General features: G+C 55.0%; 59 protein-coding genes and 1 pseudogene (2 of these 60 cut by a window edge). 47 read left to right on the top strand and 13 right to left on the bottom strand.

All coding sequences use genetic code 11. The features are described from left to right. From sctC to ACL2XG_RS12570, 26 genes are all read left to right on the top strand, one after another. Positions 1 to 251 carry the 3' portion of a type III secretion system outer membrane ring subunit SctC gene (sctC, locus tag ACL2XG_RS12695; RefSeq protein WP_410012237.1) on the top strand. The gene continues 1,450 nt to the left of window position 1, outside the view, so only the last 251 of its 1,701 coding nucleotides appear in the window; its start codon lies beyond the left edge, outside the window; it ends in the stop codon at positions 249 to 251. Further along, positions 242 to 1,345 (top strand): type III secretion system gatekeeper subunit SctW, encoded by a 1,104-nt coding sequence (sctW, locus tag ACL2XG_RS12690; RefSeq protein WP_413722041.1) that lies wholly within the window; start codon positions 242 to 244, stop codon positions 1,343 to 1,345. Before sctC ends, sctW begins: the two co-directional genes overlap by 10 nt. A gap of 60 nt (positions 1,346 to 1,405) precedes the next feature. Next, entirely contained in the window at positions 1,406 to 3,439 is a 2,034-nt protein-coding gene (locus ACL2XG_RS12685; RefSeq protein WP_410016634.1) for an EscV/YscV/HrcV family type III secretion system export apparatus protein, read from the top strand. A 19-nt stretch (positions 3,440 to 3,458) separates the two neighbouring features. Further along, a complete protein-coding gene (gene spaK / locus ACL2XG_RS12680) occupies positions 3,459 to 3,860 on the top strand; it encodes an SPI-1 type III secretion system chaperone SpaK (RefSeq protein ID WP_410012235.1) in 402 nt (133 codons plus the stop codon). Further along, on the top strand, positions 3,860 to 5,155 hold the full coding sequence (gene sctN, locus ACL2XG_RS12675) for a type III secretion system ATPase SctN (RefSeq protein WP_410012234.1): 1,296 nt from the start codon (positions 3,860 to 3,862) through the stop codon (positions 5,153 to 5,155). The genes spaK and sctN overlap by 1 nt, the downstream gene beginning before the upstream one ends. Continuing rightward, the gene (locus ACL2XG_RS12670) at positions 5,139 to 5,591 is read left to right on the top strand and encodes a hypothetical protein (RefSeq protein WP_410012233.1); all 453 of its coding nucleotides are present in this window, start codon (positions 5,139 to 5,141) and stop codon (positions 5,589 to 5,591) included. Before sctN ends, ACL2XG_RS12670 begins: the two co-directional genes overlap by 17 nt. Next, complete coding sequence (locus tag ACL2XG_RS12665; RefSeq protein ID WP_413722042.1) at positions 5,579 to 6,544, top strand: hypothetical protein; 966 nt, start codon at positions 5,579 to 5,581, stop codon at positions 6,542 to 6,544. The genes ACL2XG_RS12670 and ACL2XG_RS12665 overlap by 13 nt, the downstream gene beginning before the upstream one ends. Then, positions 6,541 to 7,485 (top strand): type III secretion system cytoplasmic ring protein SctQ, encoded by a 945-nt coding sequence (gene sctQ, locus ACL2XG_RS12660; RefSeq protein WP_413722043.1) that lies wholly within the window; start codon positions 6,541 to 6,543, stop codon positions 7,483 to 7,485. Before ACL2XG_RS12665 ends, sctQ begins: the two co-directional genes overlap by 4 nt. After that, positions 7,478 to 8,137: an EscR/YscR/HrcR family type III secretion system export apparatus protein gene (locus tag ACL2XG_RS12655; protein ID WP_410012230.1), complete on the top strand. Its 660-nt coding sequence runs from the start codon at positions 7,478 to 7,480 to the stop codon at positions 8,135 to 8,137. The genes sctQ and ACL2XG_RS12655 overlap by 8 nt, the downstream gene beginning before the upstream one ends. 23 nt (positions 8,138 to 8,160) lie before the next feature. Continuing rightward, positions 8,161 to 8,418, top strand: a complete 258-nt coding sequence (locus tag ACL2XG_RS12650; protein ID WP_410012229.1) for an EscS/YscS/HrcS family type III secretion system export apparatus protein — start codon at positions 8,161 to 8,163, stop codon at positions 8,416 to 8,418. 3 nt (positions 8,419 to 8,421) lie between these two features. Next, positions 8,422 to 9,192, top strand: coding sequence for a type III secretion system export apparatus subunit SctT (sctT, locus tag ACL2XG_RS12645; RefSeq protein WP_410012228.1), 771 nt, complete (start codon positions 8,422 to 8,424; stop codon positions 9,190 to 9,192). A 2-nt stretch (positions 9,193 to 9,194) separates the two neighbouring features. After that, positions 9,195 to 10,355, top strand: coding sequence for an EscU/YscU/HrcU family type III secretion system export apparatus switch protein (locus ACL2XG_RS12640; protein ID WP_413722044.1), 1,161 nt, complete (start codon positions 9,195 to 9,197; stop codon positions 10,353 to 10,355). Between the two features lie 183 nt (positions 10,356 to 10,538). Beyond that, entirely contained in the window at positions 10,539 to 11,045 is a 507-nt protein-coding gene (gene sicA, locus ACL2XG_RS12635; protein WP_410012226.1) for a type III secretion system translocator chaperone SicA, read from the top strand. Beyond that, positions 11,042 to 12,826, top strand: coding sequence for a type III secretion system translocon subunit SctE (gene sctE / locus ACL2XG_RS12630; RefSeq protein WP_413722045.1), 1,785 nt, complete (start codon positions 11,042 to 11,044; stop codon positions 12,824 to 12,826). The genes sicA and sctE overlap by 4 nt, the downstream gene beginning before the upstream one ends. Before the next feature lie 17 nt (positions 12,827 to 12,843). Then, complete coding sequence (locus ACL2XG_RS12625) at positions 12,844 to 13,917, top strand: hypothetical protein (protein ID WP_413722046.1); 1,074 nt, start codon at positions 12,844 to 12,846, stop codon at positions 13,915 to 13,917. A 49-nt stretch (positions 13,918 to 13,966) separates the two neighbouring features. Continuing rightward, positions 13,967 to 15,004: an IpaD/SipD/SspD family type III secretion system needle tip protein gene (locus ACL2XG_RS12620; RefSeq protein ID WP_413722047.1), complete on the top strand. Its 1,038-nt coding sequence runs from the start codon at positions 13,967 to 13,969 to the stop codon at positions 15,002 to 15,004. Positions 15,005 to 15,023: 19 nt separating this feature from the next. Next, positions 15,024 to 17,216, top strand: coding sequence for a hypothetical protein (locus ACL2XG_RS12615; protein WP_413722048.1), 2,193 nt, complete (start codon positions 15,024 to 15,026; stop codon positions 17,214 to 17,216). Then, positions 17,206 to 17,487: an acyl carrier protein gene (locus ACL2XG_RS12610; protein WP_410012221.1), complete on the top strand. Its 282-nt coding sequence runs from the start codon at positions 17,206 to 17,208 to the stop codon at positions 17,485 to 17,487. Before ACL2XG_RS12615 ends, ACL2XG_RS12610 begins: the two co-directional genes overlap by 11 nt. 376 nt (positions 17,488 to 17,863) lie before the next feature. Further along, positions 17,864 to 19,066 carry a PrgH/EprH family type III secretion apparatus protein gene (locus ACL2XG_RS12605; protein ID WP_410012220.1) on the top strand — a complete coding sequence of 401 codons (1,203 nt, stop codon included), beginning with the start codon at positions 17,864 to 17,866 and terminating at the stop codon, positions 19,064 to 19,066. A 13-nt stretch (positions 19,067 to 19,079) separates the two neighbouring features. Then, on the top strand, positions 19,080 to 19,307 hold the full coding sequence (locus ACL2XG_RS12600) for a hypothetical protein (RefSeq protein ID WP_410012219.1): 228 nt from the start codon (positions 19,080 to 19,082) through the stop codon (positions 19,305 to 19,307). Positions 19,308 to 19,477: 170 nt separating this feature from the next. Beyond that, positions 19,478 to 19,762 (top strand): hypothetical protein, encoded by a 285-nt coding sequence (locus tag ACL2XG_RS12595; RefSeq protein WP_410012218.1) that lies wholly within the window; start codon positions 19,478 to 19,480, stop codon positions 19,760 to 19,762. Beyond that, positions 19,759 to 20,517 carry an EscJ/YscJ/HrcJ family type III secretion inner membrane ring protein gene (locus ACL2XG_RS12590; protein WP_410012217.1) on the top strand — a complete coding sequence of 253 codons (759 nt, stop codon included), beginning with the start codon at positions 19,759 to 19,761 and terminating at the stop codon, positions 20,515 to 20,517. Before ACL2XG_RS12595 ends, ACL2XG_RS12590 begins: the two co-directional genes overlap by 4 nt. Then, on the top strand, positions 20,495 to 21,121 hold the full coding sequence (locus ACL2XG_RS12585; RefSeq protein WP_410012216.1) for a type III secretion apparatus protein OrgA/MxiK: 627 nt from the start codon (positions 20,495 to 20,497) through the stop codon (positions 21,119 to 21,121). Before ACL2XG_RS12590 ends, ACL2XG_RS12585 begins: the two co-directional genes overlap by 23 nt. Then, entirely contained in the window at positions 21,063 to 21,725 is a 663-nt protein-coding gene (locus ACL2XG_RS12580; protein ID WP_413722049.1) for a hypothetical protein, read from the top strand. The genes ACL2XG_RS12585 and ACL2XG_RS12580 overlap by 59 nt, the downstream gene beginning before the upstream one ends. An 81-nt stretch (positions 21,726 to 21,806) precedes the next feature. Continuing rightward, positions 21,807 to 22,388: a hypothetical protein gene (locus tag ACL2XG_RS12575; RefSeq protein ID WP_413722050.1), complete on the top strand. Its 582-nt coding sequence runs from the start codon at positions 21,807 to 21,809 to the stop codon at positions 22,386 to 22,388. Between the two features lie 93 nt (positions 22,389 to 22,481). After that, complete coding sequence (locus tag ACL2XG_RS12570; RefSeq protein ID WP_410012213.1) at positions 22,482 to 23,168, top strand: GntR family transcriptional regulator; 687 nt, start codon at positions 22,482 to 22,484, stop codon at positions 23,166 to 23,168. A gap of 10 nt (positions 23,169 to 23,178) precedes the next feature. Here ACL2XG_RS12570 and yajD read toward each other — a convergent pair whose 3' ends face one another. After that, the gene (gene yajD / locus ACL2XG_RS12565) at positions 23,179 to 23,520 is read right to left on the bottom strand and encodes an HNH nuclease YajD (protein WP_410012212.1); all 342 of its coding nucleotides are present in this window, start codon (positions 23,518 to 23,520) and stop codon (positions 23,179 to 23,181) included. A 211-nt stretch (positions 23,521 to 23,731) separates the two neighbouring features. Here yajD and ACL2XG_RS12560 point away from each other — a divergent pair, with 211 nt between their 5' ends. Next, entirely contained in the window at positions 23,732 to 24,301 is a 570-nt protein-coding gene (locus ACL2XG_RS12560; protein WP_410012211.1) for a DedA family protein, read from the top strand. 171 nt (positions 24,302 to 24,472) lie between these two features. After that, entirely contained in the window at positions 24,473 to 25,567 is a 1,095-nt protein-coding gene (locus ACL2XG_RS12555) for a lactonase family protein (RefSeq protein WP_410012210.1), read from the top strand. Positions 25,568 to 25,663: 96 nt separating this feature from the next. Here the strand turns inward: ACL2XG_RS12555 and ACL2XG_RS12550 are convergent, their stop codons facing one another. Further along, positions 25,664 to 26,302: a TetR/AcrR family transcriptional regulator gene (locus ACL2XG_RS12550; protein ID WP_410012209.1), complete on the bottom strand. Its 639-nt coding sequence runs from the start codon at positions 26,300 to 26,302 to the stop codon at positions 25,664 to 25,666. 236 nt (positions 26,303 to 26,538) lie between these two features. Between ACL2XG_RS12550 and ACL2XG_RS12545 the strand changes: the two genes are divergently transcribed. After that, positions 26,539 to 27,201, top strand: coding sequence for a DUF3313 domain-containing protein (locus tag ACL2XG_RS12545; protein WP_410012208.1), 663 nt, complete (start codon positions 26,539 to 26,541; stop codon positions 27,199 to 27,201). A 217-nt stretch (positions 27,202 to 27,418) separates the two neighbouring features. On the opposite strand, the gene ACL2XG_RS12540 is transcribed toward ACL2XG_RS12545, so the two are convergent. After that, positions 27,419 to 28,627 (bottom strand): conjugal transfer protein TraF, encoded by a 1,209-nt coding sequence (locus tag ACL2XG_RS12540; RefSeq protein ID WP_410012207.1) that lies wholly within the window; start codon positions 28,625 to 28,627, stop codon positions 27,419 to 27,421. Positions 28,628 to 29,101: 474 nt separating this feature from the next. On the opposite strand from ACL2XG_RS12540, the gene alkB reads away from it, so the two are divergent. The 5 genes from alkB (at position 29,102) to ACL2XG_RS12515 (ending at position 34,727) form a co-directional block, all read left to right on the top strand. After that, positions 29,102 to 29,749: a DNA oxidative demethylase AlkB gene (alkB, locus tag ACL2XG_RS12535; RefSeq protein WP_410012206.1), complete on the top strand. Its 648-nt coding sequence runs from the start codon at positions 29,102 to 29,104 to the stop codon at positions 29,747 to 29,749. Positions 29,750 to 30,023: 274 nt separating this feature from the next. Then, the gene (locus ACL2XG_RS12530) at positions 30,024 to 31,469 is read left to right on the top strand and encodes an MFS transporter (protein WP_413722051.1); all 1,446 of its coding nucleotides are present in this window, start codon (positions 30,024 to 30,026) and stop codon (positions 31,467 to 31,469) included. A gap of 395 nt (positions 31,470 to 31,864) precedes the next feature. After that, positions 31,865 to 32,284: a DUF2382 domain-containing protein gene (locus tag ACL2XG_RS12525; RefSeq protein ID WP_410012204.1), complete on the top strand. Its 420-nt coding sequence runs from the start codon at positions 31,865 to 31,867 to the stop codon at positions 32,282 to 32,284. A 31-nt stretch (positions 32,285 to 32,315) separates the two neighbouring features. After that, positions 32,316 to 33,179 carry a YsnF/AvaK domain-containing protein gene (locus ACL2XG_RS12520; protein WP_410012203.1) on the top strand — a complete coding sequence of 288 codons (864 nt, stop codon included), beginning with the start codon at positions 32,316 to 32,318 and terminating at the stop codon, positions 33,177 to 33,179. Between the two features lie 525 nt (positions 33,180 to 33,704). Then, entirely contained in the window at positions 33,705 to 34,727 is a 1,023-nt protein-coding gene (locus ACL2XG_RS12515; RefSeq protein ID WP_410012202.1) for a hypothetical protein, read from the top strand. 206 nt (positions 34,728 to 34,933) lie between these two features. Here the strand turns inward: ACL2XG_RS12515 and ACL2XG_RS12510 are convergent, their stop codons facing one another. Further along, positions 34,934 to 35,677 (bottom strand): SDR family oxidoreductase, encoded by a 744-nt coding sequence (locus tag ACL2XG_RS12510; RefSeq protein ID WP_413722052.1) that lies wholly within the window; start codon positions 35,675 to 35,677, stop codon positions 34,934 to 34,936. A gap of 100 nt (positions 35,678 to 35,777) precedes the next feature. Between ACL2XG_RS12510 and ACL2XG_RS12505 the strand changes: the two genes are divergently transcribed. After that, positions 35,778 to 36,716, top strand: a complete 939-nt coding sequence (locus ACL2XG_RS12505; protein ID WP_413722053.1) for an AraC family transcriptional regulator — start codon at positions 35,778 to 35,780, stop codon at positions 36,714 to 36,716. On the opposite strand, the gene ACL2XG_RS12500 is transcribed toward ACL2XG_RS12505, so the two are convergent. Together ACL2XG_RS12500 and ACL2XG_RS12495 are read right to left on the bottom strand one after the other, a co-directional pair. Beyond that, on the bottom strand, positions 36,666 to 37,880 hold the full coding sequence (locus tag ACL2XG_RS12500) for an MFS transporter (RefSeq protein ID WP_413722054.1): 1,215 nt from the start codon (positions 37,878 to 37,880) through the stop codon (positions 36,666 to 36,668). The two genes, ACL2XG_RS12505 and ACL2XG_RS12500, sit on opposite strands and share 51 nt — an antisense overlap. A gap of 201 nt (positions 37,881 to 38,081) precedes the next feature. Next, positions 38,082 to 38,984 (bottom strand): AraC family transcriptional regulator N-terminal domain-containing protein, encoded by a 903-nt coding sequence (locus tag ACL2XG_RS12495; protein WP_413722055.1) that lies wholly within the window; start codon positions 38,982 to 38,984, stop codon positions 38,082 to 38,084. 135 nt (positions 38,985 to 39,119) lie between these two features. Between ACL2XG_RS12495 and ACL2XG_RS12490 the strand changes: the two genes are divergently transcribed. Genes ACL2XG_RS12490 through ACL2XG_RS12480 form a run of 3 tightly spaced genes read left to right on the top strand, consistent with a single transcriptional unit; the run spans position 39,120 to position 40,656 of the window. Then, positions 39,120 to 39,254 (top strand): SDR family NAD(P)-dependent oxidoreductase, encoded by a 135-nt coding sequence (locus ACL2XG_RS12490; RefSeq protein ID WP_413722056.1) that lies wholly within the window; start codon positions 39,120 to 39,122, stop codon positions 39,252 to 39,254. Between the two features lie 17 nt (positions 39,255 to 39,271). After that, the gene (locus ACL2XG_RS12485) at positions 39,272 to 39,676 is read left to right on the top strand and encodes a VOC family protein (protein WP_410012196.1); all 405 of its coding nucleotides are present in this window, start codon (positions 39,272 to 39,274) and stop codon (positions 39,674 to 39,676) included. Beyond that, positions 39,673 to 40,656 carry a saccharopine dehydrogenase family protein gene (locus tag ACL2XG_RS12480; protein WP_413722057.1) on the top strand — a complete coding sequence of 328 codons (984 nt, stop codon included), beginning with the start codon at positions 39,673 to 39,675 and terminating at the stop codon, positions 40,654 to 40,656. The genes ACL2XG_RS12485 and ACL2XG_RS12480 overlap by 4 nt, the downstream gene beginning before the upstream one ends. 246 nt (positions 40,657 to 40,902) lie before the next feature. On the opposite strand, the gene ACL2XG_RS12475 is transcribed toward ACL2XG_RS12480, so the two are convergent. The 4 genes from ACL2XG_RS12475 to ACL2XG_RS12460 form a co-directional block, all read right to left on the bottom strand. Then, entirely contained in the window at positions 40,903 to 41,622 is a 720-nt protein-coding gene (locus tag ACL2XG_RS12475; RefSeq protein ID WP_410012194.1) for an SDR family oxidoreductase, read from the bottom strand. Positions 41,623 to 41,668: 46 nt separating this feature from the next. Beyond that, positions 41,669 to 42,340, bottom strand: a complete 672-nt coding sequence (locus ACL2XG_RS12470; RefSeq protein WP_413722058.1) for a peroxiredoxin-like family protein — start codon at positions 42,338 to 42,340, stop codon at positions 41,669 to 41,671. A 97-nt stretch (positions 42,341 to 42,437) separates the two neighbouring features. After that, complete coding sequence (locus ACL2XG_RS12465) at positions 42,438 to 43,208, bottom strand: enoyl-CoA hydratase/isomerase family protein (RefSeq protein ID WP_413722059.1); 771 nt, start codon at positions 43,206 to 43,208, stop codon at positions 42,438 to 42,440. A gap of 25 nt (positions 43,209 to 43,233) precedes the next feature. Further along, a complete protein-coding gene (locus tag ACL2XG_RS12460) occupies positions 43,234 to 43,872 on the bottom strand; it encodes a glutathione S-transferase family protein (protein WP_413722060.1) in 639 nt (212 codons plus the stop codon). Positions 43,873 to 43,941: 69 nt separating this feature from the next. Between ACL2XG_RS12460 and ACL2XG_RS12455 the strand changes: the two genes are divergently transcribed. The 5 genes from ACL2XG_RS12455 to ACL2XG_RS12435 all read left to right on the top strand — a co-directional run bounded on the left by ACL2XG_RS12455 (position 43,942) and on the right by ACL2XG_RS12435 (position 46,867). Beyond that, entirely contained in the window at positions 43,942 to 44,859 is a 918-nt protein-coding gene (locus tag ACL2XG_RS12455) for a LysR substrate-binding domain-containing protein (protein ID WP_413722061.1), read from the top strand. Between the two features lie 132 nt (positions 44,860 to 44,991). Next, on the top strand, positions 44,992 to 45,330 hold the full coding sequence (locus ACL2XG_RS12450; RefSeq protein ID WP_410012189.1) for a metalloregulator ArsR/SmtB family transcription factor: 339 nt from the start codon (positions 44,992 to 44,994) through the stop codon (positions 45,328 to 45,330). Continuing rightward, entirely contained in the window at positions 45,320 to 45,748 is a 429-nt protein-coding gene (locus ACL2XG_RS12445) for a YeeE/YedE family protein (RefSeq protein WP_410012188.1), read from the top strand. Before ACL2XG_RS12450 ends, ACL2XG_RS12445 begins: the two co-directional genes overlap by 11 nt. 22 nt (positions 45,749 to 45,770) lie before the next feature. Next, complete coding sequence (locus ACL2XG_RS12440; RefSeq protein ID WP_413722062.1) at positions 45,771 to 46,196, top strand: DUF6691 family protein; 426 nt, start codon at positions 45,771 to 45,773, stop codon at positions 46,194 to 46,196. Positions 46,197 to 46,261: 65 nt separating this feature from the next. After that, positions 46,262 to 46,867 carry a class I SAM-dependent DNA methyltransferase gene (locus ACL2XG_RS12435; RefSeq protein ID WP_413722063.1) on the top strand — a complete coding sequence of 202 codons (606 nt, stop codon included), beginning with the start codon at positions 46,262 to 46,264 and terminating at the stop codon, positions 46,865 to 46,867. Positions 46,868 to 47,027: 160 nt separating this feature from the next. Here ACL2XG_RS12435 and ACL2XG_RS12430 read toward each other — a convergent pair whose 3' ends face one another. Beyond that, positions 47,028 to 47,699 (bottom strand): glutathione S-transferase family protein, encoded by a 672-nt coding sequence (locus tag ACL2XG_RS12430; protein WP_413722064.1) that lies wholly within the window; start codon positions 47,697 to 47,699, stop codon positions 47,028 to 47,030. Positions 47,700 to 48,060: 361 nt separating this feature from the next. On the opposite strand from ACL2XG_RS12430, the gene ACL2XG_RS12425 reads away from it, so the two are divergent. Next, the gene (locus ACL2XG_RS12425) at positions 48,061 to 48,975 is read left to right on the top strand and encodes a LysR substrate-binding domain-containing protein (RefSeq protein WP_413722065.1); all 915 of its coding nucleotides are present in this window, start codon (positions 48,061 to 48,063) and stop codon (positions 48,973 to 48,975) included. Between the two features lie 408 nt (positions 48,976 to 49,383). On the opposite strand, the gene ACL2XG_RS12420 is transcribed toward ACL2XG_RS12425, so the two are convergent. Next, positions 49,384 to 49,563 (bottom strand): hypothetical protein, encoded by a 180-nt coding sequence (locus tag ACL2XG_RS12420; protein WP_413723550.1) that lies wholly within the window; start codon positions 49,561 to 49,563, stop codon positions 49,384 to 49,386. On the opposite strand from ACL2XG_RS12420, the pseudogene ACL2XG_RS12415 reads away from it, so the two are divergent. The 3 genes and pseudogenes from ACL2XG_RS12415 to ACL2XG_RS12405 all read left to right on the top strand — a co-directional run. Then, positions 49,531 to 50,089: pseudogene (locus ACL2XG_RS12415) on the top strand (IS66 family transposase); the annotation flags it as partial. The gene ACL2XG_RS12420 and the pseudogene ACL2XG_RS12415 overlap by 33 nt on opposite strands. A gap of 315 nt (positions 50,090 to 50,404) precedes the next feature. After that, positions 50,405 to 52,102: an Hsp70 family protein gene (locus ACL2XG_RS12410; protein WP_413722066.1), complete on the top strand. Its 1,698-nt coding sequence runs from the start codon at positions 50,405 to 50,407 to the stop codon at positions 52,100 to 52,102. Next, the gene (locus tag ACL2XG_RS12405) at positions 52,102 to 53,448 is read left to right on the top strand and encodes a hypothetical protein (RefSeq protein ID WP_413722067.1); all 1,347 of its coding nucleotides are present in this window, start codon (positions 52,102 to 52,104) and stop codon (positions 53,446 to 53,448) included. Before ACL2XG_RS12410 ends, ACL2XG_RS12405 begins: the two co-directional genes overlap by 1 nt. A 677-nt stretch (positions 53,449 to 54,125) precedes the next feature. Here the strand turns inward: ACL2XG_RS12405 and ACL2XG_RS12400 are convergent. Further along, positions 54,126 to 54,710, bottom strand: the 3' portion of a protein-coding gene (locus tag ACL2XG_RS12400) for an SDR family NAD(P)-dependent oxidoreductase (protein ID WP_413722068.1). The gene runs 129 nt beyond the window's last position; 585 of the gene's 714 nt are visible here — the last part of the coding sequence; its start codon lies off the right edge, out of view; it ends in the stop codon at positions 54,126 to 54,128.

The raw sequence follows: 54,710 nt of genomic DNA, 5'->3' as shown, positions 1-54,710 counted from the left end.
GTGATGAAATCTCCGGGCGTGAGGGCAGGATCCCGGGGTTGGGCAGCATCCCCCTTATCGGCGGCCTGTTTAACTATAAGCAGAATACCCAGTCCAATATGGTGCGTATTTTCCTCATAGAGCCGCGGGAAATCACCGAGCCCCTGCAATCCGACGCCAGCAACGTGGCGGACAGCCTGATTGCCGGCCGCCGATCCGCCCCCTTGCCGGACTGGTCGCGCAACCTGCTGGATAGCCAGAAATGGCGGTAAACGCCACCGGCGGCATCGGCAACGCCGGCGCGTTCAGCCTGCCTGACGCCAGGTTGCCCGGCCGGCAGCCCGGGCAGGATGTCGCCACCAAGGTTAAGGTAAAACGCAGCGCCGCCAGCCTGGTCAAACTGGCGGAACAATCCGGCAAAAGCGCGTCGTCGGCGGCGGCCCAATTCGCCAGCAGGCGGCAGTACGAGAAATACGCGCGGGATACGGAGATGAATTTCGCCCGTATCCTGGAAAACGATGCCATCCCCAAGGTGGATCAGCTGCTGCGTATGCTTAACAGCGGCAATCTGTTCCAGAAGAACGCGTTTTTGCTTTTTGCCCGCTCCCTGTTTCCTGATGATAGTGATTTGGTGGTGGTGCTGCGCGAACTGCTGCGGCGCCGTAAGCTGAACGAAACGGTGGGAAAAGAACTTGCGCAACTGCTGGACGAGGTGGAGGCGCAGGCCGACCCCCGGCTTGTCAACGCCGGCATTAACTGTGCGCTCAAGGCCAGGTTATTCGGGCAGGCCCATCTGGAACTGAATCCGGCGATGTTGCGGGGAAGCTACCGGCTATTTTTACAACAGGAACGCCGGGCGCTGGAGGAGTACCAGGACTGGATCGCCTGTTATGGACACCAGTATCGCAACGTGATACTGGCGTTTATCGAGGCCGCCCTGATGGCCGATGTGTATGCGGTAACGCCCAGCTCGGCATCGGTATACGGCGATTTTATCGGTAAATTGGGCCAGCTCAGGTTGATACGCTCCGGGGATGATCTGTTTATGAAACAGCTATTATCAAATAAAGTGATTAATGGTTTAAATAAAAGTGAAACGGATTGGCTGATATTTTTATTCTCGCTATTGCAGTTCCCTGAAGATATAGATGATCATCTTCATTATTTAATTGGGGAAACGTTTTTATTGCGCCGCCATGACGAACGCTCCGCTATTTTGCAGCCTCTGTTTCGTGCATGTAAATTATTGCCACATGAATTATTTGTCTGCAATGAATCTGCGCAGCGTATGTTTATTGAGTTCGAATATCTTGCCGGCCTGGCGTATAAGCGCGAAGTCATTGAAAACAGATTAAATCGAAAATGACGGTGAAAGTTCATCGTCTTTGCATGGGATAACGACGTGTTGACAAAATTTCTGCATAATATGCATTCCCGCCCGGAGCTGCTTATCCTGGCGCTGGTGATCATGATCATCAGTATGTTGATTATTCCTTTGCCGACATACTTATTGGATTTTCTTATCGGGCTGAATATCGTTATCGCCGTGCTGGTGTTCATGGGCGCGTTTTACATTGATCGCATCCTGAGCTTTTCCACTTTTCCCTCCGTGCTGCTGATCACCACGTTGTTCCGGCTGGCCCTGACCATCAGCACCGCCCGTCTGATCCTGACCGACGCCGACGCCGGTGACATCATCGCCTCCTTCGGCCAGTTTGTTATCGGCGATAACCTGGTGGTGGGCTTTGTCATCTTCGCCATCGTCACGGTAGTGCAGTTTATTGTCATCACCAAGGGGTCGGAACGCGTGGCGGAGGTCGCGGCCCGTTTCTCACTTGACGGCATGCCCGGCAAGCAGATGAGCATCGACGCCGATCTGAAGGCCGGCACGATCGACGCGGACGGCGCGCGCGAACGGCGCAGCGTGCTGGAGCGGGAAAGCCAGCTGTACGGCTCGTTCGACGGCGCCATGAAATTTATCAAGGGCGACGCCATCGCCAGCATCCTGGTGACGTTCGTCAATCTTATCGGCGGCATGGCCGTAGGCATAAGCCAGCATCAGATGGATATGTCCACGGCGCTGGATACCTACACCATGCTGACCATTGGCGACGGGCTGGTCGGCCAGATCCCCGCCTTGCTTATTTCCATCAGCGCCGGGCTTATCGTCACGCGCGTCAACGGCGACGGCGACAACATGGGCCGCACGATCATGGAACAAATCATGGGCAACCCGTTTGCACTGATGATTACCGCGTTCCTGGCCCTATCGATCGGCCTGCTGCCGGGGTTCCCCTTGCCGGTGTTTATCCTGCTGGCCGGCGCGCTGGCGGCCGTGTTCTATTTCCGCCATCGCAGGCAGCGCAGGGCGCAGGCGGCCGACGTGGATGGCCGTGCCGGAACACTCCCTCACCAGGATGCGCAAGGCGAGAGCGGCATGGACACCCGGCTGAACATTATCGACGATCTTGACAAGGTGGCCGCCGAGACCGTGGCGCTGATACTGGTGGTATCGCGCGCCAATTTTGCCTTATTGCAACAGGAGCGGCTGTGCGAACGCCTGCGCAGCCAGTTTTTTGTCGATTTCGGCGTAAAACTGCCGGAACCGATTCTGCGCGCCGCCGAAAATGTCGATGAATCCACCGTCATGGTCTTGATCAACGAAATTCGCGCCGACGCCTTCACCATTCATTTCGATATGCTGCGCGTGGTCAATGCCTCCGATGAGATTCAACATCTCGATATCGACATGCGCGTCGACAAAGATTGTATCTGGGTGGCGCGCGAGGCCAGGGAAACCCTGCTGCAGCTGGGCTTCCAGCTGCGTCCCGCCGTGGATGAGGTATACCACTGCTTTGCGGTATTGATGTCCCATCACGTCAGCGAGTTCCTCGGCGTACAGGAAACCAAACATATGCTGGACCTGATGGAGAATAAATATCCGGACTTATTGAAGGAGGTGCTGCGCCATGCCACGGTGCAACGTATTGCCGAGGTGTTGCAGCGCTTATTAATGGAGCGCATATCTACCCGCAATATGAAATTGATCATGGAGTCGCTGGCGCTGTGGGCGCCCAGGGAGAAAGACGTCATTACCCTGGTGGAGCATGTCAGGGGCGCGCTGGCGCGTTATATATGCCATAAATTCGCTATTAATAATGAGCTAAGAGTAATTATTCTGTCGGCGGAGGTGGAGGAAACGATCCGCGGCGGTATCAGAAATACGTCGTCCGGGGCATTTTTACACCTGGACCCGTCGGTCTCGGATGAATTAATGGATTTGTTTACCGTAGGTTTAGAAAGCATATTGATTGCTCAAAAAGATATGGTTTTATTAACCTCGGTGGATATCAGACGCTTCGTCAAAAAACTCATCGAGTCGCGTTTTCGCGATCTCGAGGTCATGTCTTTTGGGGAATTAACTGAAGCTGTAAATGTTAATGTTATTAAAAGTATCTAATTAACCTGGAGTATAATACATGTATGTTGATATTGCCGCTTTAGTGCGCGAAGCCTTATTGGGAAATGGTTGTGATCCCAAACTGTTGGCTAATTTTGATAGCCATTCAACTATTGCGCTCGATTTTCATGATTTGCCAAGTATCTACATCAGCAGCCAGGATGAGGATATCTGGTTTTGGTCGCGCATTGCCGAATACGATGAGGCGGCCTTGCAAAAATGCGGATATTCCTTATTGAAGGAACATATGGAAGGCGAAGCGTTTATCCGCAGCCAGCAGTTTCAGTTCGCCCAGAATGAAGGCTATCTGGAATTTAAAGCATTATTACATCCGGACTCTCTGCAAAGCGCGGAAAACTTTAGCAAGGCGTTGGAAGGTTATTTTGAGCGTCTGGAACGTATCATCGAGGTTATGCATTAATGACCGCCCGGATGAGGCTGCTGCGGCGCCAGGCCCAGCCTCTGCGTTTAGCGGGGCCGATTATCGAGGCGGAGCTGCCGGGCGTCGCGGTGGGCGAGATGTGCGAAGTGCGCCGCGACTGGCGCACGGCGGAGATTGTCGCTCGCGCCCAGGTACTGGGCTTTCAGGGCAATCGCACGGTGCTGAGCCTGATAGGCCATGGCCGTGGTTTATGCCGGGATGTGGTTTTGCATCCCACCGGCGCCCAGTTGGGCATTACCGTCGGCATGGACCTGCTGGGCACGGTCATTGATCCCATGGGGAATGTGGTCGAACGGCTGCATTCCCCGGCGCCCGGCCCGCAGCCGGAAATCCGCCCCATCGATATCGACGCGCCCCCGTATCTGGATCGCGCCGTTATCGACACGCCCTTTATTTCCGGGATCCGCGCCATCGACGGCCTGCTGACCTGCGGCACCGGGCAGCGGGTCGGCATATTCGCCTCGGCGGGATGCGGCAAGACGGTGTTGATGCATATGCTGATCGACCGGTCCGAGGCGGATGTATTTGTTATCGGACTGATAGGCGAACGCGGGCGGGAAGTGACTGAATTCACCGAATCCCTGCGCCGCTCAGGCCGGCAGGATAAATGCGTGCTGGTGTACGCCACCTCGGATTTCTCCTCTCTGGATCGCTGTAATGCGGCCAGGGTGGCCACCACGGTGGCGGAGTATTTCCGCGATCGCGGGAAAAAAGTGGTGCTGTTTTTAGATTCCATTACCCGCTATGCGCGCGCGTTGCGGGATGTGGCGCTGGCCTCGGGAGAACCCCCGGCCAGACGCGGCTACCCGGCCTCGGTGTTCGACGCCATGCCGCGTATTCTCGAGCGGCCCGGGAACACCCGTCACGGCAGTATTACCGCGTTTTATACCATCTTGCTGGAAAGCGACGACGAGCCGGACCCGATTGCCGACGAAATACGCTCCATTCTGGACGGACATTTTTACCTGAGCCGCAAGCTGGCGGCGCAAAATCATTATCCCGCCATCGATATATTGCGCAGCATCAGCCGGGTCGCCGGCCAGGTGACCGATGGGCAGCACCAATCCCTGGCGGGCGAAGTGCGCCGCCTGATGGCCCGGCTTGAGGAATTACAGATATTCCTGGATATGGGCGAGTACCGCCCCGGCGAGAACGCTGAAAACGATCGCGCCATGAATAAGCAGCAGGCACTCATGGCCTTGCTGCGTCAGTCCACGCAGGAAAGCACCGACTTCGCCACCACGCTGCGGATGATGCATGCCGTCGTTGCGTAATATCAAAGTCCTCATCGGCCGCTGCGACGCCGGCCTGCGGCGCTGTGATATGCGGCGCATCGCCGCCGAGCGCCAATTGCGGGAGAACGAGGCGCAAGCCGATGCGCTGGGCCAACAAAAAAGCGGCTTGCGGCAATTGATTGAGCAGGAGCGCCCCAGCGGCAGGCTGGACAAAGCCCGGATTTTTTTGTGTCAGCACCGTATCGCGGTATTCCGGCAAAAAATTAAAGAGCTGGAAGCACAGGAACACACATTGCTGCATAAGCGCGAGGAATTCACGCGGCAGCTCTCCGACCTCAAGGCGGAAAAGCAGCATTGGCAGCGTAAACATGAAAAGTACCTGACATGGGCCGAAAAGCAGAAAAAAGCGCTCAGGCTTGCCGGCTTACGTCAGGATGAAAATGAAACGCAGGAGATTATTACATGGTCGCCGTAACTAACTTCGGCCGCGGGCATAATTACCCGGTCAAATTCGTGCAGGATATCAAGGATATTGCCCGCCAGCGGCAAAGCGATGTGAATGAGCGCCAGCGTCTTAAGAAACCATTCTCGCCAACTGAGCACCAGCACCCCGCCGGCGCCTTCATCGCGCAGATGATAGCGCGCGAAGACGGTGTCTTTTCCAGCCTGGGCGCATTATCGGCGGTGGAAACAATGATGGGCATGCATTCGGCCCTGGTGTCTGATCAAGCCCATGCCGAGGGGGCGAATGCCGGCGCGGCCAGTGCCCGCCCGGCCCACGTCTCTGCGTTTCTGGCGCAGCGGAATCTGGGTTCGGCGCCATCAAACCTCATCGCCGGCGGCAGCGAATTACTGCCAGGCCAGGTGGAAGAACCTGGCGCCGCGCCTGCGGGCGATGTGAATAACAGCGCTCAGCCCGGAAAGGGGACGCGCGCCCTGGCTGCACACACGCCGGCGGTGTTAGCGGAGGGGAATAAAATAATTGCGCCTGACGCGCACGTCGCAGGCAACCTTGCACCGACCGATGGCACCTTGGGCGAAGCCGCCGATGCGCGCCTGTTAGCCGATTTGCTATCAAGCGCGGCCGCGGGCGCGACAATCCCGGCGAATAATCATGCCGCCGAGGTTAGGGCCGGCCAGCCGGCCGTGGATCGGCCGGCGAACCACGGCCACGAGGCAACGATGCCTCAGCCAAACCAGGCTGCCAACACCGACCGCACCCTGACCTATGCCTTCAGTTCGGTGCCGGGCCATCATCACGTACAGGTATCGGCCGGTCAGAACATCACGCTGTTGCCGTCGAGTCAGGAAGTGATTAAGCAAATGGCTACTCATCCTATGCCGGAAAATTACCAGCTGTTGCCCGTGCGGGATGAGCAACACGGGCAACAGCCGAACCAGGATCCGGAGCAGGAGGAGGACGAGTGAGTACACTTTCGCTGCGCAAGCTGCCAAAGGCGCAGGCGTCCTGGCACCCGGCTCTGGCGGGATGGCGGGCGGGCGGCGTCGCTGTCGCTCTGGCATTACCTCCGGCGGCGGGACCACTGATGATGGTCATCGCCGACGATGGCGAGTGGCGGGCGCTGCTGGATCCCCGTGAATGGCTGGCGCAGACCGCGCCGGCGCTGGCCGCCATGGCTGTCGCCGCCTGCGACGACCGGCAAATCATGGCGTTGTTTAACGCCATGCCCCGGCCGCTGACATTTGCCGACGGCGCGCTGGACTACCGACATATACAGGCGTGGGAGCCTGCTGCGTCTAGCCAGGGCCGCGACCTGCCATTGCCCCGGCTCAGCGCCCGGGAATGCCCGGTCTGGGTGACGGCGCTGGATCGCAGCCGGATCAGGCTGCCGGATCCATCCTGCCACGGCCTGCAGGACCTGCCGCTGGCGGTGGAATTTATTCTTGGCGCCAGCCGGCTGCCGGCGGCAATAGCGCGCGATGTGGCGGTTGGCGATGTGGTATTGATTGCCGCGCTTTCGCGCTATGTGAAATGCCAGGGACGGCGGATAGGACATTTTTGCCAACGAGAGGACATGATAATGATCGATGAAAGCCAAGATGGAATGTATGAAGAATATCCTTTGACGGAGAGTGACCCTGCGCCCTCATTGGATAACACGGCCTTGCCCGGCGTACTGACCGAACTGCCGCTGAATGTGGAGTTTATTTTGCAGCGGCGCTTCCTGTCGATAGGCGAGGTCAACGCGCTGTTTGCCGGCAAAATTCTGGAGTTAGACCCGGCGTGCGAGCACAGGATCGAGCTGCGAAGCAACGGCCATTTGCTGGCGCGGGGCGAATTAGTGCAATTGGACGATCGCCTGGGGGTCGAAATAATGCAACTTTACCCGGATGATCCCCATGCCTAATGAAATCGGGATAATTGCCTCACTGGCGTTTTTATCATTATTGCCGTTTTTGATTGCCGCCGGTACCTGTTACGTTAAGTTTTCCATTGTATTCGTCATCGTGCGTAATGCCTTGGGGCTGCAACAGGTGCCTTCGAATATGACCTTAAACGGGGTGGCGCTGATATTGGCCATGTTTGTGATGTCCCCGGTGGCGCGGGATGCTTATAACGCTTTTACTGAAGAAAAAGTCCAGTTCAACAGCGTGGAGACGGTGGTCGACTTTGTCGAAAACGGCATGAGCGGCTATAAAGCCTATTTGCAGAAATATGCCGATCCCGACCTGGCGCAATTTTTTGAAAAAGCGCAGTCCCGGCAGGGCAGAGACGACCCCTCCTATGAAGATGAGGAAACAACGCCTTCAATGCTGGCTTTGCTGCCGGCCTACGCGTTAAGTGAAATCAAAAATGCCTTCAAAATCGGCTTTTATCTGTATCTGCCGTTTGTGGTGGTGGACTTGCTGATTTCCAGTATTTTGCTCTCATTGGGCATGATGATGATGAGTCCCATAACCATATCCGTACCTATTAAGCTCATTCTTTTTGTGGTGCTTGACGGCTGGACATTACTCTCCAAGGGATTGATTCTGCAATATATCGATCTCGCTACCTGAAAAAGTATTAATAGGGTATAAAAATGAATGACGTGGTATTTGCCGGTAATAAAGCCTTGTACCTGGTGCTTATTCTCTCCGCGGGGCCGGTATTGGTGGCAACGGTGGTAGGGCTAATGGTCGGGTTATTACAAACCGTATTACAGCTCCAGGAACAGACATTGCCCTTTGGTATCAAGTTACTGTCCGTTACGCTATGTCTTTTTATTTTGTCAGGCTGGTATGGCGAGACATTGCTCGGTTTTGGCCAGGAAGTGATCAGAATGGCGATGAGCCGCTAGCCTATGAACGATTTGTCTGCATGGCTTGATGTCCAGCATTGGCTCAGTGTCATGATTTTAACCTCCGCCAGGATTATGCCGGTGTTTCTATTATTGCCCTTTTTAACCGGCAATATCGTCAGCGTTAATATCCGCATGCCGGTGGCTATCTTTATCGGCGCTTCGCTGTGGCCTTATTCCCTTGAGCGGATGCCGGTGGAAGAAATCAATTTTTGGGGCGTGCTGGCGCAGGAACTGTTTATTGGTTTGATCCTGGGCGTCCTGTTCGCCCTGCCGTTCTGGATTATGCACGGCGTCGGCTGCGTGATTGACCATCAGCGCGGGGCCACCGTCAGCAGCACCTTTGATCCCATGAGCGGGGTGGATACCTCTGAACTGGCGAATCTGTTTAATCTCTTCGCCGGCGCCCTGTTCCTGGCCGGCGGCGGCATGCTGCTGCTGATGGAAACATTCCAGCAAAGCTATCGGCTCTGCGATCCGCTGCAAACCTGCACCCCGGCGCTAAAACCGGTGCTTGGGATCCTGGGCCATTTAATGACCAGGATTATCATATTGGCGAGCCCGGTGCTGGTCTGCCTGCTGTTATCGGAGGTAATTTTGGGGTTGCTATCGCGTTTTGCGCCGCAAATGAACGCATTTTCCATTTCATTGACGATAAAAAGCCTTATCGCATTTGTGGTGCTGATTCTCTATTTCTCACCCTATTTACCCGACGCTTTCAAAACGCTGGCGCCGCATCCCGGCGTATTGGACATATGGCTGAAACCTGATTAACCATGGCAAACAAAACGGAAAAACCAACGCCGAAAAAGAAAAAAGACGCGGCGAAAAAAGGGCAGACCTTTAAATGCCGCGAGTTGATTATCGCTTGTCTGCTGTTAAGCGGTATCGTCTTCCTTACCAAGACCACCACGCTGGCGCCGTTGCTTGAGGCCTACAGAAATATCATTGCCGGCAACTTCCACATGGATATCAAGGCTTATAGTGCGGCCATTATGCTGCTGGGGCTAAAAATAACCCTGCCTATCGTGCTGGTCTGCCTGCTGGCGTCCGCGCTGCCCACTTTGCTGCAAACCGGATTTATGCTGGCCACCAAGGCGCTGAAAATCAATTTCGGCGCGTTAAATCCCATCAAAGGATTTAAAAAAATCTTCAGCATCAGGACTATTAAAGACGGCATAAAAGCCATCCTGCATCTGGGCTGTTTCATTGCGGCGGCCATCATCTTCTGGCACAACAATAAGCTGCTGATCTTCGCCCAGTTGCACGGCACCGTGGGCACTATGATCACTATCTGGCGGGAACTGCTGCTGTCGCTGGTCATCACCTGCCTGCTGTGCATTATCCTGGTGTCGATATTGGATGCCCTTGCGGACTATTTCCTGCATATCAAAGAATTAAAAATGGAAAAACACGAGGTTAAACGCGAGTACAAGGAGCAGGAGGGAAATCCGGAGATGAAGCACCGCCGCCGCCAATTGCACCGGGAAATCCTCTCGGAGCAAACCAAGGCCAATATCAAGGATTCCCAGTTTATCCTGGTGAATCCGACGCATATCGCCATCGGCGTGTATTACGATCCGGATGTGGTGCCAGCACCATTTATTTCGATTAAGGAGTCTAATCAGCGGGCATTGGCGGTGCGGGCTTATGCGGAAAAAATCGGCGTGCCGGTGGTGACGGACATCAAGCTGGCAAGGAAGATTTATAAGAGCAACAAGTTGTATTCCTATGTTCATCCAGAAGATTTTGAGAAATTTATCGATATCCTTGTTTGGCTGAAAGAAGTTGAGAACGCTTGGCGCGATGAAACCTTAGCGGTGGGCGCGGAATCTCTTCCCGGCGATATGGTGCCGCCATCCGCCACACCTGCGGCCGCAGTGCCAGGGATTGAGCGGCAACTTAACGAATCGGCGGCGAAAGGAACGGATCAATAAAGAACGCCATGGCACTGGCCCGTCAAGGATCGAACTGATTTGTGCATGGGGTTTTTCCGGTGGCGGAAATGCCACCGCGGCCAAAGCAATATTAATTAAGCGATAATTGAAAGTTTTCCATTCCCCTTAATGTTTCAATCAAATCACCATCATTGTCGGTGATAACAAATTCAGGAGTTATATATGAGTGTTGTTGATAACGTCAGTGAAGACCGCATCGCAGAATTGCTGTGGAATGCGGTAAATAGCGGTATTACGTTAAAAGAAGTGCATGATATACCTCAGGTAATGATGGAGGGTTTATACACGCATGCCTATGATTTTTACAACAAAGGGCAGTTGGATGAAGCGGCTACCTTCTTCCGTTTCCTGTGTATCTATGATTTCTATAATCCGGATTATTACATGGGGCTCGGCGCGGTATATCAGCTTAAAAAAGAATTTCAAAAAGCAGCGGATATTTATGCCGTGGCTTTTTCACTGGCGGAAAATGATTATCGCCCGGTGTTTTACAGTGGACAGTGTCAATTAATGTTGAGCAAGGCCAACAAAGCCAGGCAATGCTTTGAACTTGTTATTGAACAATCCCACGACGCGATGTTAAAAAAACGCGCCGAGGTTTATATAAATAACTTGAAATGCCCCATGGACGAACAAAAAGACCCCTCTCAAAGCGAGGATATAACATGACGCAATTCCACGGAATTTTAAATGGATTAAGTGCCATGCCTAATGTCAATAATCGTCTTGACGCCATCGAGAATACCGGTGCTCAAGATAATAATATTAATACACCCTTATCGCGGGAACAGACTCTGACGCTGAATGCTCAGTCACGCCAGGCGACGGAAGCGCTGTTAGCGACCATCAGCGCCAGCAGCGATTTGCAAGCGAATATGCCCGCCGCACAGGCGACCGCGGCTGACCTTCCATTAGCGGCCCCATCCGGTAACGTGCAAACCCCGAACAATAACCGGATATCTTTGCAAGAGATATTCAATACCGTTAAGGAATTATTGGTCGATGTATCGCTGGGGAAACTGGCCGATCGACTGACGCTATTGCTATCGCAAAAAGCGGCATTTGACCTTTTCAATTCTGCTCTGTCAGCGGAATATCAACAGGCAATTGAAGCGAGTCAAATTGCGCTGGATACTGCCGAAGCGGATAGGATTGCGCTGCAAAATGCTGAAAATGAACTGGCGGAAAAGCAACGGGCGCTAGATCGGGCAAACGTGGCGCTGAGTCAATTGTCACCTGAGGATGAAGGCTTCGCGACGGCACAGCAATCCGTGCGCGAGGCGCAGGATGAACTTAACCAGGCCTCTGCGCAACGGGACTTGGCGCAAAGTAAGATGGCTTCGTCTTATCAGGCCGCCAGGGAAAGCATTACAAAGCTGGACGATATATATAACCAAGGCAAAAACGCGAATGCGCTTCCATTGGATGCGACTGAAGTGGATAGCGCTATAAACCGCTTATTAGCGTTAATGAACACATTTAACAAGTTGGTGCAAAAGAACCGCCAGCGGGCATTGGAGGAGGATTCCGCGCTATTCAGGCGCATGCAGGAAAGCCTGCATGTCGAAATGAAACATAAAGCCGCTAAAGCCGCCGAGGATATGCGTAAGTCCGAAGCATTGAATAAGACCATGGGGTGCGTAGGTAAAATTCTCGGCGCGCTTATTACCGCCATCAGCGTAGTGGCGGCGGTTTTCACCGGCGGCGCCAGCCTGGCCCTGGCGGCGGTGGGATTGGCTTTGATAGCGGCGGACGCGATAGGCAAGGCTATCACCGGCGTATCCTTCCTGGAACAGGCTATGCGACCGCTGATGGAAGGGATTATCCAGCCGTTGATAAGCATGCTGTCCAAGGCTATTACCAACCTGCTCGCAAAGCTGGGCGTCGATGCCAACACCGCGGCCATGGTGGGAGCGATTGTCGGCGCTTTGGTTGCTGCGGCGCTCATCGTAGCCGTTATGGTGCTGGGTAAATCCGCCGGCGGTAAAATCGCCTCTTCCGCGCTGGGTAAAATGATAGCCGAAGCCATCAAGAAATTGGTGCCCGATGTGTTGAAAAATCTGGGCAGGCAAACCAGTGCCGCCATTACCGATAGCTTTAAGCGATTGATGGATAAGCTGTCTTTAAAAACCGATCGGCTGTCGAAGGCGACCTTCGCCAATCGGCTGGAAAAGCTTAACAATACCGTGACCTATGGTTCAAGCATGTTTCAATCGGTCGGCTCGATACGCCAGGGCGTCATTCAAAAAAGATTGGCGGAAACATTGGCTGCCTACGGTCTGTTACTTGCGGAAGATAAGCAATGGAAAAAAATGCTGCTGGAAGCCATAGATTATTTTAAAGGGGATATGGAATTAGTCCAGCAACAATTCAGAGAGATGTCCAGCCGCCAGGCTCAAACATATTCAAATACCTTGAGTTTGTTTAGTAATAACAGTCTTTCGGCTTAATTAACAGGAGTAATGCCATGAACGATATAACCCATAACAGCGGAATCAATTTCCATCAGGAAAATATACTGAACACCTCGACGGTAACAGAGCCTGTTGAAGACCGTCGAAAAAACTCATCCGTCTCTTTGACGCCAGAGGCATTGGATATTGCCGCGAGTATTTTCGGTAATAAACTATTATCAGACGGATCACAAATTGTGAATTTACGCCGCCCCGATTCAACGGTCGAACCCGTGACCGTCGCAACAATGGAAAAGATGATTAAGACCGGATTAAATCTGATGCCCGCGACGCCGGAGAAAATAATCGCGTCAAGTCATGAGGGTAACAATGATGTCACTATCCATAAGCTGAGTGGTCAAAAACGGATTGAGGCATTACTCGTGGCTTTCAAAGCCCTAAGTGAAGGGAAAGCCGTTAGTAATGGTGAGGTGGCGAGATTGGCGCTACTGGAAAATGAATCGGTAAAAAGCGCCGCCGCAGCGAAGATTAAACAGGGTATGGACGCGTTTACAGGAGGGATGAGCCAAGGCGTAATCGGCGGCGTGATGGCGACAGGCGTGTATAGGAAACAAACCAAAGCGAATAATATGGATCTCGCGACCATAAAACATGATAAAACCGCCCTTATCAAAAAACAGGGAGACCTGAATATTGCCACGATGAAAAGCACGCAGGGCAATATCGATTTGCAGCAGAGGCAGGCAGGACAAATCAGCGCCCAGCATCAATCGCATTTAGATGAGGCGGCTAAGCGGCGTTTAGAACGCGATATTGCAGCCACACAGCATGATATCGAGCTTAAGGACAATAAGACCGCCGCCATCCGAAATGAAGCAAATATGGCTATGGCGGCAGGCCAGCAGTTGCCGGGCTTTATCAATGGCATGACCCAAATGAATCAAGCACACCATGGCGCCGAGGAGTTCCTCAACACGCACTATGCCCAATCGTTCTCCTCTATGTCTGAAACGGCCAGGGCCAATGTTAAAGAACTGGCGGATGCCATGCAGTCGATTCTGGAACAGGTCAAAAAAGTACTGCAAGACAATGTCGCCACACTTGGCCAATTGGCCAGCCGCGCTTAATCTTTCACAGGCGCCGTCTGTAAATTCAGCACGGCGCGAGGCAATCTCTATGACTAGCATCTCTCAATATACCTTACCTCCCCACGGTTTAAATAAGCCTGACTTATCGCCCGCCTCTTTAGATACCTCTCGGGAACACCTCATGAGGACCCAGGCAATAAATGACGGCGAAAGAAGCTCTGGCCCGCCACGAAGTTTAATGAATGTATTTCATTGTCTCGACAAAGTAACAGATAATACGGAGCAGCTGGCAAAGCTCCTTGACGCGCCGAATGCACCAGCACACCAAACGTTGACTGAGCAATTACCCGCCGCGATGCTGCTTATGCGTGATGCCATGGCTAATATCAAGAGTAGCAGCGCCTTATTCGACAATGATCCGGAACTCAACACTCTTAAGAGAAACACTCCTGAACTGGCTGATTTATTGGATAAAGGCCACACGTTAACGTCTACCGAGGACAAGACCAATCCCTGGCTAAGCGGTATGGGGCTGGTGGAAGACTATGTTGCTTATTATCGTACCTATGAAACCGGGACAACGCGCAACACTAATTTTTTTAGCGCCTTCAATGAATTTTTGAAAGTGAAGAGCAAATACCTGGATGTCCGCACGGATGATAAAGGCAATCAATTCATGTACTTCAAACCTGGAATTGAAGCTGAATTGACAGCATTAATCGAAAAATATACCAAAACGGAAGCTGGGATTCTATTTCCTGTTTCCGGGGTCGCCAGTGAAGCGGAGGCGAAATCATGGGCGGAGGAATGGGGATTGGATCCCACATGCGTAAAGCCTAGCGGTAGCGGTTATGTCGTTAGGGTCGATATCTCGCCCCTGCAGTCCATACTTGCGCTTTTCAAAGAAAAAATAGACGAGGGCGGGGGTAAATTTAAAGAGTTGAACTCTATAGAATATAATGCATTTGACAGCGCTTTTAATGGGCTGGCGGAAAAATTAAAAAACCAGGTGCAAATATTCATGACCAAACTGAGTGATACCCTCGGGAGGGTTGAAACTTGGACAAAACAGGTCAATACCTGGATTGAACAGAAAAAAGATCTGCTAATGCGCCTTTTTTCTTAATAACAGCGGGATAACATTGATGATAACGAATTCAATAATTCATATCCCTAATGTGGGAATTATACAGTCAGGACCCGCGGGCAATAAAACGGCTAAACACCAACGTGTCCCGGTAAATTTACGGAATGTTCCTTTACGGATTAATTCCGCCGGCAGGCGGCGTAGCGGGTCTGGGCAGAACACTGCGCCGGAAGAGGCCACGGTCGAGAACTGCCTGAGTGCGCACGAGCGGGCATCGGTAAAGCCGTGTATCAATATTAACGATTTTGAGCGGCAATACCGGCAAAATAGTATGAATGCCCTATTTAACTGCGCCGGGGACCAACGTGAAACATTGGCGCAGCTGTTTCAGAATTCGCGTAGTTTACTGGTCCCAAGCCATCTGGAGCATATTGCCAACGCCCATTTTCTTGCCAGGCAGCTCGGCCCTACCGAAGAATCGGCCGCGAAACTTGACGGCATCATGCATGAATTGACCGACATGATGTTAAAAGATGGACTGGGTGAAAAGTCGGTATTCGGCGGCTACCGTCCTGAGCGGGAAGCGGCCTGCGTACGCCGCCAGAGCCTTGAGGAGGAGCTGGCCTCATTGCTCAACGCAATTCAGGGCGAAGGCGGCGCCGAAGCGGGGGCGCGGTTCATCAATGAAAAAATCAAGCCGTTTGTGGTCGACTATATCGTACAAGAAACGGGGAGCGATGGCGACGTGGTGCAAAAAGAACACATTGCGCAGCTCGTCGAGAAAAACGCCTATCAATGTTTTCAGAATATCCGCGCAGGTATTCAGACTTATCAGGCTTCATCGCTGGAAAAAATCTTTCGTGATACGGATATGATATTAAAGCTGCCCAATTTACTGGCCGCTTTAAATCTCTATAAGGATCATCCGCCGCCATTAAGGACAGGACTGCGAAGCGATGCGGAACAGCAGACAGAAGCCACTCAGCAAAATGATCAGTCCGACAGTACCGATAAGACCGGCGCTACGCAAAAAAACCGGTTAATGCCCAGCGTCGAATTTAACATTAAATATGCGCCGAGAATAACTATTGACGCGTCGGTAAAAATAAACTGGCCGCCAGGAACAGAAAAGAAAGAGGCTGGTAAAACGCAGTCGGTTGATGTGCGGGACAACTTGCAGGATATTTTCGAGCAGCTTAATCAAGCGCCCGATGCCGAAACGCGGGCCGACGTCGGCAGCCCGCCCTCTTTCGCCAAAACACATAGGCCCGCAGCCCGGGGCAGTCATTACGCGCAGGCGGCATTACACGCCGAACTTATCAGCAGCCGAATCCACCCACCTGAGCATAAGCAGAGTATTTTTTCCCAGCCGTTATCGCCCGGCGTAGGACAAAATAACGATCGCTCGCCCGCGAAAAGGGGTGTGACCGTGCAGGAGCCTGCCAACGTCCTGATGAATCCGGGTGCCGAAAAGATATCTTTTACGGCGACGACAACCCAGACCCCGCCCAAGGGGACGGCGCATGGCATTTTCCCGGTCCAGGATAGGGCGCAAGCCGATAAATCCGGCGCGCTATATGCTGCGGCGAAAGAGGTGGCCGAAGCGTTGGGGAATCTTTGGGAGTCTATCCCTGAGTCCGCGTCTTCCTTGTATGCCAATCCGGCACCGGGGAATGGCCGGCCTGATGAGGGCGCCATTTCTGACCTTTATGATAGGGCTCGCAAAAGGGGCGCGGCGCAAAAGGTAACCACTCATGCTGTTTTCGCCGGCCAGGATGCGCCGCAATCCGCTGAGTCCTCCGCGAATAACCTGACCGCGGAAATTCTGCGCCATGCACGGGAAAATCTCACCCCCATTCCGGCCCCAGCCGCTCAATCCACTAAGTCTAGCCCTATGGCGGCCTACCTGATTGAGGCGCGCAACCAACTGAAAGCCACGGTAACCCGGTCCGCCTCCGCCTCCGCCTCCGTGCCGGCGCCGGAGAATGGCCGGATGAAAACAGACGCCCCATCGGTTATCCTGTCCCATCAGGGTGCCCGGCAAGCCAATCATCCCAAGAACGATCATCAGGCGGCGCAGTTTGCTCCGTTAAACCACGATCGCGTAAACCTGGCCGCCGCAAGGGCCGGTTTGAGCAGCACAGGTTATATGCCTCCTTTACGTCAGGCGCAAGTCAATGCTGGCCCCGGCTCATCCACCCCTGTCCCGGCGACCCGAATTAACAAGGGGAAATTTGCTGATGACGAATAATTTGATAACGGGTGTAGCCGTTCCCACCGGCGGTGAATCGCTGCAGCGCGAGCTTTACGCCATGCTGGCCTACCGTTTGGGCCGCAAAGAGTCTGACATTGCCGGCCACCTTAATTTGGCGGCGGAGCTGTATGTCGATTCGCTTGATCTCATGGAAATTGAGATTGGGATAGCGGAAACCTTCGGCGTTGAACTTACAGAAACTGAGTTATTATCAATACGGACGGTTGACGATCTTCAGCGTATCGTCGTCGCAGCGCTTTATGCGTAGCCTCTCACTAAAAACCCCGCGTTAATAAATGATTCATTAACGGGGGTATTTCCAGTAAATAAGACATGTTAACGGCCCTATTCTAATCCGGCGAGTAAAGACTGCTGGCGTTGTTGCGCGTGTAATGTAAATACTGTAAAGTTCTATTTTCGCCATGCCGTGAAATAAGCCATGCTTTTCCATCCCACAGTGTGATCGTAAATAATCAGGGATGGAATTATTTGAAATAATATAGTTAAATAATTCGTTAGGGAATAAATGATTAAATATCTCAGTTTTGATGGATAATTTATCATTTTTTCATCATGAAGTCACCGGCCGCGAGGCGGTAGACTCTTTAGCATGACGAACCCTAGAGTATAAAGAATATTTTACCATGCAAACAGAACAAGGTAAAACAGACCGCCCGGAGAGTGTGGCCATTGTCAGGCTGCTCAATGGTAGTTTGAAGGGTTGCGAATATCCTTTATCCGCGCGGAAAACATTATTTATCGCAGCGGACTGCGGCGCGCTGGAATACGCCGGCGCGTCCCCCTCATTCCCTGAAGACTGCGTGCTGGTCCCCACCGAAGGCGGCGGGGTGAATTTTGAAATTATCCGCACCGACGGCCCGGAACATGGCATTTTGCTGCGCAGGCTGGACAACGACGGCGCGGATGATGTTCCGCTGGCATCCAATCACCCCGTTACCGTGGGCGCGCTGGCGCTGGCGGTAAGGACCGCCGGTGAAACCTGGTCGGAAGACGTCCTGAACTACCGGGCGGGCACGCCGGACATGCCGTCCGCGGTCCCGGCGACAATAAGCAGCAGGCCCGGCAAGCGGGGCATGGCCCTTCTGGCCATCGCGGTTGCCGCCGCCCTGGCGCTGGCGTACCTCTTAACGACGCCGGATGCGCAGCAGCGTGAAATTATCGCCCTGACACAGCAATTTGGCGCTGAACCCGGCAAGTATCAAATATTCCCGGGCCGCGACGGCGTGATGTATGTGCTGGCGGATAATGAGCGCGATGCGGCCTGGGGACGTCAATCCCTGGTGCGTATAAAATCGTCGCAGGCGATAAAAATCAATAGTGAGGATGAGGAAAAACAGCGTATCGAGCGCTGGCTGGGGCAAAATTTCCCCGCTTTAAATCTTCATCAATTGCAATTTGACCGACCGGCGGCGCCGGTACTGTTAGTAAGCAAACAGCGCGGTCAATTGACTGAAACGCAGCGCGACGCTATCAGCAAGGGGTTAATGCGTCTTCTGCCCTATGCTGAAGCTGTCCATTTTGCCGACGTAGACGATGACACCGTGGCACGGCAGGCCGAGGAGGGGATAAAAAAACTGGCGGTGAACTACACCAGAATCGATAACCAGGATAGCGTAATCTTTGTTATTAATGGCGCCATCGACGACGGTGAGCTGCAACGCATCCGTTTCTTTGTCGAGCAATATGCCAGGCAATGGAATGGCAACTATGTCCAATTCGCCATTGAGCTAAAAGACGATTGGCTTAAGGGTAAATCATTCAAATACGGCCATCAGGGCTTTGTGAAAATGACACCCGGACACTGGTATTTCCCTAACATTAAATGAAGAGGATTTTTTTATGAGTACAATCACTGATATTTATTCACGTAATTCAACGGGAGTGAGTGACAAAATGTCAGCCGCGGCAACGGCTCAGCAAGACCTTGAAGCGAATCCCACTGACGAAGCGTTGATATTAAGAGCCAATGGCACCAAGGCGGATTTGTCGACCTTTGTGACCATGTTAAATCAAGCCATGACCCAAAAAAGGGATCTTATTATGGGATTATTAAATGGCGCCAAATAATCGCCGTCTGCATAACGGATTTTATGACCGGCCGGCCATTCTGGCTTGAAAAAGGGTAAGCAGGGACGCTTAGCATGTGAATTTTATTCTTATGCTGCACGATTTTCCGGATTCACACGAAGCCTCATTGTATTTATTAAGCGTAATTATCAAATTAACCAAGGTGCAACATGAACGAAATTGCCAAAATCGGCCCGCCTCACAGCGTTATTCCGGTCATGCATGACGATGCGGTGGAATCCCTCTCTTTCCTGGCATCGAAAGCGGCCGCCACGGCGGTTGACGCCACACAGGCCCGCAACGAGCTGGATAAACCTTTTACCAAGGACATATCGGCGGAGGCGATGCTGCGAAGAAATGCGCTGAGCTCAGATTTTCAGTTGACGATGAACTGGGTCAGTTCACTGGTAAATAAAGGCGTCAACGTCGTGCGCAGCGTGTTGAGTGGACAATGATGTTAAGACCGATATTTTGTGCCGCCCTGCTGGCGCTCTCACTTACCGCCTGCAACGACGAGCCATTGCTTAAAGGCCTGGATCAACAGCAGGCCAATGAAGTGATAGCCACTTTGCAGCGCAATAATATCCAGGCCTCCAAGGCCGATAAAGGCAAGACCGGCTATAGCGTCGGCGTGGGCAAAGCCGATATTCCGGCGGCGGTGGATTTGCTGCGCAGGCATGATTTGCCGTCGCAGCCGCGCATGGAAATTTCCCGGCTGTTCCCCAGCGACTCGCTGGTGTCGTCGCCGCGGGCGGAAAAGGCGCGGCTTTACTCGGCCATCGAACAGCGTCTGGAACAATCATTGCAGACCATGGACGGCGTGCTGTCGGCCCGGGTGCATGTCAGTTACGACATCGACTCGGGCGACACCGGCAGGGCGCCGGCGCCGATGCACATTTCAACCCTGGTGGCCTATCAAAGCGACGTCGACCCAACCCTGATGATAAGCGATATCAAGCGGTTTTTGAAAAACAGCTTCAACCAGGTGGATTACGACAATATTTCCGTGGTGCTCTCCAAACAGGGGCCGCTGCAGCATTATGCGCCGGTAGCGGTCCAGGCGGACGGTTCCGGTCATTTTCTCCGCTTTGCTCCCGCCGCTGGCGTGGCGCTGGCGGTCGCCGTGGCGGGACTGGCCTGGTACCGGCGCCGTGAAAAAGCCTCAGTGAAGCAGGAGACAGACGCTCATGAAGAGCATCGCGCCGCTTGATGCCATACTCTACGATCCGCTGTCATGGCTGCATCCGCGGCGCCTGCCGCTGCCGCCGGCGTTAAACGGCGCCAGGGCGCGCTCGATAATCAACGGCATCCTTATCCAGGCCCATGATTGGTCGGTGGATTGCCCACCGGCCGCCGTTGACGGACCGGCGGCGTTGTTTATCCGCCACTGGCGCCTTATGCCGCAGGCGGCATTGTTGATAGCCGCGCAGCGCCATCGGGCCTCCCTCGCCCGGCAGGGGGGGCTGTTACAGCTGCCGTCCTGGGTGCGGCAATTCGCCGGACTGGCGATTGTCGATTCTTATGGCGACGATATGCCGGTGGCGATACCGGCCGCCTTAATCGCGCGGGGAAGAGGCGAACTGCTGGCGTTCGGCGCGCAATTGCCGCTAGCCATCCGGCAGCGCATCTCCCTGTTATTCTCACCCGAGCTGGATCGGGAAACGGGCGGTGAACCCCGCCCCGCCCCGAGCCCGCTTTTGATAAAACTGGCTTTCCAACATGCCGAAAAATATTCCACTACGCCGGATGCCGCCGATGTCGGGCGGTGTATTGATCAAGAGCCGGCAGCTGGCGCGCCAACGCGAGGCGCTTGATATCGTCAGTGAAGCGCGCCGTCAGGCGCGCTCTCTGGTTAAGCAGGCGCAGGCCGAGGCCGGACAGCTGCGCCAGCAGGGATTCCGGGAAGGGTACCAGGACGGCATGGCGACCTCGGCCGCCGCGGTGGCCGACTATTTATCGCAGGCGCAACGTCTCGAGGCCGAATTGCAATGTCAGGTTAACGCGCGCGCGCGCCAGTTATTGTCCATGGCGCTGGATCACCCGGATACCGTGCTGGCGCTGGTGGATGAATGGCTGGCGTCATTGCCCGAGGCGACAGCGGCCGAACCGATGATCTTGCTGCTGCCGGAAGCGGCGCGAAGATCCCATGCCCTGCTTAGGCAGCGCATCGACGCGGCAGTTCCGGGCGCCGGCCAGATTGAATATCATCGGGAGAACCGCGTCGTGATGAAGTATGGCCATCAGGTAGCCGAGTTCGCCCCCGAAGCGTTTTTAACCGAGGGCGTGCGGCGACTGGGCGGTTTTAACGCTATGGCGCAAGAGTGCCGCCGCCTTACCCAGGCCGGCCTGCGGCGCCTGCATGAGGTATTTTTGCAGCATCATGCCGTGGGCGGCGCGCACCCGGAGAAAAGTGGCTGAACTGTGATCGGCGCGCTAAAGGTATTTGGCCGTTAGGTTACAATTTACCCTGTTTCGCTATCATCAAATAATGAGCATAAGATGAAACCAACAATAATGATAACGATGGTGCTGGCGCTGCTGGCCTCCGGCTGCGCCACCTCCCCCCGCCCAGGCGCGCCGGGCAAGTCGGCGCAGAGCGCCTATCTGGCGCAGGTAGCCAGCCCGGGCTGCCTGGGTGCCTCCGCCATCAATCCCACCCTTACGCCGCCGGTTTTGTATCAGGGGATGGTCAGCTGTATTAAAGCGGGACGACAAGCCGACGCGGTATTTTTATTCGCCATGGCCGGCACCTACTCCTATTTCGACGCGCTGCGCCTCGACACCGACGCCGCCAGGCAGGCGCACTCCTCCATGCTGGGCGAGGCGTTGAAAATGATCAACGCCAACCAGCAGCAGCTGTTTTGGCAATCCGCCAACGGCACATTAGGCAACAGACAGCAGCTTGCCGCCCTGTGCCGGCAGGTCGACGCCATCGGCAAGCCGGTGTATTTCCCGCAGTACGTTATGCAGCCCACGGGCACGGGAGCGGGGGCGGCGATGCCGGCCAACACCGACCCCTTATGGAAAACCGCCATGAACGGTTATCTGCACTGCGCGACGGATGTGATGAGTATCCGTTAAGCGGCGGCCCTTGGCGCAGGCGCCTATGGCTATTGCCATGGCGGAGCATGTACTATATCCGCCATGATAATTAAACAGGGTTAATTTCCCCGCATGGATACACCGTTACCGTTTAATAACAACGAGCCGGTAAATCAACAAATTTATCGCCTGCTGCGCAAGGATATCGTCGAGTGTGTCATTGAGCCGGGCAAGCTGTTATCGGAAAAGGACATCGCCGCCCGTTTCACCGTGTCGCGCCAGCCGGTAAGGGAAGCGTTTATTAAACTGGCCGAAGCGGGGCTGGTGCAGATCCTGCCCCAGCGCGGCACTTTTGTGATGCGGATTTCCGCCAAACGGGTGGCGGACGCGCGTTTTCTCCGCCAGGCCATGGAATGCGCCATCGTACGCCGCGCCGCGCTTAATATTACCGAACGTCAAATCATGCTGCTTGAGCATAATTTGCATCGTCAGGAATTGGCGGCGCAAAATCAGCAGGCGCGGGAATTTTTCGGCCTCGACGATGATTTCCACCGGTTGCTGACGGAAATAGCCGATTGTCCGCTGGCCTGGGATATTATTGAATCCATTAAGGCCACCATGGATCGGGTGCGTTTTCTCAGCCTGGGCCAGGTCTCGCCGCCGCAGGGGTTAATCAGCCAGCATTACAAAATCTTCAACGGCGTCAAGGCGCGCGATGCCGATGCCGCCGAGCAGGCCATGCGCGACCATCTCCAGGAGCTGATCTTTTCCATTACGCCGATTTCGCGGCAGAACCGCGATTGGTTCGATGAGAAATGAGCATCAGAGATTATTTTTTCATCAAGGACTTTAAATTGGCAAAAGGATTGTGGGTTGCCACGCCCATGTCTTTTTGCGCATCCTCGCCCGCGATCACCGTCGAGCCATACAGATCCGCTTCGGTATATTTGGAATGCTCATGATCGTGGCAATACAGGCAGAGCATTTCCCAATTGCTGCCGTCCTCGGGATTATTGCTGTGATCGTGATCGATATGATGCACCGTCAGCTCGCGCAGGTTGGAATAGACAAACTCCCGCGAGCAGCGGCCGCAGACCCAGGGAAACAGCTTCAGCGCTTTTTCGCGATAGCCGGTTTCAAGCCTGGCGTAGTTTTTTGGAATAAAAGCCATAAGGAACCTGTTTTATCGGGATAGGGGACACAGTCTATTTTAAACCCAAAACGGTCTCCCGGGCTACGTATTAACCTACGGCGCGCCAAGAGGGCGGACGGGTCCCGTCAATCCTGGTCGTGGCAGGCGGCGATAAGGTCTATGCTTAAGAAACGTTACCTGAATCGACAGGATCGCCTGACATTTTTAAGCTGAAGGGACGCTGACGCCAATGGATATCACGCATTTTATTTCCGTCTACGGTTATTGGGCGCTGTTTATCGGCTGCCTGGCGGAGGGCGAAACGGTCACGTTGCTGGGCGGCGTGGCGGCGCATGAGGGCCTGTTGCATTATCCGGCGGCGGTGGCGGTGGCCGCCCTGGGCGGCAGCGTGGGTGATCTGGCGTTGTATTTTATCGGTCGCCGGTTCGGTAAGCGGGTATTGCGCCGGTTTAAAAAAGCCCAGCCGAATATTGCCCGGGCCAATCAGTTAATTTTGAAATATCCGCTGTGGTTTGTGGTGGGCGTGCGTTTTATGTATGGCTTTCGCCTGATCGGACCGCTGATGATTGGGGCCAGCAGGCTCGATCCGAAAAAATTTATTCCCCTCAATATCCTCGGCTCTGTTCTCTGGGCGCTGATTTTTGTCAGCCTGGGTTATGCGGGCGGCAGGATTATCGCGCCATGGTTGCAGAAGGTGGATCATCACCTGAAATACCTGTTTTTGCTGGCGGCGCTGCTGGCGCTGTTTTGGCTGCTGCCGCGGTTGATTCGTTACCTGCGCCGGCGCCGGGGAGCCTAGCGCCGGACCGGCGGTGGGCGATTATGTGATTCATTTCTCATCAGGTTATTCACCTGCCCAAAAATTCCGCCGCGCCGTGGATAAATCCTGTGCGGCCGACAGCTGTCGCCGGAATAGGGGTTATTTATACTTATTTTCCATAAATAAAATAATCAATGGATTAATATAATAATGAAAATAACCTGTAACCGACGTACCCCATTCAGCCTGCTGCTGCTGGCGGCATTAACGACCACCTTGGCCGGCGCCGCCCATGCCGCGACCTATGCCTATGTTTCCAACGCCGACAGCGCCGATATCTCCGTCTTTAGCCTGAACGAGGCCGACGGCGCGCTCACGCCGGTGCAAACCCTGGCGGTGGGCGGCACCGTAATGCCCCTGGCATTGTCCCCCGATAAACAGCATCTGTATGCCGGGCTGCGCTCCAAACCCTATCAGGTACTGAGCCTGGCCATTAATCCGGCCGACGGCCGCCTGACCCAGCGCCAGGCGGCGCCGCTGGCGGAAAGCATGGCGTATATTGCCACCGACCGCACCGGCCGCTGGCTGTTTTCCGCGTCTTATGGCGGCAACCTGCTGGCGGTTAACGCCATCAATCAGGACGGCCTGGCGGGGGATGTCCGGCAGATTATCAAGACCGGTCCCATGGCGCACGCCATCAGGAGCGCGCCGGATAATCGCTATGTATTCGCCTCGGTGCTGGGCGCCGACGCCTGGCTGCGCCTGCGGCTGGACGCCAAGACCGGGCAGCTGACCCAGGACCAGGCGCCCGCCTATACGCTGCCGGCCAAATCCGGTCCCCGCCATTTTGTCTTTTCACCGGATAAACGGTTTACCTATCTTATCGATGAACTGGACGGCAAACTGCATGTGCTGGCGTTCAACCAGAACAACGACCGGGTGAAACCGGTGCAGACGATATCGATCCTGCCGGCGGATTTCAGCGGCGATAAACCCTGGGGCGCGGACCTGCATTTAACCCCCGACGGCCATTTCCTGTTTGCCTCCGAGCGGACGTCAAGCACCCTGGCGGCTTACCGCGTGGATAAAAAATCAGGCCGGCTCACCCGCATAGGAACCTGGCCTACCGAAAAGCAGCCGCGCGGGTTCAATATCGATCCCTCGGGTCAGTATTTGCTGGCGGTGGGGCAGTTGTCGCCGCAGATGAGCGTCTATCGCATTGATAAAGCGAGCGGCGCGCTGGAAAGCCTTGGCCGGTACCCGGTGGGCAAAGGGGCCAACTGGATTGAAATGGTGAAATACTGATCGGCGGGACATGACGCCGCCTGGGGGAACTCTCCCCCGGCAGGCGCGATAATAAAGAAGTGCGCCGGCCCCACCCCTGGCCGGCGCATTTCCCGCTCACTTGCCGCCTTTTGGCGCCGGAAACGTCCCGGCGCCGGTAAGGAACATATTGACCGCGCAGCCAACCATTTGCTGGATGCGGGTCAGGCTTACCGGCTGTAAATGGCGTTGAAAGATGCGGTGCTGGATCTCGGCGGTAAGCAATGAAGTGAATTGCAGCGCTTTCACATAGGCGTCCCCGGGACGCAGCTCGCCCCGGTCCATGGCGGTGGACAGCAGGCCCGATAATTTTTCGATGCTCTCCCTCGGTCCGGAATCATTAAACAGCATACCGATATCGGAATGTCCCGCTTCGCCCACCACCATACGATACACCGCGATCGCGCTGCCGTCGTTGGTTAGCACGGCCAACATTCGTTCGCCGAATCGCGTCAGTTTGGCTTTGAGCGGCTCATCGGGCCGTTCTTCCAGCATCAATGCTACGGTGGCATCGGACAGGTGCTGGGTGGCATAGGCGCGTACGACGGCGGTAAATAATTCCTCTTTAGAAGAAAAATACCCATAGAGCGTCGCTTTCGAACCGCCCAGGCGTTTTGCCAATTCGTTCATTGATGCGCGCTCATAGCCCATCTCCTGAAAAAGCTGCGCGGCAGCCTCGACAATCGCTTCGCGGCGCTCGTTAGTGCGTACTTTCATTGTGACTCCCGCAATATAAATAAACCCGGTTGTACATTTTCTTGACAGATAAATGCTAATGATGCAAAACTGAACCGTACGGTACTCTTTAAGAGAGTGTCAGTACCGTACCTCCCGGGGCCGGTATTGTAAAGCCCCGGCCGGTGGCACGCCAAACCGTACCCGTAAGGATCATACGGCCTATTAACCGCGCCTTCAGTCCGATTATCGGTGGCATTTTATACAGGATTACTGACATGTACACATTTTACCAGGCCTATCGTCCGGCAATGCTGACGCTAACCATGCTATTAGCCGGCTGCGCGGGAAACCCGCCTGTGCAGTACGCCGGTATCGATTCCTCATCACAGCTGCGGCCCAACACCGACGACAAGGCATACCGCATCCCTTACCGGTATTCGGTTCCGGTCGATTGGAATAAATATACCAATATCATTATCGAACCGGTGGTTGTCTACCAGGGCGCGGACGGCCAGTTTGACGATATGCCGCAGAAAGACCGTCTGGCGCTGGCCAACTATATGCAAGATAAATTCAGCGCAGCGCTCAGGCCGCGGTTTAGGGAAGTTATCACCCCGGCGGCCAATACCCTCAGGTTAAAACTGACGTTAACCGGGGCGGATACCACGACGCCGTTTATCGGCACCTTCACCAAATTCGATATCGGCGGAGGCCCCTATAACATAGTGCAGTCCATCCGGGGTAAGGAAGGCTTAATGAACGGTTCCGTGAATTACGCGGTGGAAATTTATGACGCCAACACCCATCAACTGCTGAACGCCTTTGTCGCCAGGCAATACCCGAACGCCATGAACGTCAGCGCCAGCATCGGGGCGCTGAGCGCCGCCGAAGTGGGGATTGATAAAGGCGCGGACGAACTGGCCGCCATGCTGCAATAAGTATGATCCAGGCATAAGGGCCGGCCCGGATCTGCGTTGCGACCGGGCACGGCCTTTATTTTTAGACTACCGGAGAAACGTTATGAACAACCTATTCTTGCTGGGCTTAATTGCCGCCACTTTTCTGTTGAGCGGCTGCATTTGCCTGGGATGATCTGGGCTGCGTCCTTGCCTGATAATGCGCCCGTAATGCCATGCGTTTGATGACAGGCTGGTATCAGAAGGTATAACTCAATTGCGCGACCGCGCCATAGGTGCGGTCTTCACCTACCAGGCCGGTCACATCCAGATGAACCACATTAAAGGGCGACAGGCCAAAGCCGGTGGTAAAGACATTATTATCGCTATGACGCATATCCGCGCGATAGCCGGCACGCAATTGCACCCATGTCCAGGCGTTGATTTCGGCGCCGACGCCGGCGTATTGGTTTTTCTCCCGCGCCGAGAAACCACTGGCAGGGGTCAGGTCGATATCAATGGCGCTGGTGAAAAAACCGTTGCTCCAGGAGGTGCCGGCGGTGATCTGCGGGCGTATGTTAAAACTGTCCCGCACTCCGTCTACCTCTTTGGTCTCGACGCTGCGCGCCACCAGGTTCTGCGCGGCCAGGCCGGCAATCCAGTCCGGTGTGATATTGGCGGACAATCCCAGGTCGATATTGGCCCCGTTTTCCGTGCGCCGGAACTCCTCGTTGCGAAAATCCGCTTTATCGTAGTGGTTGATGGCGACATTGTAATTATAGGTGGCGACGCGCTGCAGCTTCGGCGTAATGCCTACCGAGAAAGCATGATCGTTCAGGGTGAATGGCAGGGCCATGGCCACGCCGTATTCCGTCACCAGCGCGCCCATCCCTTCGGCGCGTGACGTCAGCTTGTCCAGATCCGCCGGCACCGGCCTGATCAAGCCCGCCTGGACGGCGTCGAGGTACGCCAGGTCGCGATTGCTGACATCGGCTTTGACGTTGGCCGTTGCCCAATCCCTGGCGACCAGGGCGAAGGGCAGGATCGGGTTGGGTACGGCAATCACGCCATTCACTCCGGCTTCGGCCTTGCCTTTATCGCCGGAGACCTCGCGCAGGGCGTTCTCAAATCTTTTTATCGAGGCGGGCGAGCCCGTGCCTTTGTTGGCGTCGTCTTTTAATCTATCCCAAGAGGACTGTACGTTATCGAACCCATCCTGCAGGTTATCCGGATCCGACACCCTGACGCCCACGGCCGGGAGGATGATACTGATAGCATCATCCTCGCCGTAGCCGGTCAACAGCGCCGGATTCACCAGCGCCGCCGCGCCGTAATGAGAGGATGCCACTCCGGTGCCGCCCATGGCGTCATTACGCGCCTCGCTCCAGGTGCCGGCGGCCAGCGCCGGGGAAATGGACGCCAGCAGGCCGGCGGACAGCAATATATGGGTAATACCGTTACGACTCATCGTGATATGACCTTATCTATCAGAAAAATAAACTGCGGTAAAAGCCATCAATTCATTTCTCCCTTAAATAAATTTCCAGCCGGGTATTTTTTTATCGGCAGCGGAAGGGAATTCATTAATCGTTTGAAACAATCGCGGGCATTCTGACGAATATCAGGCAGGGTAATATATCTACTTAAGCAAAATAGGATGAGCTGACGCGGGGGAATATTGCGCTTTGTTCAAGCGGAAGTAGGGCGGGTGGTTTGGAATGCGGCGTAAAACGTTTTTTGCAAGGGGTAATAAATGATTATTTATTCACAGATGAAATTTTTTTTTATTATATTAATCATTGATAGGATATTGAAAGAACCCGAGGGTGATAAAAAGGCGGATCATCAAGACGCTTGCTGCGCGCAGATCGCTGACAATGATACTGGACAATTGGCGTCCGGCGGCTAGAATAAATACTGGGTATACATACAGGGTAAGCCGATGACAATCGATCTGTTCGAGGATGCGCCGCCGCCGCCGTGGCACGAAACAATCGCCCCCGGCGCGGTGGTACTGCACGGATTTGTCCGCGACCACGGCCCGGCGCTGCTGGCGGCGGTCAATAGCGTGGTGGCGCAGGTGCCGTGGCGGCATATGACCACGCCGGGCGGCCATGTGATGTCGGTGGCGATGAGCTGGTGCGGCAATGGCTGGACCAGCGACAGGCGCGGCTACCGTTATTCAGAGCGGGATTCCCGGACCGGCAAGCCCTGGCCGCCCATCCCGGCTATCTTGATGGCGCTGGCGGATGAAGCCGCCGTAGCGGCCGGTTTTGGCCGTTACGTGCCGGATTCCTGCCTGATGAACCGCTACGATCCGGGCAGCAAGCTCTCCCTGCACCAGGATAAAGACGAACATGACTTTGGCGCGCCCATCGTCTCGGTTTCGCTCGGCCTGCCCGCCGTCTTTCAATTCGGCGGCCTGCAGCGCAGCGACCGCGCCCAGCGTATCCCGCTGGCCCATGGCGATGTGGTGGTATGGGGCGGGCCGTCCCGGCTGAATTATCACGGCATCCTGCCGGTTAAGGAAGGTTTTCATCCGCTGGTGGGATCCCACCGCATCAATATTACGCTGCGCAAGGCGCTGTAATGCTAATTTCAGGCCGCGCGTTTGCCGCTTTTTTTTATCTTTGCAACGCGCGTGCCTGGGGAGTTCTCCGCCTGTATTTTTCGCCATTACCCACATTGATTGCCATGCGTTATATTCACTTTCCGGTCGGGTCGATCGTATTTTTGTTTTAACCCCCTATGAAAATTAGCTGACAAAACCGCTCGAATATTCAGGCGGGCTGGTATAACATCTTTTCAGAGTTATCATACCTTTATAGTGGCTACATTGTTTCCGTTAAGGCAAAGGGCGTTTTATGGCTTTATCTGATTCAAATTCTGAAGATACGCCCAAACAGGACGCCGGTTCGTCACGTATCTCAGGAATGGCGCTCTTGGTTGCCAGCGCCTTTTTTATGGAATTTCTTGACGGAACCGTGATTGCAACCGCATTACCCGATATGGCGAAGGCATTCGGCGTATCGGCCATCGATCTTAATATCGGCATCAGTGCCTATCTCCTGACGCTGGCCGTGTTGATCCCCGCCAGCGGCTGGGTAGCCGAGCGCTTTGGCGCACGGAATGTTTTCAGCCTGGCGTTGCTTATCTTCACTGTCTCGTCGCTATTGTGCGGATTAACGCATACCGTCACGCAATTTGTGCTGATGCGTATTTTACAGGGTATCGGCGGCGCCATGATGGTGCCTGTGGGGCGTCTGGTGGTATTGCGCACCACGCCCAAAGATCAGCTTATCAAAGCCATCGCCACCCTGACCTGGCCGGCGTTGGTCGCCCCCATCATCGGCCCGCCGCTCGGGGGATTTATCACCACCTATGCAAGCTGGCACTGGATCTTTTTCCTCAATGTGCCTCTGGGCGCCATCGCGATCACCCTGGCGTGGATCATGATGCCGAACAAGACGCCGGAAGAAAAGCAGCCTTTTGATGTTATAGGTTTTTTTTCATTAGGCATTACCATGCTGTGCCTGGTGGCCGGGCTGGAAATGTTCAGCCAGGAAAACATTAGCCCCGTTAATGCCGTTGCTTTAATCGTGACCGGCCTGTTAACGCTGGCCTGGGCTATCAGGCACCTGCTGCGCGCCAGGGCGCCTTTGATCCGGCTGCGGCCGCTGTCGGTGCCGACGTTTCGCATTACCATGCGGGGCGGCTTCGTGTTACGCGCCACTATCAGCTCGGCGCCCTTTATGCTGCCGCTGATGTTCCAGGTCGGCTTTGGCCTGGACGCGTTCCATGCCGGCTCGCTGGTACTGGCGGTATTTGCCGGCAACCTGGCGATGAAACCGGCCACCACGCCCCTGATTCGCTACTTCGGTTTCAAAAAACTGCTGCTGGGCAATGGCGTGATGTGCGTGCTGTCGCTACTGTTTTGCGCGTTCCTGACGCCCGAGTCGCCAAAGATGATGACCCTGGTTCTCTTGTTCTGGGGCGGGCTGAGCCGCTCAATGCAATTTACCGGCATCAGCTCGCTGGCTTTTGCGGATGTTCCGCCGCAGGAAATGAGCTCCGCCAATACGCTGTTCAGCACGTCGCTGCAGTTGGCAAGCGGTCTTGGCGTGACCCTCGGGGCGTTGAGTATCCGGGTTGGCGCATGGTTAACGGAGATTCTGGCGTTACCGCCCGCGCCGGGCATGGCTTTCCGGCTGGGATTTGTGGTTATCGCGTTAATTACCGCCCTGGCATTATGGGATATCGCCAAGCTCGAACCCCATGCGGGCAGGAATGTCTCCCAAAAGGCACGGTAGGCCGCATAACCCCCTCCTGCGGTCTATCAAAGGTTGTCCGTTTTAGGGTCCATCGCTTAATGGTTATGGCCGTGGCCGGGCATAAACCCGCGTCCATCCGAGACGTACAACGGCTCGATCGCTCCCCCCGCTCCTTGCCGCCGGCGGTGAAAATCCTGTGCTTTTCTTATCCTTGACAGGTGGGCTTACTAGTTTAAATCACAGGATTTTAATACTTTTTTACAATTGTACCCGCTGCGTTCCATTATTTTCTAAAGAATAAACTATGCTTATAACTATCACATTAATGATTTTAATCATTCAGTAAAATAGCAATAATGCTTTTATAATCTCATGCTAATTAATAAATTCTAAGTATGTTGAAGTTAAACTTCGGCGCCGCCTCAGGAGCAGATATGGATAACAAAAATGCCCCGGACTCTGACCGCCAGGATAATGATAATAAGATTATTCCGCTGGCGGAAGAACATGCCGAATTAAACATTGCCAGAGTGGTGGACCGCCGGTTGCGCGTGACGCGCACCACCCACTCGGAAGAACAACTGCTGGCAGCGGAATTATATCAGGAACAAATAGATATAGAGCATATTGCTAAAAATGAAGAACTGGAAGAAGGCAGGTTCCCGCCGATCCGGCAGGAAGGCGATGTCATGATTATTCCTGTTATTGAGGAGCGGGTTGAAATTATCCGCCGCTATATTCTTAAAGAAGAAGTGCATATACGGAAACTGAAAAAGGAGACGCCTTTTCAGGAAAAGGTAAATGTACGCCGTCAGGAAATAAATATTATCAAAGATGATGAAGAAGAACGATAACCGTAAACCCAAGCAAGAGGAGGATTCTACTATGGCCCATGAAAAAATAGTGACCGCTTTTAAGGCGTTACAGCAGGCGCAAGTGGCGAAAGAGAAACTGATCGCAGAAGGTATTGCGGAACATAATATCGATATCATTTCTGGTGAAAGACTGCGGGTAAAAGACAAGGAAATTCGCCATCCCAGCTTCTGGCAGCGATTGTTTGGCGATGATGTCGATGATGATTATGCCACTGAATATACCCGGGCCGTGCAAACCGGCGGGGTTCTGCTGACGGTGCGTGTGCCGAAAGAAGATGCCGACCGGATAGAAACGCTGCTGGATCAGTTGGCGGATGATTACGTTTCTTCCGGCAACACGGATACCCCGGCCTACAATCGCGGGCTGCCAGGCGATACCGGCGCGGTTTATGGCCGTACGGCGAGCGCCGGCGTGGACACGGGCGCGGCCGGCACCATCCCCCCGGTGGCGACCGGCGGGGCGCTGGAAACGGAAAACCGCGAGTCCCTGAAGCTGGCTGAGGAGCAGGTGGAGATCGGTAAGCATCAGGTCAGCGACGGTACGGTGCGCGTGCGCCGTTATACCATTGAAGATGAAGTGGCCGAGGATATCTCCTTATATGACCAGCATGCGGATGTTGTCCTGCGCGCGGTGGACGAACCGGTGTATCTGAGCGATGTCGACTGGTCGGAAAAAACCATTGATATCGAGGAATCCCATGAGGAGCCTGTGGTGAATAAAACGGCGCGGGTCAGGGAAGAGGCGGCGATTCGCAGCGAAGTGAACGAGCGCGTGGAAACGGTAAGGGATACGGTGCGCCGCCAGGAAGTCGATGTGGAAAAAAATGACGCGAACCGTTTTGCCAGCGATAAATCCCCCGGCTTGCATAAGTAAATTCCCATCAGCGGCGCTTCGCTGCCCGCGGCTGAGTCATCGGTCTGGCCCGGGCGGTTTTGCGCCCTGACGCCGAACCCGCTGCCCTGGCGGGGCGGCGTTAAAAACTTATGTATCCGCCGTCTGTAAACCTGGCGGCATTGTCCTTCATTACTGTCGGACGGGCTTAAAAATCAGCGCTATGGCTAACAAACCCGCGGTGTCGTCAGGCTGGATTATTTGGCCACATCGGCAACCGGTTCGTGTAATTCGATGTAATTCATTGATTATATAGATATATCCTGCGCAGGGTGCTTGCGGTCCTTTACCCGTGGACAGTAATTAACGCTGTTTTTATCAACAATTCCTGCTTTGGCTAAGTTATGTAAAGATTTGTTGGTGCATTTGCCATTATATGACTAACATTAAAAAAGCTAATGTTAGGTTGTCAAAAAAAGGCAATCATTGGCGGGCGAACGCAGGATTCTGCTCAATCTGAACTGCGATTACACCATGAGAAGTTTAGCGATAAAGGGAGATTTTCACATGAGCGAAAGACCAATCACTACATCCGATAATTACCATGAGACATGGGTTGAGCCGGTAACCGGTGTCCCGTTGAAACGTATTTCGTGGAGTGCCATTTTCGCTGGTGTCATTATTTCGATGGTGGTCTATTTACTGTTGGCCATACTGGGTACGGCCGTCGGCGCCAGCACCATAGATCCCTTGAAAGAAAATAACCCCTTTGACGGCCTGGGTACCGGCGCGGCCATCTGGACCGGAGCCAGCATGCTTATCGCCATTGCGGCGGGCGCCTATGCCAGCGGGCGTCTGGCCCAGCGCGAAGGGGCGCTGCATGGTTTATTGATGTTCGGTGTGAATACCTTGATTTGCGCCTGGTTCCTTCTGGTCGTGTTGAATAACGCCATGAGCGGCGCCATGAGTATTGCCGGCACCGGTTTGCAAACCATCGGCAGTGGAATATCCGCCGCCGCGCCTTCGGTAACACAAATGGCGAAAGATAAGCTGGCGGAAAATAATATTAATCTCGACAGCGTGCAAAATGAACTTGAAACGACACTGCGCCAGACGGGTAAACCGGAGCTTCAGCCGGAGAATCTGCAAAATAAAGCCCAGGGCGAGGCTAATAATGCCCAAAATCAGGCGTCTGATACCGCTAATCATCCGCAGACAGCCGATACGGATGTCGCTCAATTTATTCAGGGGCTGATCCAGCGCAATGAAACCACCTTCCAGGCCGCCGATCGCGATGCGCTGAAAAACATCATTAAAGCGCGAACCGGTAAAAGCGATCAGGAAGCGGAGCAGATTGTCGATCAGACGGAAAAAAGTTATCAGCAAGCCCGCGCAAAATATGAAGAGCTGAAACAGCAGGCGGAGCAAAAAGCCCGTGAAGCCGGTGATAAAGCGGCGGCCGCTACCGCTAAAGCCAGCTGGTTCACCTTCTTTATGTTAATTGTCGAAGCGGTTCTGGCCGGGGTCATGGGCATGGTAGGGCGCCGCACGCAGCCCCGCCCGGTGACCGAGCGTCAGCGTCCGCTGTAAAGGACCCATAGCGTAACGGCGGGTGAACGTTCTGCCCGCCGTTGATAATCTATAACATGCCCGGCCGTTGTTTTCGTGCAAGCTGGGCTCGCCACAGAAAATCCTTATCATCCGGGCGGCCTGTTCATTTTTCTGCGCTGCCAAAGCCTCAGATACTGCAACCTATGGCCGGATGGCGCCAACGCGCTTTCGTTTCGGCCATCTGGTTACTGTTCAGCGGCCCAGAGTATGGCATCGGCGCCTGCCGGGATACGCATTGGGCTGGCGGGGTCGGTCGCCGCGCGCCATACCGCCTGCGCCACATCCTGTGCATAGGTGATTGGGCCGGACTCGCCGAACGACGCGAACAGGTTTTTCACCAGCTCGGCATAGGCCTCGTGGTCAAGGCCCTCCGTATGGGGCTGCGCGTTATCGGCGAAACGGGTTTCGGGCGATCGGCCCGGCAGCACCAGATGGGCGCGCACGCCAAATTGTTCGACCTCCGCGGCCAGCGACTCGGTGAACGCATTTACCGCCGCCTTGCTCGCCCGGTAAGCGCTGAGCAGCGGCAGCGCCTTATAAGTGACGCTCGACGTAACGTTGACGACGACGCCGCTCTTGCGTTGTCTGAATTGCGGCAGCACCGCCTGGGTCAAGGCCATCGTGCCGAAAGTGTTGGTCTCGAAGATTTCACGCACCGTCGCCATCGGCATGCTTTCCAGGGGCGCCGCCGCGCCGACGCCCGCATTATTGACCAGTACGTCAATCGGCCCGGCAGTCGCCACGGCCCCGCGAATACTCTCTGGATCGGTGACGTCAAGGGCAAGTACGCGCAGGTGTTCGGCAGGCGGCAGGATATCTTCGCGCGGTGTGCGCATGGTGGCGATAACCCGCCAGCCCTGGTCGAGGAAATGGCGGGCGATTTCGAGGCCGAAACCGGACGAACAACCGGTGATCAGGACTGTCTTCATAAAAACTCCTTACTGAGTGGGTGGCGATGTCCCGATAATAGACGCTGGGGATCGTACTCGCTACAATCAAAAGTCCATATTTCATTTGCAGGAGTCCGATATGATCGATCCGCTCGCCGAGGTCGTGACCTTGCTGCAGCCGGGCGCCGGGTTCGCGAAGGTGGTCGCCGGCGCCGGATCCTGGGCCATCAGTCGTACAGCCGCCGGAGAGCCGTTCTATTGCGTGATCCTTGAGGGCGCGTGCCGCCTCGCGGTGGACGGGCATGCGCCGATCGCGCTGCAATCGGGCGACTTCGCCCTCATCCCCTCGGCCTACGGCGTGGCGATGTCCAGCGCCGTGCCGCCACCGGCCGGCACCGAGACGCTGCCCGTCGAGCTGGGCGCGGGCCGGTTCAGGATTGGCCGCGAGGAAGGCCCGGCCGACCTGCGCATGCTGGCGGGCCATTGCAGCTTTGGCTCGCCGGACGCGGCCTTGCTGGTTTCGCTGCTGCCGCAGCTGATGCACGTGCGCGGCGAGCCGCGGTTGGCCACCCTCGTGCAACTCGTGAGCGAGGAAACGCGCGAGCAGCGCCCGGCGCGCGAGGTGGTGCTGGCGCGCCTGATCGAGGTGCTGCTTATTGAAGCGCTGCGATCGACCGCGGGCACGGCGGCGTCTCCCGGCCTGGTGCATGGCCTGACCGACTGCCGCCTCGCGGTCTCGATCCGGGCGATGCATGAGCGCCCGACATATCCCTGGACGGTGGCGGAGCTGGCGAAGGCGGCGGCGCTTTCGCGCTCGGCGTTCTTTGAGCGGTTCAGCCGCGCCGTGGGCGTGACGCCGATGGAATATCTGCTTAACTGGCGCATGGCGATCGCCAAGGATCTGTTGCGCCGTGAGCAGGGCAGCATTGCCCAGATTGCGGAGCGCGTCGGCTACAGCTCCGCAAGTACTTTCAGCGTGGCGTTCACGCGCCACGTCGGGATGGCGCCGACACGCTATGCGCGGCTGTCATCCGCAGGGGAAGGTCAGCCTGGCATGCGTGGCGGAGGCGGCACGTAGCGTGCCCAGGCCGGACAGCACGACGACCACCATAACCAGCCCCGCGGCAACGGCCACGCTGAATCCTGCCCGCGCGCCATAGGCGTCGACGATCTGGCCGGCCAGCGCGCCGCCGAGCGCGACGCCGACGCTGATGCCCGTCGTCATCCAGGTCAGGCCTTCGGTGAGCCTGGACGGCGGCAAAATAATGGTGCCGAGATTCAGGACGATGACCATCGTCGGCGCGAAGGACATGCCCGCCACAAAGATCATTGCCATCATGATATAGACATCCGGGGAAAGAATGGGCAATACGGCCGTGAGCGCCGTCGCCAGTATTCCAATAAGGAATTGCCTGTCAATCGCTATGGCAGTCCTTAACGCGCCGAACGCCAGGCCGGCGGTCATCGAACCGAATGCGTAGGCCGCGAGGATGAAACTGGCGGCCGTCGGCCAGCCTTGCGCGTTGGCGAAGGCAACGACGGCCACATCGATGGAGCCGCCAATCACGCCCATCGCCAGCAGCGCCAGCACGATGATACGCAGGCCGGGGAAGCGCAGTGTCGAGATCCCGCTCTTGCCGTCGCTCTTCGTCGCCTTCGGCTCCGTGCGCCGCTGCAAAAGAAAGGCCGTCATGCCCACCGCCAACAGCAAGACGGCGGCAAGAGGTCCGGCTTCGGCGAAAAGGCCGGTGCTCAGGCCGATGGCCAACGGCGGGCCGACAATATAGGCCAGTTCCGTTAGCACCGAATCAAGGGAAAAGGCGGTGTGTAATTGCGGTTTGCCGCGAAACAGCCCCGTCCAGCGCGCCCTTATCATGGCGGGCATGTTCGGCATCGTACCGGCCAGTGCGGCAAGGATAAACAGCAGCGGAGCGGGTGCCGCCATATGGGCGGCAATCATCAGCGCCAGCAGCATAGTGATACTGAAGGCGGTAACAATGGGCAGTACCCGGCTTTGGCCGTGTTGATCAATGCGTTTCGATACCTGGGGGCCGATAAGCGCGTTCGCCAGCGTAAAGGTGGCCGCCACCGAGCCGGCCAGCCAGTAAAGCCCCCGCTGCTGCACCAACATCGTAATGATACCGATGCCTACCATCGCCTGCGGCAGGCGGACAATGGAACCCGCGACGGCCAAGCCCACGACGCCGGGGGTGGCCAAAATGTCGCGATAGTGATTTGCCATGATTTCTCCAAAATGTCATCCAGCGCCGATTAGAATCCCGTAGTGCCGTTAAGAATGCAAGCAAGCGGGTTAGTCCCTGCCTGATTCGCCGTTGCCGGGGTGACTTTCATAGAAGGGCTGGCTATTGATGGGTGTTATTTGCCGATGGCATTGTTGCTCTTTTGCCGCTATCCGGGGCCTATTGCAGAATGTCTGTTTTTCCTAATGGGTCTCGCGCACATGGATAACCTTGCGCAATTGGGCCACATCTTTCAGGGGCGGCAGGCCGAAGATGCGGGCGTAATCCCTGTTGAACTGGGGAACGCTTTTGTAGCCCACTTCTTGCGCAACAAAGGTGACGCTCTGTTGCCTGCCTAATAACATCGTCCTGGCATGAAGCAGCCGCACGCGCTTTTGATACTGTAACGGACTCATGGCCGTGACGGCTTTAAAATGGCGATGAAAAGCCGAGACGCTCATCGCCTCCCGCTCGGCTAATGACGCAACGATAAACTCTTCGGCGAAATTATGCCTTAACCAGCGGATGGCATTGCCGATACGGGCCAGCATGGTGCCCGGCGAGGCGATGTCCCTCAGCATCCAGCCATGCGGTCCCTTAAGCACATGGTAAAGAATTTCCCGTTCATAGCCCGGAGCCAGCGCGGCGATGTCGTCAGGGGTGGTCATCAGGCGCAGCATTCTGACCCAGGCATCAAGAAGTTCCGCCGTCACGGAGGCGACGGAAAAACCGCCTTCCGGCCTGTTTTTCAGGGCCGAGGGCGGTAAATCATCCAGCAAGGCGGCGACACGCTGCGGTTCTATGGTCAGGCTCACGGCCAGATAGGGCTCCCCCGTCGCGGACGGATGAACCGCGCCCACCGCGGGTAAATCAACCGACATCACAAAATACGAGGCCGGGTCATAGTTAAAGACCCGTTCTCCCACCGTCATCGTTTTGCTTCCCCTGAGGATCAGGTTGACCATGGGCTCATATACCGCGGCAAGCGCCGCTGGCGGAACATTCCCCTGCACCATCGCCACGCGTGGAATGCCGGTTTCCGTGCGCCAGTGACTGGCATGTGCGGCCAGGCCGCACAGCTCGTCAAGCTGGGATTGCAACGCCATGTCCCACATCCTCGGCATCTGTGTTTAAAAAGAGCATAAAGCAGAAACAGGTAAGAATCGAGCAGGAAAACGGAAGCGCTTGTGCCGTCCTTCCTTTACTCTCACGTCATGGCTGGCAAAGAGAGAGGAAACATCATGAAAGTTATTCTTATAACGGGCGGAAGCGGCGGTATCGGCGCCAGTACGGCAATCCAGTGCGCGGCGCGCGGCATGGGTGTGATACTCACCTGCCATCATCATGCCGACGCCGCCGGCGGCCACCCTATTTAATGGTTTGGAGAGATTTCATGCTCGATCATATCTTTTTATCGGTGAGCGACCTCGATCGTTCGGTGGCGTTTTACACCGCGGCATTGGCGCCGCTCGGCATTAGAACGCGAGTGGACTATGACGGCCGCGACGGACCGCCGGGGCATCCCGATCTCAAGGGTTTTGGCGCGAACGGGCGTATTTTTTTCTGGCTGCGCGCGGGGACCGCCGCCGGCGGTAGCACGCATGTCGGTTTCGTCGCCGAGAGTGAAGCCATGGTTGACGAGGCCTATGCTACGGCAATGCGCGCGGGAGCCGCCGACAACGGCGCGCCGGGCGCGCGCCTTTATTATGATCCCCGCTATTATGCCGCCGGTGTTATCGATCCCGACGGCTATACCCTGGAATTCGTCTACAAAAGTTGGCAGCACAACCCATCATGAAAACATTACTTATATACGGCGCCACCGGTTATACCGGGCGCATGATTGCCGAACAGGCAAAAGCAGCCGGTCTTGACGTTGTCATTGCCGGCAGAAATAAAGAAAAACTGGCTGAGTTGGCTCAGATATTAAACGTCGGCGCCGCCGCCTTTGCGTTACAACACGGCGAGGCCCTCTCCCGCAGCCTGGATGGCATAAGCGTGGTGCTGAACTGTGCCGGGCCCTTTGCCAGCACGGCGGAACCATTGATGAGGGCCTGTATACAACGCGGAATCCATTACCTGGACATCACCGCTGAAATCAATGTCTACCGGCTGGCGGAGTCACTGCATGACCTGGCTGCCGGGACCGGGAGCATGCTGCTGCCCGGCGTGGGCTGGGATGTGGTGCCGACCGACTGTCTCGCGGCGACGCTTGCGGTAAAGGTCCGCGAACCGGTACGGCTGAGAATCGCGCTTCAGGTGGTGGGCGCCATGTCGCGCGGATCGGCGGTGAGCGCCGGGGAAATTATCAGCGCTGGCCTGCTGGCCAGGGTTAACGGGTCGCTGATGACCAAAACACAGGCGGAAACCGACTTTTTCGATTTTGGCGCGGGGAAAGTAGCATGCATGCCGCTTTCTTTCGGCGATCTTGTCACTGCCTGGCATTCAACCGGCATCCCCAACATTGAAATGTATGTCCACGTTAGCGGCGACGCCTTTCCTTCAGGGGACTTAACCCGCTTGCCCGATGGCCCCTCGCCGCAAGAGCGCGCAGCCAATCCCGCCCGCGCGGCGGTGGAAATTACGGGCGCCGGCGGCGATAGCCATTATGCCGTCATCGAGACGGTCAATGGCTATTCCTATACGCCGCTCGCTGCCGTCGAAGCCGCGAAACGGGTACTTACCGGCGCCGGCCAACCCGGATTTCAGACGCCGGCGAAAATCTTCGGTGCCGATTTTGCGCTCAGTATTCCGGGAACGCGTATTTTCACCCTCTGACCTTTGAAATCCGGTCCCTGGCGCACCGTTACGAAAACCCCTCCCGAATTAAGTTTAGCGCTGAAGGGGGCCTGTTTTTTCAGCGTGCCGCGAACGCGTAACCGCCTTCTATTTGTAATGAATTCGTCGCTGACAGGCAGATACGCGGCAGTACGGACCATCGCCCGTCGTGATAGCCAACATTTCGTCGGCAAGACAACGCGTTGGTTCCCCGTACCGCGGGTTTTACTGCGGCTGCCTTTTCCCTCAGAACGCGGATTTTCCCGTGGAAGCGCCGCCATCCACGTGCAGCGTTTGTCCGGTAATGAATCCGGCATCTTCCGACAACAGGAAGGCAATCGCGGCGGCAATTTCATCAGGCTTGCCGAAGCGGCCCATGGGAACCGCGGCAAGGTAACGGCGCTCGCCGTCGCTGCCGGGGGCATTGCCGGCGCGAAACAGCGCGGTTTCCGTCGGACCCGGCGCCACGGCATTCACGGTGATGCCGGTTGTGGCCGTTTCCAGTGCCCAGGTGCGCGTGAAGCTCACCAATGCCGCCTTTGCCGCGGCATAGGCAGTGCGTTCGACGGCGCCAAGGACGGTCAGGCTGGAAATGTTCACGACACGTCCCCAGCGGCGCGCCTTCATGCCCGCAAGCGCCGCTTGCGTGGCAATAATGGCCGGATAAAGGTTGACCCGCATCACCTCGGCAAGCTGTTCCAGCGTCACCTCGTCCAGGGGCTGTGGTCTGACCAATCCGACATTATTCACCACGCCGTCAATCTGGAAGCGATCGGCAAGGCGGGCAAATTCCGTCCTCGCCGTTTCAGCCTCGCTGAGGTCCATGGCAACGAAGTGGCCGGGGAAACCTTCCGCCGGGGCGGTACGGGCTACCCCTATCACCTGGTGGCCGTCCCTGGCCAGCCGTGCCGAGAGCGCCAGCCCAATACCTTTGCTGGCGCCGGTAATAAGAAATGTGCGTGACATCGTTTTTCTCCTGCCCCGCCTGGCGCGGGGGTGGTTTTGTTAGTGATCAGGCGCGGTCGTTTGCGCGGCGTATGGCGGGCAGCAGATCCCGCGGTTCGGGACGGCGGGTATAATCCGGATTGACCTCGGCATAGACGATAGTGCCGTCCGGCGCCACCACATAGCGTGCCGGCATGGGCAGGGTCCAGCCGGGATCGTCATTGAAGGCGGGCAGATCGTTTTTCAGCTTTTTGTACAGATCAATCAGATAATCGGGTAACGCAAAGCGCAGGCCGAATGCCGCGGCTACGCTATTTTCACCATCGGACAGGATAGGAAATGCCAGTTTATTCTGGCGGACGGATTTGCGGCTGTTGGCCCGGGTTTGCGGGGAGATGGCCACCAGGCTGGCGCCCGCCGCGTAAAAATCGTCCAGCACGGCCTGCAATGCCTGTAATTCCATATTGCAGTAGGGGCACCAGACGCCGCGATAAAAAGTGATGGCCAGCGGCCCTTTTTTGAGCAGCTCAACGGAGGATATCCGGTTGCCGTCGGCATCGTCCAGGGTGAAGGCCGGCGCTTTATCGCCGGCCTGCAACGCCCGTTGCGCGGCGCCGGAAGCAATAAGCTCCGCGGTGGCGCGGTGCATGACGGCAATGTCGGTTGGCGGCATATTGTACGGCGGTTTTCCCGCCTCGAAATCAGCTTTGAACGCATCGAGTTTCATTTGCAGCGACATATTTTTTCCTTTTTGCATAAAAGTGATTATGCGGACCGCCTGGGGCCGTCCGCCGACGGCATGACCAGAACCGAAATCATCGCTATAAATAGCGGGGTCAGTTTTGCCGGGCCATGGAGAGCGCGACGTCCGCTGCGCTGATGCCTTCCAGCGCCAGGCCATACCCGGCCCCTTCATCGACAATGCGGCGCAGTTTTTGCGTTAGGGCGATGCGCGTATAGCGCCCGGTGAGCGGGGGCAGGGCGGCGAGCGATTCGGCTATCTCATGGGCACGGGCCAGCAGGTCGCCCGACGGCACCACTTCATTTACCACGCCCCAGTCCTTGGCGGTCTTGGCGTCCAGTTCCTGCCGGGTGAGCAGGAAATAGCGGGCGCGTATGCTGCCGATAACTTCCGGCCAGAGCAGGTTGACGCCGTCCCCGGGCACGATGCCGAAGTCGAAATGGGGTTTGTCCTGGAATACCGTGGCGGGAGTGGCCAAGACAATATCCGCCAGCAGGACATATTCGGAATGCAGGCGTACCGGGCCGTTAAGCGCCGCAATCATCGGTACCTCGATATCCAGAATATTCATCAGCACTTTTTTGCCTTCGCGGAATATTTTGTCGTAGCCGCGGGGTGTGAAAAAATCAAAGCCTTCGGCGCTGATGGTTGCCATAAACGCGTCGCCGGCGCCGGTAAGGATCACCACGCGGTTGTCCGGATCCGCGCCGATGTCATGAAAAAGATCGACAAACTGTTCATGGGTATGGCCGTTGAACTGCAGCGTATCGCCATCGGTATGCAGGGTCACTTCCAGTACGCCGCTGGCGGAGCGTGTCAAACGGGCGTTGGGAAATGAATGGCGATAGTCTTCAAAATGCAACATGGTTTATTACTCCGGTAATGAGAAATCAGGCCTGAGGTACCAGCGCGTTGAGACGTGTAATGGCGCGGCGGACTGCCGGACGCTGGCTCATCTGGTCGTACCAGCGTGCGATATTGGGATGGCCATCCAGGGTGACGCCGGCGAATTCGCGCCGCCAGAACCAGCCGAAATGGGCAATGTCGGCGATGCTGTAGATGTCGCCCGCCACGAACCGGCGTTCATGCAACACCCTATCCATCAGGCCGGTAACCCGTTCGGCCTCGGTACTGAAGCGCAGCTCCGCCAGGGGTTGCGGCTCGCTTGCCAGGCGTTTGAAAAATCCCGCCTGGCCGAAGCTTGGGCTTAGCGCCGAGGCATGAAAGAACAGCTGCTCGAAGACCCTTGCGCGTTCGGCGCCGCCGTTCGGCAAGAGCCGGCCGTGCTTTTCAGCCAGATAAACCAGAATGGCCGAGGACTCGGTCAGCACCAGCGGTTCATTCCCTTCGGCACCGGCTTCCACCAGTACCGGCACCTTACCGTTGGGGTTCAGTGCGAGGAACGCATCGCTCTTTTGGTCACCCTGTTTCACGTTGATGGGGCGCAGCTGATAGTCCTGAGCCAGTTCCTCCAGCATGATGACGGCCTTGACGCTGTTAGGCGTGGCGAAGGCGTAAAGGTGGTACATGGCAACTCTCCGTACGTTGGGGGCTAGCGTGTGGACAGAGTATCTGCTATTACTACACAGGAATGGCAGATGGCACAAAGCGATAACGCTCATTCCCAGGGGGAATATATGGATCGGCTGCAGGCGATGATCGTATTTATTCGAGTGGTGGATGCCGGCTCTTTTTCCGGCGCGGCGAGAATATTAAATATCGGCCAGCCGGCGGTTTCGAAAACCATTGCGCAACTGGAGGCGCGGCTGCAGGTGCGTTTACTGCTGCGTTCAACCCACGGCCTGACGCCCACTGAGGCGGGATTACGCTATTACGAACATGCGCGCGTCGTTATTGAGGGGGCGGATGAAGCCGATATCGCTGCCAAGGGGGCCGCGGCGGGTCTGACTGGCAATTTACGGATTTCCGCCGCGCCGACGTTCGCCCGCCTGCATGTGATTCCCCATTTGCCGCAATTTATGGCGCAACATCCCGCCCTGAGCGTGGATCTCATTCTGGATGACCGGCCCATTGACCTGCTTGCCGAAGGTATCGACATCTCCCTGCGCATGGGCCGGCTTGCGGATTCGAACGCCGTGGCGCGCAGGCTGGCCACCTCCCGTCGTTCGGTGCTTGCCACGCCGGAATATCTTGCCCGGTTCGGGGAGCCGGAAAAGCCCGCCGATCTGGCGGAGCATGAGGCGATTGGTTTTAGCCAGACAAGCGATGTCTGGCGTTTTACCCGCGGCGGCAGCGACATTTCCGTCGTTATGCGGGGGCGGGTGCGCCTCAGCGCCGCCGAAGGCATCCGCGCCGCCGTACTTGCGCATATGGGGCTCACCATCGCCTCCGACTGGATGTTTGCCCGGGAATTGGCCAACGGCGGCGTCCGTCGGTTGCTGGAGGCATGGTCGCTGCCGGATATTGATTTATGGGCGGTATTTCCCACAGGGCGGATGACCAGTGCGAAAGCCAGACAGTTTGCGCTTTTCGTGGAAGAGGTGTTAAGGCGATAACAGCCGGGACACAGCAAGGCGGCTGTCGCCGGAAGATCATCAGGAGGCTGGCTATTTCATCTCGATATATAATATAATATTATATTAATTTATAAATTGTTAACAACTATACCTTAAGGCGTCTGACAGCAGATGAACCACCGGAGCGAGCGGGAAAGGATGCGGTTAGCCGCCGCCAGGACCCTTGGCGTATTAAAATCACTGGCGAACGAAGATCGTCTGCTGCTGTTATGCCACCTCAGTCAGCATGAGTCTTCGGTCGGCGAGCTGGCAAGCGCGCTGGGGATAGTTCAGCCGACGTTATCCCAGCAACTGGGCGTCCTGCGCAGAAAAAAAATGGTTGCCACGCGCCGTGAAGGAAAACAGATTTTTTATCGGATAGGCGACCCGGACATCGTGGTATTACTCAAGACATTATATCAGCTTTACTGCCCGGGACCGGCAGAGGAGGGCGTGGGCAATGATCATTGATATGCAGCACTTCACCCCCGGGCAAAGTTTTGCCGGGGGCCTGCTGATCGGTGGGGCGGCGTGGGTTTTGATCCTGTTTTGCGGCCGGATCGCCGGAATAAGCGGCATCCTGGGCGGCTTATTATCGCTGAAAACCGCCGATCGCGCATGGCGGCTGGCCTTTCTGCTCGGCATGGTCGCATCCCCGCTGGTGTATAAACAATTTTCCCCACTGCCTGAAAGTACCGTCGACGCGTCCTGGCCTCTGCTGATCATTGCGGGACTGCTGGTCGGTATCGGTACCCGCTACGGGTCAGGTTGTACCAGTGGTCACGGGGTCTGCGGCCTCTCACGGTTATCGCCACGATCGCTGGCGGCCACCGTTACGTTTATGTGTGTTGCTGCGGTGACCGTTTGGCTGAGAGGGTATTTACGGTGATTGCACCCATCCGGAGACGGCAATGAACGTGTTTTTCTCTTTGATCGCCGGGTTATTATTCGGCGTCGGGCTTCTCGTCAGCGGTATGGCGGATCCAGGCAAGGTGATTGGTTTCCTCGATATCACCCGAGTATGGGATCCGTCTTTGGCGTTTGTGATGGGGGGAGCCATCAGCGTCGGTTTATTGGCGTTCCGTTCCGTAAAAAAGCGTTCGCGCCCGGTCTTTGCCGAGACACTGTCTCTCCCCGACAACCGCCGGATTGATAAGCCGCTGATTGGCGGCGCGGCTTTATTTGGCATCGGCTGGGGCCTGGCGGGTATTTGTCCCGGGCCGGCCTTGGTCTTACTGGGCACCGGATCACTCAAGGGGGGCATCTTTGCGGCGGCGATGATAGCCGGCATGGCTCTCTTCGCGCAACGGGAAAACCGCAGGTTAAAGCGCGTTTGAGCATGACTGGACGGCTGGAAGCATTGCCTGAGCGGAATTGAAAAAATGACAACAGCGGGGGAGTTGTGGACAAACACGTGGCAAAAAATATTCTTTCCCTCTACCAGCGCCATGCTGATGCCTTTGCCCGCCAGCGCTCGCGCACGCTCGTTGAAAAAAGCTGGCTGGATAAGTTCATCACCGCGATCGGCGGGGAGGGGCACATTCTCGATATCGGTTGCGGTAATGGTCAGCCCATTGCCGGGTATTTTATTCAACTGGGTTTTCAGCTCACCGGTATTGATGGCGCTACCGCGATGCTGGATCGCGCCCGCGCGCGTTTTCCCGCGCAGCGCTGGCTGGCGCTGGATATGCGCAAGCTGGCGCTCGGCGAAACCTTTGCTGGCCTGATTGCGTGGGACAGTTTTTTCCATCTCACCCAGCGGGACCAACAAAAGATGTTCCCGATCTTTGCGCGGCACAGCCACCCGGGCAGCGCGCTGATGTTTACCAGCGGCCCAGGGAAGGGGGTCGCAATGGGACAATTTGAGGGCGAGCCGCTGTTCCATGCGAGCCTGGCGCCGGAAGAATACCGCGCGCTACTGGATGCGCATGGCTTCGATGTCATCGACATGGTGCCGGAAGATCCCCAATGTTCGGGGCATACGGTTTGGCTGGCGGCAAAAAGATAAGGCGAAAGAGGTAAATCCCAGCCGGATAAAGATGATGAATACAGTCCATGGACTGTGGTCGCGAAGCGTCGCCGTGGATTGTTCTTGTGCCGGCCCGCGCCACAACGTCCAAGTCCGCACCCTCTCCATACGCGTGCCGGCCGTACGGAAAGCCGTGAATTTATAGCGTCACGCCGACGCTCGCCAGGTAGCCATCCATACGGTTGTCAATCTCAGCCTTCGTCTCCGCCCACGCTGGGAACGACTGAAGAAGATTATCGTGCCAAGCGATGAGGTTCGGATATTCCTTGAACGGAAACTTTGCCCGATCGACTTGGGAGAAGGGCGCCGCAATATCAATATCAGCCAAGGTCAACGCTTGGCCAACCATGAACTTACGGCCTGCAAGATGCTGGTCGAGTACCTTCGCCGCGGCGCGAATCTTACCCTCAGCGAACTTAATGAGGGGCTCGTCCTTCGGTAAGCCCATAACCGTCTTCCCGACCCGCTCATCGAAGAGGGTGGTGGTGAAAGTACGCCACTGCTCGCCCGACCAGAACATCCACTGAAGGACCTGAAAGCGCTCCTCCTGCGTGGTTCCGGCCAGCGGCGAATCCACCTTGCTGGCCAGATACAGATTGATCGCTGAAGACTCCCAGAGAATGGTGTCTCCTTCTTCCAGAACCGGTGTCAAACCGTGGGGATTGAGGCGCGATTTGAACTCGGCGGTCTGGCTCTCGCCTTTGAACAGATCAACGTTAACGCGTTCGAGTTCAATGCCCATGATCTTCGCAGCCGTGTTCACGCGACGCAAGCTGCCCGAGCCTGCATCACCGTAGATCTTGATTGCCATAATTCTTCCTTTCAATTCGTTTCAATTCTGGACCCTGAGCGGGTGGACGAATGCAGATTCTCATATTCTTCTTGAGAATGAAATTGACGCTAAATGAATACCATCTATTCTTATTTGGAATTATTCGCTGTAGGGTGTTCACAGCGGGCCGTGGCCTGGTCGGCAAGCGCCATCGACATAAAGCGATTCTTTCGGCGATATTCATCGACGATCATGTGTTGATGGTGATGGGAGGGTTTGCGTCGGGAGTCAGAATTCCGCGGGCGGCCATAAAGATCTGCGTTTGCCTGCAGAGCTACGTCGTATAAACAATAAGGTAAGATCGGAACGGTAATGTCTTCTATTCTTCTGGGGAATGAAAATGGTGGATAAGTTGGACACGATGCGGATGTTCGTACGTGTCGTCGAAAGCGGAAGCTTTTCACAGGCAGCGCGGGACCTCAACGTCAGCCAGCCGACCGTCAGCAAACAGCTCGCAGCGCTTGAAGTGCGGCTCGGGACACAACTTATCGCGAGAAATTCCCGTGCCCTTGCCGTGACGCCCGCAGGACAGGACTATTACGAGGCCACCGTCCGCATCCTTCAGGATCTCGACGTTGTCGAAGAGAGAATCCTTGAAGGGCAGTCGGCCCCTTCAGGGCTGGTTCGCGTGACCCTCGCGCCAGCCTTCGGGAGGATGTTCGTTATTCCCCGGCTATTGGATTTCAGGAGTCGTTTTCCCGACGTCGCGATCGAGATGGAAGTTTCCGGGCGGCACGTTGACCTCATCGAGGAGGGAATAGACGTCGCGATCCGTATCGGTCGGCTTGCGGATTCAGCACTCGTCGCCCGGCGCATCGGCGACATGCGGATGATAACCCTGGCCTCCGCCAGCTATCTAGCCCAACACGGTACGCCGCAAACGTTAGGCGAACTGCGTAACCACCAGCGTATCGGCTATGTCTACCAGGGCGATATTATTGGCTGGGGTTTCCACGTAGACGGCCGGCAGGTCACGGTCGACGGTGGGGGAGCGTTTCGTACCAATGACGCCGAGCATGTCCGCGGCGCGGTTCTCGCGGGCCTCGGCATCGCCCATCACGCGAGTTGGTTGTTTACGGATGTGCTGGCCTCCGGCGAGGTCGTACGAATTCTGGACCGGCATGCGCCGGCGCCCTTTCCGATCAACGCCGTTACCGCCGCCGGACGGCGCATGCCCTCCCGGGTGCGGCAATTTATCGATTTCCTCGCTGCGATTTGCGCCGCGGAGCCGGAATTAAGGGTCGGCGAGGGCTAAAGCGCCAAGGAGCGGAATGCTCCTGGTCGGCCTCGCTTGATCGTGGGCACAGCTTATGACAGACGGACACGCAGGGTATCTAACGGCTTCGGTTAAAAACAGACGGCGCTGGGCGTACGCTGATATGACTTTCCGTGTCAAACCAAAATCGCTGGTGTGGCCGTTTTTTTTCATAGGCTAAATTTCCTGAGGGCGACGTAGCAGTAAATCCGACGGTGGATCACGCTGATATTCGCGGGTTGGATACCGCATTACAGAGGTCCGTCATTTGAGCCTGCCACTTTCTTACGACGCGAATTAGCGTTGCCCTGCCGCCGCGAAGCGTAGCCGTGGGTTGCTGTTGTACCGGGCTACGCCGCCTTCAGGAAACGCTCTTCGATAATGCCGGTTCTCTCGTTTCTTGTTCTCTTATGCCATCAGTGTGTTATGTGGCTCCAGCGATAGCGACATCGCCAGACGGCCAATATCCCAGATAAAGCCGGCCAGCTCCCGGGCGACGGCCGCAATGGCAAGATTTGCATTCTTCCCTTTTGCAAAGAGCCTGCGGTATCTCCGGCACGTAAGGAGCGTAAAATCCATGATATTCATGTGCGCCATCCGTCGCCGGCCACTACCGAGGCCCTGAGCCGGATCGGTGAGCTGTACGCAATCGAAGCCGACATCCGGGGGCGTCCGGCCGAAGAACGAAGGCGGGCGAGCGAAACGCGCTCCCGGCCGATACTCATCGGTCTGGAGCGCTGGACTCGGGTAAAACTCACTACACTGTCGCGTCAGGCCGATACGGCCAAGGCGTTCAACTATCTGATGAATCACTGGCCGGCACTGTATTACTACGCCGGTATCACTACGCCGGTGATGGCTGGGCGGAGATCGACAATAATATCGCTGAAAACGCGCTGCGGGGGTGAGCCTGTGCCGAAAAAATTATCTGTTCTTCGGCTCTGATAGTGGCGGCGAACGTGCGGCGCTGATGTATACGCTAATCGGCAGTTGCAAATTGAACGGCGTGGAGCCGGAAGCGTATCTGCGCCATATACTGGCGACTACCGCGGATCATCTCATCAATAAGATCACAGAACTCCTGCCGTGGAACCTCAGTATCCCTGCTGAATAAGCATCAATATGGCCCTGAATTGACGCTTACTGTGATAGTAAAATACAGGAAATTATTAATTAATCGAAAGTAAAAATTTAATTTGTACCTAGATTTTAAATATTCTGCTTAAATGCGATTACACAACCTTTTTGATTAGTTGGATAATGAATATATAGCTCGTTTTATAACAATCAAATATAATCATTTAATAATTGTATTTAATGATTATGCTTTGCTCTCGATAAGGATAAATTTTTCACGACTTATTGTTTAATCTGCGCTTAATGCTTATTCTTGGCATGTTTTCTATAAAAGGAATTTCGGGAGCAAAGAATGACAGTAAGGGAAGTATTAGGGATTGATCTTGGTACGACGAACAGTGCAGCCAGCCTATGGCTGGATGGGCGTCCGGTTCTGGTTCCCAACAGGCACGGTCATTTACTGACGCCATCAGTTGTTGGCCTTGATGACCATGGCAATATTCTTATTGGGCAGAGTGCATATGCCAGATTAATCAGTCATCCCCATATGACTAAGGCGAGTTTCAAGCGCCATATGGGTTCATCCACCAAAATTCAAATAGGTCATTTAAGCTTTCGAGCGGAAGAAATTTCCGCACTTCTTTTACGTCAGTTGAAAGAGGATGTGGAAACCTGGAATAAAGGATCATTTACTGATGCGGTAATAACCGTTCCGGCCTATTTCAATGATGTGCAGCGCAGGGCGGTTAAAACCGCGGGTCAGCTTGCTGGACTCAATGTTGTGCGTTTGCTTAACGAACCGACCGCTGCATCTTTAGCTTTCGGTCTTCTCGAAAATCATGAACAGAAATACCTGACCTTCGATTTAGGTGGTGGCACATTTGACGTCTCCATTATCGATATGTTTGAAGGCGTAGTGGAAGTTCGTGCCAGTTGTGGTGATGTGATGCTCGGCGGTGATGATTTCAGTGAGGCAATTTGCCGATGGATGTTAGAGGTTCATCCCGACCTTGAGCAATACATCCCCCAGATACATCCAAGCCTTCTGGCACAGGCGGAGGCCATGAAACGGAGCATATCTCTCAATAGTAATGGTAAAGCAGAGTTGACATGGGGCGGAAAAGAGTGGCTTTGGTCTTTAGATGAACACCAGTTTGCACAATCCTGTCAACCTTTACTTGAGAGATTACAGCAACCTATTATGCAGGCGCTCCACGATGCGCGTTTTTCACTATCCGATCTCGATCATATTCTGCTGGTCGGAGGTGCTACCCGCATGCCGTTGATTCGCCAAACAGTGGCGCGATTATTTGGCCGATTCCCCCGATATGATCTCAACCCTGATGAAGCTGTTGCTCTCGGTGCCGGCGTGCAGGCTGGCATGATTATGGCTGACAGTGCGGTAGAAGAAATTATTCTCACTGATGTCATGCCTTTTACACTAGGCATAGAAATTGCCAAGCAACATTCTGGACAGCTGGAGGAAGGGTTTTTCCTGCCTTTAATTGAGCGCAACACGTTCCTACCGGTAAGCATCATGAAACGTGTTTGCACTGTATTTGACAATCAAAAGGTTGTGCTGGTCAAAATCTTTCAAGGTGAGGCGCGTCGGGTAAAGGACAATGTCTTCCTGGGTGAAATGTCGGTAGAGGTACCGCCGAAAAAGGCAGAGGAGGTTTCCCTAGACGTGCGTTTCACCTACACCGTTGATGGCCTATTAGAAATTCAATGTAGCCATGATGATGCAACTGTGCCGATATGTATGGTCATCGAAAAAGTTCCTGGGCAAATGAGTGAAAAACAAATCGCAGAAAGTTTGCAGAGGCTATCTAATCTGAAACAAAACCCCCGAGACAATCCTATCAACCGCGCTCTTCTTGACCGTGGAGCTCGGCTCTTCAATGTCCTGCTTGGTGATGAGCGGCAGTGGGCTGACACGGTTATCACTGCTTTCGAGCAGGCGTTAGACAGCCAGGACCCGCGCCAAATTGCCCTTACGCGACAGCGAGTAGAGGCAGCCCTCGATCGCCTTGACGATGGAACGTCATAATGGATATCTGGACGATTCTGAACATTGCGCCCACTGAAGATCTGGCGCTGATTCGGCGCACCTATGCACACCAATTAAAATTGCATCGGCCTGACCGTGATCCCAAAGGCTATCAGCAGTTACGCGAAGCCTTTGAGCAGGCAAAGACATTAGCGGCTCAGCCCAATTTATCATTGATACCTTTAGACATTTCAGAGAAAAAAATAAAGCAACCAATAGTGAATTCGGTTGAACTGGAGATTTGTGGCAGCAATTGCGCAGGGACACCGTGGCTGCATGTTCCGGTGTCTCCAATGCCTTATACATTAGACGATGTCGCTCAAGTAGCCAAAGACGTCGTGCATAATGAAATGGTGGGATTGCCGGCATTGGATCGTTTGTGGACGCAAATTACTCGAAATGGAAACCTGGAGCAGCAACAGCAATTTCACCAACATTTCGCCATGGCGCTGGCTAATCAGCCAGGGATAATTGAAGGAGATATCGAAACAGTTTCTAAGAGGCTAGGGTGGGGCTGGGAAAAAAATAACACCTACCCAATGTTGCAGCCATTCGTGGTACAGGCAATTGAAACACAAATGCGGCAGACTGAGCTGGCGAGGGTCTGGAAACGCATACAGGTGGACAGTGAATCGGCAAGTTGTAGTGTGCGTCTTGCTAATCAGTTATTACTGAGTGAACGCCAATCATTGCCATTCTGGACGAGGTTGACGCCAAATCTAGTCGCTGATATGCACAAGCAAGCCTCTTTTTTTAAATACAAATATCCTGAATTAGTTACAAGACTTAATCCCGTTATTTTTAATTTTGTGTTGCAACCTCGGTTAGCATTAAATTGGTCTGGCTTGTTCCTTTTTGCTTTCTGGGGGTCTCTTCTTTTATGCATATTACCACATGCGAAGTTAAGCAAGGGGTCGACTTTCCTGGTCGGCCTGGTGGTAGTCTATTATCTATACGGTTGCAATATTGCTCAGATATCTCTAATGCGGCGACCAAGATTGCTTAACGCATACTTGCTGATAGAGTACCTAATTTCAGTAGTCGCTGCCTTAATATTTTTTGGTACGCTATTTTGGCTAGTAATAAAAATGACTACGCCTTTGGGACGGTCTGCACCTTATACTTCAATGATTGGATGTTTTTTTATTATAGTTTTCTTTAGATTATCCTGGCCCAGACATATGCCGAAAATTTGTCGTCCAGGGGGTTTACTAAACCAAGTTTTTTCAAGTCCATGGCGCCTCATTAAGTCGCTTAAATTCTCAATCAAAGGATGGGTGAGTGAATTTGTATTTTACATAATCTGCGCATGTGTAACTCACGAATTGCTTGAATTGTTACCTTAGATTTTGCGTAAAACGGGGGCAGTCCCAGTCAGTCAGAGCCATGTGAGGGTCACCCCATTCATCGCACTGAATGACCCGCAATTTGACCCCACATTTTCCAGATACCTAGGGATAAATCAAAACGTATCGGAAAGGGTTCTTGCACTAACCTATTGAATTTAATATATATATTGATTCATAAGAAAGCATAAAAAAGAAATGGTGGTGCCCGGACTCGGACAAAAACGCCGGGAGCGTTTTTGCACAGCGCGTCAGCGCTGGCCCGCAGGGCGAGCCTCATGGATAAGGCGAGTCATCGAACGCCGTTCGATGGAGAGTCCCGATGCCAGAAAGCAAAAAACCAGCTGCTAAGCTGGTTTCTCTACATCATGGTGCCCGACTCGGGGTCATCCAGTTTTCTATTAAGTTGAATTCCTTAATAAATTTTATCCCTGCCAGTTGTCAAGATCCGCAGGTTGACCCGTATTTTTGCTTGTAGATCATGAGAGTGGGTCGGTAGTACGGAAATAAGTCCGGTTCGTTCCTTCGGTTCGATTCCCCCTCAATATATATAAATCGTAATGACATTGGCGTTACGGGTTCTGTATAATTAATATCCATCTGGCCAGCCATTGTGCTGTTTAACAAAGCAGATGGGGTTTAGGCTTAGTAAGCAATCAATGCCAGGCGAGCTACGCTTACCACGTCTCGCGCCACGGCCTGACTTCCGTCTCAAAACTCCAACCTTTCCTGGGCTGAGTCGTCATAAAGTAGGCGGCCTCGGCTACTGCTTGCGGAGCAACAAATTCATCTTCAGGTCTGTCAGGCATGCTTTCACGTGTCTTAGGTAGATCAACAATACCGTCAATCACCACAACTGAAACATGAATGCCTTCTGGCCATAACTTACGTGCCATGGATTCAGCCAGACTATGCTGTGCTGCTTTAGCTGGCGCAAATGCCGCTGTATTAGCGCCGCCACGGCGGGATGCCGTCGCGCCAATGAAAACAATATCGCCCTTTTGATTAGCCTTCATTAGAGGAATAATTTGCTGCGCGCACAGCAACGCTCCATAGGCATTGACTCGCCATGCCGATTCAAACTGTTCCGGCGTGATGGATTCAACGTCGGCAAAAACACCGGAACCGGCGTTGAAGATTAACACTTCCGCATGCCCCAGCTCTTTATGAATGGCGCTAAATGCCGTAACTACAGATGTCTGGTCTCCTACATCACATGCATAGGCTTTGGCATTACTGATCTTATTCGCCAGTTCCTGAGT

The sequence above is a fragment of the Sodalis sp. RH24 genome, assembly GCF_047324145.1.
Classification (GTDB): Bacteria; Pseudomonadota; Gammaproteobacteria; order Enterobacterales; family Enterobacteriaceae; genus Acerihabitans.
This window is presented reverse-complemented; position numbering and strand designations above follow the sequence as displayed.

What these genes read in the sequence shown, in the direction of transcription:
- ACL2XG_RS12540 (WP_410012207.1), bottom strand. Translation starts at nt 28,627, where the DNA reads ATGAGTCGTAACGGTATTACCCATATATTGCTGTCCGCCGGCCTGCTG.
- ACL2XG_RS12560 (WP_410012211.1), top strand. Translation starts at nt 23,732, where the DNA reads ATGGATATCACGCATTTTATTTCCGTCTACGGTTATTGGGCGCTGTTT.
- ACL2XG_RS12590 (WP_410012217.1), top strand. Translation starts at nt 19,759, where the DNA reads ATGATGTTAAGACCGATATTTTGTGCCGCCCTGCTGGCGCTCTCACTT.
- ACL2XG_RS12515 (WP_410012202.1), top strand. Translation starts at nt 33,705, where the DNA reads ATGAGCGAAAGACCAATCACTACATCCGATAATTACCATGAGACATGG.
- ACL2XG_RS12475 (WP_410012194.1), bottom strand. Translation starts at nt 41,622, where the DNA reads ATGTCACGCACATTTCTTATTACCGGCGCCAGCAAAGGTATTGGGCTG.
- ACL2XG_RS12410 (WP_413722066.1), top strand. Translation starts at nt 50,405, where the DNA reads ATGACAGTAAGGGAAGTATTAGGGATTGATCTTGGTACGACGAACAGT.
- ACL2XG_RS12425 (WP_413722065.1), top strand. Translation starts at nt 48,061, where the DNA reads ATGGTGGATAAGTTGGACACGATGCGGATGTTCGTACGTGTCGTCGAA.
- ACL2XG_RS12480 (WP_413722057.1), top strand. Translation starts at nt 39,673, where the DNA reads ATGAAAACATTACTTATATACGGCGCCACCGGTTATACCGGGCGCATG.
- ACL2XG_RS12440 (WP_413722062.1), top strand. Translation starts at nt 45,771, where the DNA reads ATGAACGTGTTTTTCTCTTTGATCGCCGGGTTATTATTCGGCGTCGGG.
- ACL2XG_RS12545 (WP_410012208.1), top strand. Translation starts at nt 26,539, where the DNA reads ATGTACACATTTTACCAGGCCTATCGTCCGGCAATGCTGACGCTAACC.
- sicA (WP_410012226.1), top strand. Translation starts at nt 10,539, where the DNA reads ATGAGTGTTGTTGATAACGTCAGTGAAGACCGCATCGCAGAATTGCTG.
- ACL2XG_RS12620 (WP_413722047.1), top strand. Translation starts at nt 13,967, where the DNA reads ATGACTAGCATCTCTCAATATACCTTACCTCCCCACGGTTTAAATAAG.
- ACL2XG_RS12525 (WP_410012204.1), top strand. Translation starts at nt 31,865, where the DNA reads ATGGATAACAAAAATGCCCCGGACTCTGACCGCCAGGATAATGATAAT.
- ACL2XG_RS12615 (WP_413722048.1), top strand. Translation starts at nt 15,024, where the DNA reads ATGATAACGAATTCAATAATTCATATCCCTAATGTGGGAATTATACAG.
- ACL2XG_RS12495 (WP_413722055.1), bottom strand. Translation starts at nt 38,984, where the DNA reads ATGGCGTTGCAATCCCAGCTTGACGAGCTGTGCGGCCTGGCCGCACAT.
- sctW (WP_413722041.1), top strand. Translation starts at nt 242, where the DNA reads ATGGCGGTAAACGCCACCGGCGGCATCGGCAACGCCGGCGCGTTCAGC.
- ACL2XG_RS12555 (WP_410012210.1), top strand. Translation starts at nt 24,473, where the DNA reads ATGAAAATAACCTGTAACCGACGTACCCCATTCAGCCTGCTGCTGCTG.
- ACL2XG_RS12520 (WP_410012203.1), top strand. Translation starts at nt 32,316, where the DNA reads ATGGCCCATGAAAAAATAGTGACCGCTTTTAAGGCGTTACAGCAGGCG.
- ACL2XG_RS12445 (WP_410012188.1), top strand. Translation starts at nt 45,320, where the DNA reads ATGATCATTGATATGCAGCACTTCACCCCCGGGCAAAGTTTTGCCGGG.
- ACL2XG_RS12455 (WP_413722061.1), top strand. Translation starts at nt 43,942, where the DNA reads ATGGCACAAAGCGATAACGCTCATTCCCAGGGGGAATATATGGATCGG.
- ACL2XG_RS12570 (WP_410012213.1), top strand. Translation starts at nt 22,482, where the DNA reads ATGGATACACCGTTACCGTTTAATAACAACGAGCCGGTAAATCAACAA.
- ACL2XG_RS12460 (WP_413722060.1), bottom strand. Translation starts at nt 43,872, where the DNA reads ATGTACCACCTTTACGCCTTCGCCACGCCTAACAGCGTCAAGGCCGTC.
- ACL2XG_RS12450 (WP_410012189.1), top strand. Translation starts at nt 44,992, where the DNA reads ATGAACCACCGGAGCGAGCGGGAAAGGATGCGGTTAGCCGCCGCCAGG.
- ACL2XG_RS12625 (WP_413722046.1), top strand. Translation starts at nt 12,844, where the DNA reads ATGAACGATATAACCCATAACAGCGGAATCAATTTCCATCAGGAAAAT.
- ACL2XG_RS12655 (WP_410012230.1), top strand. Translation starts at nt 7,478, where the DNA reads ATGCCTAATGAAATCGGGATAATTGCCTCACTGGCGTTTTTATCATTA.
- ACL2XG_RS12610 (WP_410012221.1), top strand. Translation starts at nt 17,206, where the DNA reads ATGACGAATAATTTGATAACGGGTGTAGCCGTTCCCACCGGCGGTGAA.
- ACL2XG_RS12650 (WP_410012229.1), top strand. Translation starts at nt 8,161, where the DNA reads ATGAATGACGTGGTATTTGCCGGTAATAAAGCCTTGTACCTGGTGCTT.
- ACL2XG_RS12510 (WP_413722052.1), bottom strand. Translation starts at nt 35,677, where the DNA reads ATGAAGACAGTCCTGATCACCGGTTGTTCGTCCGGTTTCGGCCTCGAA.
- ACL2XG_RS12485 (WP_410012196.1), top strand. Translation starts at nt 39,272, where the DNA reads ATGCTCGATCATATCTTTTTATCGGTGAGCGACCTCGATCGTTCGGTG.
- ACL2XG_RS12600 (WP_410012219.1), top strand. Translation starts at nt 19,080, where the DNA reads ATGAGTACAATCACTGATATTTATTCACGTAATTCAACGGGAGTGAGT.
- ACL2XG_RS12595 (WP_410012218.1), top strand. Translation starts at nt 19,478, where the DNA reads ATGAACGAAATTGCCAAAATCGGCCCGCCTCACAGCGTTATTCCGGTC.
- ACL2XG_RS12585 (WP_410012216.1), top strand. Translation starts at nt 20,495, where the DNA reads ATGAAGAGCATCGCGCCGCTTGATGCCATACTCTACGATCCGCTGTCA.
- ACL2XG_RS12575 (WP_413722050.1), top strand. Translation starts at nt 21,807, where the DNA reads ATGAAACCAACAATAATGATAACGATGGTGCTGGCGCTGCTGGCCTCC.
- ACL2XG_RS12685 (WP_410016634.1), top strand. Translation starts at nt 1,406, where the DNA reads ATGCATTCCCGCCCGGAGCTGCTTATCCTGGCGCTGGTGATCATGATC.
- ACL2XG_RS12605 (WP_410012220.1), top strand. Translation starts at nt 17,864, where the DNA reads ATGCAAACAGAACAAGGTAAAACAGACCGCCCGGAGAGTGTGGCCATT.
- ACL2XG_RS12405 (WP_413722067.1), top strand. Translation starts at nt 52,102, where the DNA reads ATGGATATCTGGACGATTCTGAACATTGCGCCCACTGAAGATCTGGCG.
- yajD (WP_410012212.1), bottom strand. Translation starts at nt 23,520, where the DNA reads ATGGCTTTTATTCCAAAAAACTACGCCAGGCTTGAAACCGGCTATCGC.
- sctN (WP_410012234.1), top strand. Translation starts at nt 3,860, where the DNA reads ATGACCGCCCGGATGAGGCTGCTGCGGCGCCAGGCCCAGCCTCTGCGT.
- ACL2XG_RS12665 (WP_413722042.1), top strand. Translation starts at nt 5,579, where the DNA reads ATGGTCGCCGTAACTAACTTCGGCCGCGGGCATAATTACCCGGTCAAA.
- sctE (WP_413722045.1), top strand. Translation starts at nt 11,042, where the DNA reads ATGACGCAATTCCACGGAATTTTAAATGGATTAAGTGCCATGCCTAAT.
- ACL2XG_RS12490 (WP_413722056.1), top strand. Translation starts at nt 39,120, where the DNA reads ATGAAAGTTATTCTTATAACGGGCGGAAGCGGCGGTATCGGCGCCAGT.
- ACL2XG_RS12640 (WP_413722044.1), top strand. Translation starts at nt 9,195, where the DNA reads ATGGCAAACAAAACGGAAAAACCAACGCCGAAAAAGAAAAAAGACGCG.
- ACL2XG_RS12530 (WP_413722051.1), top strand. Translation starts at nt 30,024, where the DNA reads ATGGCTTTATCTGATTCAAATTCTGAAGATACGCCCAAACAGGACGCC.
- ACL2XG_RS12470 (WP_413722058.1), bottom strand. Translation starts at nt 42,340, where the DNA reads ATGTCGCTGCAAATGAAACTCGATGCGTTCAAAGCTGATTTCGAGGCG.
- ACL2XG_RS12580 (WP_413722049.1), top strand. Translation starts at nt 21,063, where the DNA reads ATGTCGGGCGGTGTATTGATCAAGAGCCGGCAGCTGGCGCGCCAACGC.
- ACL2XG_RS12670 (WP_410012233.1), top strand. Translation starts at nt 5,139, where the DNA reads ATGCCGTCGTTGCGTAATATCAAAGTCCTCATCGGCCGCTGCGACGCC.
- ACL2XG_RS12465 (WP_413722059.1), bottom strand. Translation starts at nt 43,208, where the DNA reads ATGTTGCATTTTGAAGACTATCGCCATTCATTTCCCAACGCCCGTTTG.
- ACL2XG_RS12505 (WP_413722053.1), top strand. Translation starts at nt 35,778, where the DNA reads ATGATCGATCCGCTCGCCGAGGTCGTGACCTTGCTGCAGCCGGGCGCC.
- ACL2XG_RS12550 (WP_410012209.1), bottom strand. Translation starts at nt 26,302, where the DNA reads ATGAAAGTACGCACTAACGAGCGCCGCGAAGCGATTGTCGAGGCTGCC.
- ACL2XG_RS12430 (WP_413722064.1), bottom strand. Translation starts at nt 47,699, where the DNA reads ATGGCAATCAAGATCTACGGTGATGCAGGCTCGGGCAGCTTGCGTCGC.
- ACL2XG_RS12500 (WP_413722054.1), bottom strand. Translation starts at nt 37,880, where the DNA reads ATGGCAAATCACTATCGCGACATTTTGGCCACCCCCGGCGTCGTGGGC.
- alkB (WP_410012206.1), top strand. Translation starts at nt 29,102, where the DNA reads ATGACAATCGATCTGTTCGAGGATGCGCCGCCGCCGCCGTGGCACGAA.
- ACL2XG_RS12420 (WP_413723550.1), bottom strand. Translation starts at nt 49,563, where the DNA reads ATGAATATCATGGATTTTACGCTCCTTACGTGCCGGAGATACCGCAGG.
- spaK (WP_410012235.1), top strand. Translation starts at nt 3,459, where the DNA reads ATGTATGTTGATATTGCCGCTTTAGTGCGCGAAGCCTTATTGGGAAAT.
- sctT (WP_410012228.1), top strand. Translation starts at nt 8,422, where the DNA reads ATGAACGATTTGTCTGCATGGCTTGATGTCCAGCATTGGCTCAGTGTC.